Annotated in this window: 51 protein-coding genes, 4 tRNA genes and 1 pseudogene (1 of these 56 running past the window's edge); 13 read left to right on the plus strand and 43 right to left on the minus strand. The window is 35.4% G+C overall.

The genetic code is table 11. The features are described from left to right. Nucleotides 1-98: 98 nt before the first annotated feature. Together BM211_RS17120 and BM211_RS17125 are read right to left on the minus strand one after the other, a co-directional pair. Complete coding sequence (locus tag BM211_RS17120) at nt 99-1,214, minus strand: glycosyltransferase (protein ID WP_035434539.1); 1,116 nt, start codon at nt 1,212-1,214, stop codon at nt 99-101. 210 nt (nt 1,215-1,424) lie between these two features. Further along, nucleotides 1,425-2,792 carry an O-antigen ligase family protein gene (locus BM211_RS17125; protein ID WP_035434540.1) on the minus strand — a complete coding sequence of 456 codons (1,368 nt, stop codon included), beginning with the start codon at nt 2,790-2,792 and terminating at the stop codon, nt 1,425-1,427. A gap of 274 nt (nt 2,793-3,066) precedes the next feature. Here BM211_RS17125 and BM211_RS17130 point away from each other — a divergent pair, with 274 nt between their 5' ends. Then, on the plus strand, nt 3,067-3,699 hold the full coding sequence (locus BM211_RS17130; RefSeq protein WP_035434541.1) for a trimeric intracellular cation channel family protein: 633 nt from the start codon (nt 3,067-3,069) through the stop codon (nt 3,697-3,699). Nucleotides 3,700-3,754: 55 nt separating this feature from the next. On the opposite strand, the gene BM211_RS17135 is transcribed toward BM211_RS17130, so the two are convergent. Continuing rightward, nucleotides 3,755-5,080 (minus strand): glycosyltransferase family 39 protein, encoded by a 1,326-nt coding sequence (locus BM211_RS17135; protein WP_090998711.1) that lies wholly within the window; start codon nt 5,078-5,080, stop codon nt 3,755-3,757. 287 nt (nt 5,081-5,367) lie between these two features. Here BM211_RS17135 and BM211_RS17140 point away from each other — a divergent pair, with 287 nt between their 5' ends. The 5 genes from BM211_RS17140 (at nt 5,368) to BM211_RS17160 (ending at nt 12,296) form a co-directional block, all read left to right on the plus strand. Then, nucleotides 5,368-5,880, plus strand: coding sequence for an acyl-CoA thioesterase (locus tag BM211_RS17140; protein ID WP_090998713.1), 513 nt, complete (start codon nt 5,368-5,370; stop codon nt 5,878-5,880). A 374-nt stretch (nt 5,881-6,254) separates the two neighbouring features. Then, nucleotides 6,255-7,709, plus strand: a complete 1,455-nt coding sequence (locus BM211_RS17145; RefSeq protein WP_090998715.1) for an oligosaccharide flippase family protein — start codon at nt 6,255-6,257, stop codon at nt 7,707-7,709. Nucleotides 7,710-7,775: 66 nt separating this feature from the next. Next, nucleotides 7,776-8,597, plus strand: a complete 822-nt coding sequence (locus BM211_RS17150; RefSeq protein WP_035434547.1) for a glycosyltransferase family 2 protein — start codon at nt 7,776-7,778, stop codon at nt 8,595-8,597. Between the two features lie 416 nt (nt 8,598-9,013). After that, a complete protein-coding gene (locus BM211_RS17155) occupies nt 9,014-10,573 on the plus strand; it encodes an ABC-F family ATP-binding cassette domain-containing protein (protein ID WP_035434549.1) in 1,560 nt (519 codons plus the stop codon). Nucleotides 10,574-10,871: 298 nt separating this feature from the next. Beyond that, complete coding sequence (locus tag BM211_RS17160) at nt 10,872-12,296, plus strand: glycosyltransferase family 39 protein (RefSeq protein ID WP_090998717.1); 1,425 nt, start codon at nt 10,872-10,874, stop codon at nt 12,294-12,296. A 296-nt stretch (nt 12,297-12,592) separates the two neighbouring features. Here BM211_RS17160 and msrB read toward each other — a convergent pair whose 3' ends face one another. From msrB to BM211_RS17195, 7 genes and pseudogenes are all read right to left on the minus strand, one after another. Next, the gene (gene msrB / locus BM211_RS17165; protein WP_035434553.1) at nt 12,593-13,552 is read right to left on the minus strand and encodes a peptide-methionine (R)-S-oxide reductase MsrB; all 960 of its coding nucleotides are present in this window, start codon (nt 13,550-13,552) and stop codon (nt 12,593-12,595) included. An 82-nt stretch (nt 13,553-13,634) separates the two neighbouring features. Next, on the minus strand, nt 13,635-14,669 hold the full coding sequence (locus BM211_RS17170) for an AI-2E family transporter (RefSeq protein WP_035434554.1): 1,035 nt from the start codon (nt 14,667-14,669) through the stop codon (nt 13,635-13,637). A gap of 258 nt (nt 14,670-14,927) precedes the next feature. Next, nucleotides 14,928-15,083: pseudogene (locus BM211_RS17175) on the minus strand (LrgB family protein); the annotation flags it as partial. Nucleotides 15,084-15,160: 77 nt separating this feature from the next. Continuing rightward, nucleotides 15,161-15,901 (minus strand): LytR/AlgR family response regulator transcription factor, encoded by a 741-nt coding sequence (locus tag BM211_RS17180; protein ID WP_035434559.1) that lies wholly within the window; start codon nt 15,899-15,901, stop codon nt 15,161-15,163. Further along, a complete protein-coding gene (locus BM211_RS17185; protein WP_090998719.1) occupies nt 15,879-17,645 on the minus strand; it encodes a sensor histidine kinase in 1,767 nt (588 codons plus the stop codon). Before BM211_RS17185 ends, BM211_RS17180 begins: the two co-directional genes overlap by 23 nt. 290 nt (nt 17,646-17,935) lie before the next feature. Continuing rightward, nucleotides 17,936-19,405 (minus strand): hypothetical protein, encoded by a 1,470-nt coding sequence (locus tag BM211_RS17190; RefSeq protein WP_256217133.1) that lies wholly within the window; start codon nt 19,403-19,405, stop codon nt 17,936-17,938. Between the two features lie 343 nt (nt 19,406-19,748). Beyond that, on the minus strand, nt 19,749-20,744 hold the full coding sequence (locus tag BM211_RS17195) for a glycosyltransferase family 2 protein (RefSeq protein WP_177206958.1): 996 nt from the start codon (nt 20,742-20,744) through the stop codon (nt 19,749-19,751). 573 nt (nt 20,745-21,317) lie between these two features. Here BM211_RS17195 and BM211_RS17200 point away from each other — a divergent pair. Then, complete coding sequence (locus BM211_RS17200; RefSeq protein WP_090998720.1) at nt 21,318-22,451, plus strand: oxygenase MpaB family protein; 1,134 nt, start codon at nt 21,318-21,320, stop codon at nt 22,449-22,451. Between the two features lie 300 nt (nt 22,452-22,751). Here BM211_RS17200 and rlmH read toward each other — a convergent pair whose 3' ends face one another. From rlmH to BM211_RS17315, 23 genes are all read right to left on the minus strand, one after another. Beyond that, a complete protein-coding gene (gene rlmH, locus BM211_RS17205) occupies nt 22,752-23,231 on the minus strand; it encodes a 23S rRNA (pseudouridine(1915)-N(3))-methyltransferase RlmH (RefSeq protein WP_035433773.1) in 480 nt (159 codons plus the stop codon). 59 nt (nt 23,232-23,290) lie between these two features. Beyond that, nucleotides 23,291-23,476: a CxxH/CxxC protein gene (locus tag BM211_RS17210; protein WP_035433775.1), complete on the minus strand. Its 186-nt coding sequence runs from the start codon at nt 23,474-23,476 to the stop codon at nt 23,291-23,293. 51 nt (nt 23,477-23,527) lie between these two features. After that, nucleotides 23,528-24,721, minus strand: coding sequence for a S1C family serine protease (locus BM211_RS17215; protein ID WP_035433778.1), 1,194 nt, complete (start codon nt 24,719-24,721; stop codon nt 23,528-23,530). A 63-nt stretch (nt 24,722-24,784) separates the two neighbouring features. Further along, nucleotides 24,785-25,579, minus strand: a complete 795-nt coding sequence (locus BM211_RS17220; RefSeq protein WP_035433779.1) for an MBL fold metallo-hydrolase — start codon at nt 25,577-25,579, stop codon at nt 24,785-24,787. Continuing rightward, nucleotides 25,576-26,394, minus strand: coding sequence for a two-component system regulatory protein YycI (locus BM211_RS17225; protein ID WP_035433781.1), 819 nt, complete (start codon nt 26,392-26,394; stop codon nt 25,576-25,578). Before BM211_RS17225 ends, BM211_RS17220 begins: the two co-directional genes overlap by 4 nt. After that, a complete protein-coding gene (locus BM211_RS17230) occupies nt 26,381-27,718 on the minus strand; it encodes a YycH family regulatory protein (RefSeq protein WP_035433783.1) in 1,338 nt (445 codons plus the stop codon). Before BM211_RS17230 ends, BM211_RS17225 begins: the two co-directional genes overlap by 14 nt. After that, nucleotides 27,715-29,562 (minus strand): cell wall metabolism sensor histidine kinase WalK, encoded by a 1,848-nt coding sequence (walK, locus tag BM211_RS17235; RefSeq protein ID WP_035433785.1) that lies wholly within the window; start codon nt 29,560-29,562, stop codon nt 27,715-27,717. The genes BM211_RS17230 and walK overlap by 4 nt, the downstream gene beginning before the upstream one ends. 3 nt (nt 29,563-29,565) lie before the next feature. Continuing rightward, nucleotides 29,566-30,273, minus strand: coding sequence for a cell wall metabolism DNA-binding response regulator WalR (walR, locus tag BM211_RS17240; protein ID WP_081904889.1), 708 nt, complete (start codon nt 30,271-30,273; stop codon nt 29,566-29,568). Between the two features lie 161 nt (nt 30,274-30,434). Continuing rightward, nucleotides 30,435-30,507: transfer RNA gene (locus BM211_RS17245), tRNA-Phe, on the minus strand. Between the two features lie 43 nt (nt 30,508-30,550). Further along, nucleotides 30,551-30,626, minus strand: a tRNA-Asp gene (locus BM211_RS17250). A 20-nt stretch (nt 30,627-30,646) separates the two neighbouring features. Beyond that, a tRNA-Glu gene (locus BM211_RS17255) sits at nt 30,647-30,718 on the minus strand. A 12-nt stretch (nt 30,719-30,730) separates the two neighbouring features. After that, nucleotides 30,731-30,806: transfer RNA gene (locus tag BM211_RS17260), tRNA-Lys, on the minus strand. 162 nt (nt 30,807-30,968) lie between these two features. Further along, a complete protein-coding gene (locus tag BM211_RS17265) occupies nt 30,969-32,258 on the minus strand; it encodes an adenylosuccinate synthase (protein ID WP_090998722.1) in 1,290 nt (429 codons plus the stop codon). Nucleotides 32,259-32,478: 220 nt separating this feature from the next. After that, entirely contained in the window at nt 32,479-33,831 is a 1,353-nt protein-coding gene (gene dnaB / locus BM211_RS17270; protein ID WP_035433788.1) for a replicative DNA helicase, read from the minus strand. A gap of 27 nt (nt 33,832-33,858) precedes the next feature. After that, entirely contained in the window at nt 33,859-34,305 is a 447-nt protein-coding gene (gene rplI, locus BM211_RS17275) for a 50S ribosomal protein L9 (RefSeq protein WP_090998724.1), read from the minus strand. Next, complete coding sequence (locus BM211_RS17280; RefSeq protein WP_035433792.1) at nt 34,302-36,275, minus strand: DHH family phosphoesterase; 1,974 nt, start codon at nt 36,273-36,275, stop codon at nt 34,302-34,304. The genes rplI and BM211_RS17280 overlap by 4 nt, the downstream gene beginning before the upstream one ends. Before the next feature lie 213 nt (nt 36,276-36,488). Next, complete coding sequence (locus tag BM211_RS17285) at nt 36,489-37,427, minus strand: YybS family protein (protein WP_090998726.1); 939 nt, start codon at nt 37,425-37,427, stop codon at nt 36,489-36,491. A 108-nt stretch (nt 37,428-37,535) separates the two neighbouring features. Beyond that, nucleotides 37,536-37,772 (minus strand): 30S ribosomal protein S18, encoded by a 237-nt coding sequence (gene rpsR / locus BM211_RS17290; RefSeq protein WP_020059677.1) that lies wholly within the window; start codon nt 37,770-37,772, stop codon nt 37,536-37,538. 44 nt (nt 37,773-37,816) lie between these two features. Next, complete coding sequence (gene ssb, locus BM211_RS17295) at nt 37,817-38,326, minus strand: single-stranded DNA-binding protein (protein ID WP_035433797.1); 510 nt, start codon at nt 38,324-38,326, stop codon at nt 37,817-37,819. A gap of 30 nt (nt 38,327-38,356) precedes the next feature. Further along, entirely contained in the window at nt 38,357-38,644 is a 288-nt protein-coding gene (gene rpsF / locus BM211_RS17300; protein ID WP_090998728.1) for a 30S ribosomal protein S6, read from the minus strand. A 190-nt stretch (nt 38,645-38,834) separates the two neighbouring features. Then, nucleotides 38,835-39,935 carry a redox-regulated ATPase YchF gene (ychF, locus tag BM211_RS17305; RefSeq protein ID WP_035433801.1) on the minus strand — a complete coding sequence of 367 codons (1,101 nt, stop codon included), beginning with the start codon at nt 39,933-39,935 and terminating at the stop codon, nt 38,835-38,837. Between the two features lie 219 nt (nt 39,936-40,154). Continuing rightward, the gene (locus tag BM211_RS17310; RefSeq protein WP_035433803.1) at nt 40,155-40,352 is read right to left on the minus strand and encodes a DUF951 domain-containing protein; all 198 of its coding nucleotides are present in this window, start codon (nt 40,350-40,352) and stop codon (nt 40,155-40,157) included. A 20-nt stretch (nt 40,353-40,372) separates the two neighbouring features. After that, nucleotides 40,373-41,254, minus strand: a complete 882-nt coding sequence (locus tag BM211_RS17315) for a mechanosensitive ion channel family protein (protein WP_035433805.1) — start codon at nt 41,252-41,254, stop codon at nt 40,373-40,375. 588 nt (nt 41,255-41,842) lie between these two features. On the opposite strand from BM211_RS17315, the gene yyaC reads away from it, so the two are divergent. Further along, nucleotides 41,843-42,439, plus strand: coding sequence for a spore protease YyaC (gene yyaC / locus BM211_RS17320; RefSeq protein WP_035433807.1), 597 nt, complete (start codon nt 41,843-41,845; stop codon nt 42,437-42,439). Nucleotides 42,440-42,460: 21 nt separating this feature from the next. On the opposite strand, the gene BM211_RS17325 is transcribed toward yyaC, so the two are convergent. The 10 genes from BM211_RS17325 to rpmH all read right to left on the minus strand — a co-directional run bounded on the left by BM211_RS17325 (nt 42,461) and on the right by rpmH (nt 52,280). Next, complete coding sequence (locus BM211_RS17325; RefSeq protein WP_177206959.1) at nt 42,461-43,309, minus strand: ParB/RepB/Spo0J family partition protein; 849 nt, start codon at nt 43,307-43,309, stop codon at nt 42,461-42,463. After that, nucleotides 43,302-44,063, minus strand: coding sequence for a sporulation initiation inhibitor protein Soj (soj, locus tag BM211_RS17330; protein ID WP_035433811.1), 762 nt, complete (start codon nt 44,061-44,063; stop codon nt 43,302-43,304). The genes BM211_RS17325 and soj overlap by 8 nt, the downstream gene beginning before the upstream one ends. A gap of 483 nt (nt 44,064-44,546) precedes the next feature. Next, entirely contained in the window at nt 44,547-45,395 is an 849-nt protein-coding gene (gene noc, locus BM211_RS17335; RefSeq protein WP_035433813.1) for a nucleoid occlusion protein, read from the minus strand. A 388-nt stretch (nt 45,396-45,783) separates the two neighbouring features. After that, entirely contained in the window at nt 45,784-46,503 is a 720-nt protein-coding gene (rsmG, locus tag BM211_RS17340; RefSeq protein WP_035433815.1) for a 16S rRNA (guanine(527)-N(7))-methyltransferase RsmG, read from the minus strand. Nucleotides 46,504-46,524: 21 nt separating this feature from the next. Continuing rightward, nucleotides 46,525-48,414, minus strand: coding sequence for a tRNA uridine-5-carboxymethylaminomethyl(34) synthesis enzyme MnmG (gene mnmG, locus BM211_RS17345; RefSeq protein WP_035433817.1), 1,890 nt, complete (start codon nt 48,412-48,414; stop codon nt 46,525-46,527). Between the two features lie 19 nt (nt 48,415-48,433). Further along, a complete protein-coding gene (gene mnmE, locus BM211_RS17350; protein WP_035433819.1) occupies nt 48,434-49,810 on the minus strand; it encodes a tRNA uridine-5-carboxymethylaminomethyl(34) synthesis GTPase MnmE in 1,377 nt (458 codons plus the stop codon). A 470-nt stretch (nt 49,811-50,280) separates the two neighbouring features. Continuing rightward, on the minus strand, nt 50,281-50,898 hold the full coding sequence (gene jag / locus BM211_RS17355) for an RNA-binding cell elongation regulator Jag/EloR (protein WP_035433821.1): 618 nt from the start codon (nt 50,896-50,898) through the stop codon (nt 50,281-50,283). Then, entirely contained in the window at nt 50,895-51,662 is a 768-nt protein-coding gene (gene spoIIIJ, locus BM211_RS17360; protein ID WP_035433823.1) for a YidC family membrane integrase SpoIIIJ, read from the minus strand. The genes jag and spoIIIJ overlap by 4 nt, the downstream gene beginning before the upstream one ends. Nucleotides 51,663-51,701: 39 nt before the next feature. After that, a complete protein-coding gene (gene rnpA, locus BM211_RS17365; protein ID WP_035433825.1) occupies nt 51,702-52,067 on the minus strand; it encodes a ribonuclease P protein component in 366 nt (121 codons plus the stop codon). Between the two features lie 78 nt (nt 52,068-52,145). After that, nucleotides 52,146-52,280 carry a 50S ribosomal protein L34 gene (gene rpmH / locus BM211_RS17370; protein WP_000831901.1) on the minus strand — a complete coding sequence of 45 codons (135 nt, stop codon included), beginning with the start codon at nt 52,278-52,280 and terminating at the stop codon, nt 52,146-52,148. Nucleotides 52,281-52,841: 561 nt separating this feature from the next. On the opposite strand from rpmH, the gene dnaA reads away from it, so the two are divergent. The 5 genes from dnaA to gyrB form a co-directional block, all read left to right on the plus strand. Further along, nucleotides 52,842-54,185: a chromosomal replication initiator protein DnaA gene (dnaA, locus tag BM211_RS17375; protein WP_035433827.1), complete on the plus strand. Its 1,344-nt coding sequence runs from the start codon at nt 52,842-52,844 to the stop codon at nt 54,183-54,185. Nucleotides 54,186-54,372: 187 nt separating this feature from the next. Beyond that, nucleotides 54,373-55,518 (plus strand): DNA polymerase III subunit beta, encoded by a 1,146-nt coding sequence (gene dnaN, locus BM211_RS17380; RefSeq protein WP_035433830.1) that lies wholly within the window; start codon nt 54,373-54,375, stop codon nt 55,516-55,518. 127 nt (nt 55,519-55,645) lie between these two features. Then, the gene (gene yaaA / locus BM211_RS17385; RefSeq protein ID WP_035433842.1) at nt 55,646-55,858 is read left to right on the plus strand and encodes a S4 domain-containing protein YaaA; all 213 of its coding nucleotides are present in this window, start codon (nt 55,646-55,648) and stop codon (nt 55,856-55,858) included. 12 nt (nt 55,859-55,870) lie between these two features. Beyond that, nucleotides 55,871-56,998: a DNA replication/repair protein RecF gene (gene recF, locus BM211_RS17390; RefSeq protein WP_035433831.1), complete on the plus strand. Its 1,128-nt coding sequence runs from the start codon at nt 55,871-55,873 to the stop codon at nt 56,996-56,998. A gap of 38 nt (nt 56,999-57,036) precedes the next feature. Further along, a protein-coding gene (gyrB, locus tag BM211_RS17395) for a DNA topoisomerase (ATP-hydrolyzing) subunit B (protein ID WP_035433833.1) crosses the window boundary here: on the plus strand, nt 57,037-57,671 show its beginning. Its footprint extends 1,288 nt past the window's final position; 635 of the gene's 1,923 nt are visible here — the first part of the coding sequence; the start codon lies at nt 57,037-57,039; its stop codon lies beyond the right edge, outside the window.

Raw genomic sequence — 57,671 nt, forward strand, 5'->3', positions numbered from 1 at the left:
AGAGAGGCGCTTTTTGCCTCGTCCGAGGGGGCGAAACGACCGGAGATTCTAGCCGCTGGAGCTGGACAATGCTTTTGCCGAATTTTGAGGTGGGAGTATTACTGCCCGTTAATGCGGGACAAAACCTTTTCATACGCTTCATACGTATTTTCATATAAATTCCGTAATGAAAAATGAGAAGACGCATGGGTATATAATCGCTCACCCATCTCTACTAATTCACCATTTTTCCACTTTTCATATGCCTCTTCTAACGCCCGAGCAAGCGCCGCAGCATCACCAATTGGAATAATCCAGCCATATGTATCATCAACAATCAGTTGTGACATATCACCAACATCTGTAGCAATAGAAGTTAAACGCTGATTTGCCCCTTCTAATAAAACAAGGGGGAAACTTTCACTATACGATGTTAATAAATTGATATGCGCTGCGGCATATAAATTCTTTGCATCTGCACGATGTCCTAAAAATAGAACTTTATCTTCTAACCCTTTTTGTTTCACTGCTTCTTTTAATTCATTCTCAATTGGCCCGTCACCAAGTAACAGCACTTTCATTTTGGGAATTGTTATATTTTGCAACGCTTCAAATAATATTTCATGCCCTTTAACAGGATGTAAACGGGCTACCTGAATTGCTGTAAATACATCTTCTTGTATATCAAAATTCTCTTTTACATCATAAGGCTTGGCCGGCGTACGATCATATTCAATTCCGTTATAGATTGTACAAATTTTCTCTTCTGGTACACCAAGCGTTACCGTATTCATCTTAAAACGCTCTGTAATAGCAAAAAATAAATCAACTTTCTTAAACGAACGTAAATTTAACTTTGTAAAAACCCAACCTTTTAAACCGCGCTTCATAAAATCTAGCGTTGGATCACTATGAATAGTTGTAACCCATTTAGCATTTATCTTTCTGCTTAATAAAGACAGATAAAAGTTGGCCCTTGCACCGTGTGTATGCACAATATCAAAACCTTCTTTATTAATAAAAGAACGTATTTTTGAAAGAATAGATATATCATAACGAGATGATTGTGAAAAAACATGTACTTTTATCCCTAATGCTCTCGCTTCGCTTGCTATTACACCTTCTTCAAATACCGCTAATTCTACTACACCTTTTGGGAATTGCGATAAAAGTGAAATAATATGCGTTTTTCCGCCGCCTGTTTCTGCTCCAGCATTCATATGTAACACTTTCATCTTTTTTCCTCCATTCAATATATTTTCTCGTTTTTACTTTTTAACATATAGATTGCGGCTATACAGACAAAAAGACTCTACTACTGTCTTTCTCTCTTTGTTTGAACATCGCACCTACACATGACCAGACACTCTCGTCCACCCAAAAAGAAAGGGATTTTTATATAGCAAAAAATAAAAGCTAACATATTGCTAGCTCTTATTTTTCCATTATTCTATTTCTAAATCAACGATTAAATATGCTAATAATACGACAAAATAAATGCTTACTCCTGGTGCCGTTAACACATGACCTGCTGTAAACGCAATTCCTAATGCTAATCCAAGACCTGCAGCTAACAATGCGTACTTAACTGTAAATATTTCACGGAACCTTGTTATTAATACTATTAGAATTCTTAAACCATAATACAAAAACGGAATCATAAGAAAAATGAAACCGATAATTCCAAAAGTATAAAACCAATCATGGAAATCTCTCTCAATTAATTTTGGGGCATCTTTGAAGTTACCACCGTACCCCATACCAAGTAACTTCTGAGACATAGGTGCTTGTTTATAAAAATCCTCATACGTTTTCATAAATAATTCACGCCCACTAAAAATAAGAGCTTGTGTCTCAGCCTTTTTCTCTTCCTCTTTCGCTTTTACCGTTTCTTCTTGTTTCACATGGTTATTCTGTTGCTTTTTTTCCTCTTGTACTTTTTCAAATACTTGATGATGAATCCCTGTATTTCCATATATCGGTGAGAACGGAAAATATCCTGCTACTCCTGCCAATATAACTGTTGCAATTAAACCATTTAACAAATACGACTTTTTATTAAACTCTTTTCGTTGTAAAAACGCTTGTATAAAGCACATAAAAACAGCAATAACAACTGTACAGACAATAGCCCCGGCCCCTACCTTTGTACCAATCGCAAACAATGAAAATATGATTAAAAGAGACGGAATCCAAAAATAGCTTTTTGCTAAACTTGTTGTTTTTTCAATAGAATATAAAATAACCACTGGACATATGATTGCTAAAATTGATCCCAGTTCATTCCCAGCAAAAAACCAGCCGCGAGAGCCTTCTTTAAAATATTCATAACTATTATAATCCGTTCCAGTTGCAATAGCTGCAACCATCGTTACATTTATAATTAGAGCTGCATATGCTACACAATTTCTCATTTTTGTATGCATTGCTTCTTTCGTCTTTAATGACTTAAATACGAGAATATAGCAACTTATCATCACAAATGGATATAACGCCTTTGCTATAAACTTAAGATCTTCCATTTGTAACATCGGATTCTTAATCATTTTGTTATTTAAAAATCCTAATCCAAGGACAATTCCTAACCCAAGTAAATAGATAATATATTTTCGATTTTCTTTTATACGGGCTTGTGTAAGAATATAAATACCACCAAGAGCCATAACAAATAAACGCGTTATCACTCCAACCGTCGCATCAATTTTGAGCTCTAAAATACAAAACGATGTAAGTAAATCTATAATTGGTTGTAATATAATAAAAATCAATAGAAATTGCTCAAATTTATAACTTAAACTATTGTGATTTAACATCTTTACCCCCTATAAATATAGTTGCTTCGTTCCAAATACCTATTATAGCATAAGTTCTTAATGGACTAGATGGGATTTTAATTGAATCATAAAATCCTTGATGGCGTCATTTTCCCTCATATCCATTGTATTAACTTTGAAAACGACACTTTCAAACGCTTTCTTTCCTTATTCCTTCACTTTTTTTACATGTAGCGAAACAGCAATTGTTATTTTTATAACTTTAGTGTATATTCTTTCCTTGGAACATCTTTAGAAGGAAGGGATCGGAGCGATGTTTTTAATTGATGTATTTACATTTCTCGGTATTATCGCAGCTGCCATTTCTGGTACATTAGTAGGTTTAAAAAAAGAACTCGATTTATTTGGTGTCCTTTGTTTGTCTGTGGCAACAGCACTTGGCGGTGGGATCATTCGAGATGTTATGATTGGAAACTTACCTCCAGTTGCATTTGTTCAACCAATTTACTTTTTTATTAGTATCTTAGCAGCACTATTTACTTGTATGTTTTTCGAACGGATTCATAAGTTACAAGTTGTTATTATGCTTTCAGACGCTGTTGGTTTAGGCGTATTTACTGCTATCGGTGCAAATGCGGCCATTACTCATCATATGGATGGTTCTTTCTTAGTTGTTTCTATGGGAGTCATTACAGGTATTGGTGGTGGGATTTTACGTGATATGTGTGCTCAAGATATCCCATATGTCTTTCGTAAAGAAATTTATGCCATTGCCTCCATTTTAGGTGCAATTAGTTTTCTTATAACTTATGAGATGGGGTCACACGTATTAGCTTTCTATATTTGTTTACTCGTAACATTTGTTATACGTGTAGTAACTTTTATCTATAATGTGCATTTTCCAGTCTTTTTTAAAACGCATGCAAAAATTAATAAAGGTCATTGATCTATTTTCATAAAAAGAATGACATAAAAACTCCTATGAGTGCATCATAGGAGTTTTACTTTTTAAAAAATAGTTTTTGACAATACTGATTTATCACATATATCCCATAGCTTTGTAATATCAATAGACTTGGGACTAATACACCCTCATATACAATATGCATGTTCATAAACCTTGTACACAAATGGCTCGCAATTATGAGTAGAAACAGCATATAATTTCTATTTCCCTGTTTTTGAACTAGAAGATGTAACATAGAGATTGCCGTAAATATCGTAATCATCATGTATATAAAATATCCACCTTTTATAAAGGTGCTTTTCATTTCTTGTTTCTCTAGATTTCCTAAACTCATTTGAATAGAAGAAAAACGATCCTTCTCTATTTTATTCAACTTTTTGTTTATAAAATCCATATTATATTGTTTTTTCTCTTGTTCTGCTCTTTTTTCATTTTCTCCTACTAGGACAGATTGAATATACCCTTCGTTTGTAAAAGTGTATCGCGAATTACTTGATGTTCCAAGTGCATAACTTACTGCGTAATGAACACCATAAAATATAACACATACACCTACTAGTCTAATCAACATTCCTTTTCTATCTGGACTTTGCAAAACTTCTACTAATACAAGATACAAAACAAGAACTATAATTAAAAATAAGCCTAATGGACGAATCATATTACTGAAAGCAAATAAAGCAACGGCGACTCCCCACATATACGAATGACTTAATCCTTTATGTATAAGTAAGTAACAAGCAAAATAAAATAAACATGTTGCCAAATGCTCATTCGTTAACACAGAACAAAGCATGATATTAGGAATATACAAAGCGTATAATACCGCTGCAATTCGGCCACATTCTTCATGAAATAGTTTTGAAGCAAGCTGATAAATAAAATAAGCGGTAGCTCCGCAATATAAAACATTACATACCTTTAAGACAAACGTTGCATCTCCGAAAAAGCGAATTAAAAAGGATTCGTACATAATAAAAGGAGATTGAACTACAGTTTCTAGACTGCTAAAAATAGTATTTCCTTGTGCAACTTGTTTAGCAGCTTCATACATCACATTCATATCACTTTCGATTGGAGCTTTCATTAACACAATGGATAGAAACCGGAGTAACACAGTACCAGAAATGAGAAAAATAACAAATTGTTTATCCGTAAATCGATGTTGTAAAATAGAGGTAGTCAGCAAAAGTAAAATGATACAAACACCTACTACAATCGCTAAACTAGAAGATTTTACATCAAAAACAGTTTTTACCTCTCCAAAAGAATACCAAAAGGAATATGCAAAAAAGAGGAACATGAGTCCAACTACTACCTTGTAAAAAAAAGCTGAAAAACCTATCTGCATCTTGTCCATAACTTTATTCTATCGCACCTCTTTTTTCTCTTGTTAATAGGTATCTATACCCTTAACTTCGTATTTGTAACAAAACGATTTTATCATGAATAATGAGAATACTGGTACCCTATTTCTATGACAAAGTTATTAACGTCATATATTCTCCTTGCAATGTAAGCGAAATCTCTTTTACACTACAATCTATATACAGAGAAACTTCCGGCTATTATTCATAATGAATGATAGACGAAATAAATTAAGTTCTGATGAATATCATGAGAACAAACGAAACAGGAGTAGATAATATGGAAAAGAAATTTATGAGAGAGTCCAGGGCGATAAAAACAACACGGGTTTTCCCAAATGACTTAAACAACCATCAAACATTATTTGGTGGAAAATTATTAGCAGAAATTGATAGCATTGCTTCTATCGCCGCTGCACGCCATAGCCGTCAGCATTGTGTAACTGCTTCTATCGATTCTGTTGACTTCTTAACACCAATTCATCAAACCGATTCTGTTTGCTATGAAGCATTCGTTTGTTATACAGGAAGATCTTCTATGGAAGTATTTGTAAAAATCGTTGCAGAGGATTTATTAGGCGGAGAACGCCGCATTGCTGCAACTTGCTTCATCACTTTCGTCGCATTAAATAGTGGAAAACCAGCCTCTGTACCGGGTGTAATAGCTGAAACAGAAGAAGAACTCTGGTTATATAACACGGGTGAAGAGCGTGCAGAAAAACGAAAAATGAACCGATTAAAGAGTAAAGAAATGGCCGAAGTACTAACAATTCAAAAACCATGGAGTGTATAATTTCACAACCTCTTTATTCTTATATAGAAGGAGCTGACTAAAAAGTCAGCTCCTTTCACTTTTCAATATGATTCAGCTCAGCGAATCGCCAATGTATTGCAAAGAACGGTTGATAACAGAAAAAAACTAACTTCAAAAGACACTTATGTACCTTTTGGGTCAGCTTCGTTTTTTATTTATGAAAATACGAAACTTTCTTATCTGCTATTTTTAATGCAATGAATAACAGAATCCACAGTTGCTTTACAAAGTTTATCTGCGGTAAACTTATATCCGTAATTACTTAAATACAAATTTAGCTTCCAATGTTGAATTCCTTTCAATAGAAACGCAAAAGCATTTTATTTTAAGAACTATCAATGAAAGGTGAAATTATGCAAAAATCAATTGTATCAAATGTTTTTTATAAACTATTGCTCAACACCTTTAATATTATCCTTCCACTTCTAGTAGGACCATATGCATATCGAATGCTCGGGTCTCATTCAATGGGAACAGTTAACCTTAGCGAAACAATTTTTAATTATTTCTTTGTTTTTGCTACATTTGGTGTGTATCAATATGGCTTACGCGAAATTAGCTTAGTAAAAAACAATAAGAAAAAAACTTCACAATTATTTACAAGTTTATATCTTATTAACTTTACAACTAGTATCCTTGCTTTAATCGCATTTTTACTTTTTAGTTACATTGGATATGAAAATAAAGAGGAGTTTCCTGTCCTTCTTATTTTTGGATTCAACTTTATTTCAAGTTTATTTTATGTAGAATGGTACAATGAGGCACATGAAAATTATGATTTCATTGCGAAAAAAACAGTTATTGTTCGTCTCATTTATGTTGTCCTTCTATTCATTTTCATTCATGGTGCAAATGATTATAAACAATATGCAAGTTTATTAGTTTTATCAACATTTTTAAACCATTTTATCAGTTTTATATATGTAAAACGTCAAGTTAAGTTCGATTTTTCTAACATAACCATTGTTCGACATATAAAACCATTATTTTTAGTTGTTATCTTTTCAAATGCAAGTATCCTGTATACACAATTAGACCGATTTTTATTAGGAGAGTATGCTGGTAAATCCGAACTTGCTTACTATGTAATGGCTTTTCAAATTATGACGATTATTAATACACTTATGTTAAGTGTAATTCAAGTTACAGTTCCACGGCTCTCTTATTTATCAGGAAATGCAGATGAAAAAGAGTATGAATCATTATTAAATAAAATCTCAAAAGTGTACTTTATTACATTATTCCCAGCATCTATTGGCTTAATGCTTATCGCTCATGGAGCTGTTGTTATTTACGGAGGAAATGAATTTGCTAACGCTGGTAACACGTTAGTTGCTTTTGCATTATACATGATTGCAATAGGTATCGAATCCATCTTATCGAATCAAATTATTTACGTAAAAAAGAAAGAAAACATTTTAGTACGTTTTTTATTCATTGGTGGTTTTCTAAACCTTATTTTAAATATCTCGCTAATCGTCTTTCATGTATTCACACCGACAACAGCAATTTTTACAACTACGATTTCATACTGCTTGCTAGTTATACTGGAATATATATATGTAAAAAAGAAACTAAAAGTAAATTACACATTATTCGATATGTCGAAACTAAAATATCTCTTCTATTCACTTACATTTGTACCATTATCATATCTCATCCGTATAACAATTTCAGGGAAAATCCTTTCTGTTCTAGTTACAATCATCACCTGCGGATGTGTATATGCATTGATTTTATTGATAACAAAAGATGAGATATTGTTTACGCTTTTAGATAAAGTGAAAGAAAAACTGAAGAAAAAATAGTGTAAGTAACAAAACACCATCTTGCATGTTTAAGCGAATGAAACTTCTTTAAAGGAGCTGTTCCGATTGAAATTCTCTTTAATCATGGCGACTTGCGGCAGACGTGATGATATTATAGATTTACTAAAATCATTAGAAAAACAAACATATAAAGACTTTGAACTCATTGTAGTCGATCAAAACGATACACCGATCTCTAATTTATTTGATGACTATAAAGAAAAATTTCCAATCAATTATATATACACGCCAATCAAAGGACTCTCCCGTGCGCGGAACACAGGATTAAAAGTAGCTGATGGTGATATTATCGCTTTTCCAGATGACGACTGTATTTATGAAACGAATGTGTTAGAAAGCATTCAATACACGTTTAAACAAAATAAAAACATTCATTTTATTTCTACCAACACAACAAATGTAGAAGGGACAGGCTCTTTAATACATGCTCCTAAAACAGATATTATTTTAAATAACAAATACGGATTCATGGGCCCTTCCTTTGCCCTCTTCTTTATGAAACAGTTCGTACAAGATGTGGGAACGTTTGATGAAGACTTAGGGGTTGGAGCAGGAACAATTTACGGAGCTGGTGAAGAAACCGATTTTGTACTTCGCGGTATGAAGAATGGATATACAGGTTTATTTAAGAAAGACCTTTTCGTATATCATCCAGTAAAAGAAGAGGTCATTAATGAGCAATCATTAAACAGAGCAATTTCCTATGCCGGTGGTTTCGGAAGAGTCATTCGCTTACATTATGGATTTCCTTACTTTTTACGTGCCATTGCCGCTGCCTCGTTCCGTACGATGCAAAACATCTCTAACGATAAAAGAAAATTCCATACCAATCGCTTAAAAGGGATTGTTAGAGGATATTTTAAATAAAGTTAAATGAACCATCAGTTGGTGTGTTCATGATTTCCCACTGATTAGAGGGAGAAAAAGAGCAACTGTTCCTGTATTGGACAGCTGCTCTTTTTTTCAAAGGCGCAACTATCGTTTACATTGTTGCAATAAGGAAATTCCATAAAGTTACAGCCCCCTTTTCATAAGGAATACATGATAATTCAAAGATAAAAGATAGCATTATAGTTAAGAATTTAGTATCATGATTCAAGATACTATTATAAATCGAAATTAAAAAACCTACCTAAAGCGTCTTTTTTTAGGTAAGTGAGAGCATCTGACCATGCATGGGCTAAAGAAAGTGAATGCAGGTCATTTTTTATGCTGCGTATCAGTAACTTTTATATTGAAAAATTAAAATGGTTTTATATATTTCAAACAGGGTGGAGGACAATATGAGCTTATTAACAGTTGAAAAACTAGGTCATACTTTTGGTGATCGTACACTATTTAAAGATGTATCAATGCGTTTACTAGCGGGAGAACATGTTGGTTTAGTCGGTGCAAACGGTGTTGGTAAATCAACATTTATGAACATTATTACAGGACAACTGATTCATGACCAAGGACGTGTAGAATGGACACCTGGTACACACTATGGATACCTAGATCAACATACAATTTTAACACCTGGACGAACTATTCGTGATGTATTAACAGATGCGTTTTTACCTTTATTTGAAAAAGAAAAAGAATTAAATACAATTGCTGAAAGCATGGCAACAGCGTCGCCAGAAGAATTAGAAGAACTACTTGAAAAAATGGCGGGAGTGCAAGATGCACTTGAAGCAGGCGGCTTTTATTTATTAGATATTAAAATTGAAGAGGCAGCACGTGGTCTTGGAATTGATGCAATTGGCTTAGATCGTGATGTTGCGGCACTAAGTGGTGGGCAACGTACGAAAGTATTGCTTGCAAAGCTATTACTTGAGCAACCTGAAGTACTATTACTCGATGAGCCAACTAACTATTTAGACGTTGAACATATTCAATGGTTAACAAACTATTTAAAGGAATATCCTCATGCGTTCCTTTTAATTTCCCATGATACAGAGTTTATGAACAAATGTGTAAATGTTATTTTCCATCTTGAATTTTCAAAAATGACACGTTATACAGCAACATATGAAAAGTTCTTAGAACTAGCAGAACTGCACAAAAACCAACATTTAAACGCATATCAAAAACAACAAGAATTCATTAAACAGCAAGAAGATTTTATTGCGCGAAATAAAGCGCGTTACTCAACAACTGGACGTGCAAAAAGTCGTCAGAAACAACTCGATCGCATGGAACGCATTGATCGTCCAGAAACTGCTATGAAACCGGAGTTTTCTTTTAAAGAATGCCGTGCAAGCAGTCGTTTTGTCTTTGAAGGAGAAGGCGTAGAGATCGGCTATACGCATCCTCTATTACCGAAATTAACAATGACGATTGAACGTGGTGAAAAAATTGCCATTGTTGGATGTAACGGTGTCGGAAAATCAACATTACTCAAAACGATCCTTGGAAAAATTAAACCACTAAGCGGAAAAATTAGCCTTGGTGATTTCTTAGAGCCTGCTTATTTTGAACAAGAAGTTAAGGCTGAAAATATTACACCAATTGATGATGTATGGAATGCGTTCCCGAACTTGGACCAGCATCAAGTACGTGCAATGCTTGCGAAATGCGGCTTAAAAAATGAACATATTTCTCGTCCACTGAGCCAATTAAGTGGTGGCGAGCAAGCAAAAGTTCGTTTATGCAAATTAATGGCAACAGAAAGTAACTGGCTATTATTTGATGAGCCAACAAACCATCTTGACGTGACAGCTAAAGAAGAACTGCAGCGTGCTATGAAAGCATATAAAGGTACAATTATTCTTGTTTGCCACGAGCCTGATTTTTATGAAGGTTGGATTACAAAAGTTTGGAACGTAGAAGAATGGGCAGAGCAAGCAGCTCAACAATAAGCTTTAACCAATCGGAAATAACGAGATAAAAACATGCCCCTTGTCTAAAACAAGGGGCATATTTTATTATTTTTTCTTCCTGAAAATCATTTTACCTTATTAAAAAAAATTGTATTCTTATAAAGTGAGACTTTAATCAGTGGGGGTTTTCTTCATCCCCCACTGATTATTAGCCCTCACCAATCGGGCTTACTGCCCACGAATAGCGGGATAAAGTAAAACTTCGAGTTCTTAAACACGATAAATAGTACGCTTTATTCCTGTATAATCATTCTATTCAACAAGGGGGGACCGAATCATGTTAAACATACAATGGAATCGTTTCAGTTCATTGTTAGCAAAGTGCCTCGTAATTTTGTGCTTACTTATCTTTGCTTTTTCTATTTGGAATTCTTATTTAACTGTTAAAGAAACTTTATTCGTTCGGACACTTATTAGTGCTCCCATTATAATTATCAGCATGATTTTGTTAATACTGCTAACCTATCTTTGTAATACATACTTTTCAAAAACTATATTTATTATTTTATTAACAATTTGTGCGTTTATCACTCGATTCATTTGGATTTTAAAAATCCCAACACCAATTGAATCTGACTTCGCATTAATGTATGAAGCGGCTGTACAAGCCGCTCACGGTAACTATGGCTTTTCAAGTTCTCCATACTTTACAACATGGGTGTATCAACTGGGATTTACGATGTATCAAGCTTTCGTCATCAAATTATTCGGTAACCATATATTTATTTTAAAGTTGTTAAATGTTCTTTATTGTACGGGAACTACACTATGCGTATATGGCATTACAAGCAAAATTTTTAATGAGTGGGCTGGACGTATAGCCGGACTATTATATGCCTTTTATATTCCAAGTATTATGATGAGCTCAGTTTTAACCAATGAACACCTTGCAACATTTTTATTTTATTTAGGATTCTATTTATTAGTAAGCTTACACAATAAATATACTTGGATCTTTGTCGGAATTGCACTAGCATTTGGTGATATCATGCGCCCTTTAGGTAGTTTCATCTTATTAGCTGTTATCATTTATCTATTCATTCATGAATTTCTTGGAAAAGATAAAAAAACAATGTTTACTACAACAAAGAAACTTATTGGTATTCTTGTTGTCTTTTATGCTGTGCATTATATTGTAAGCTCTATATTCATTGCTACAGGAGTTACAAAGTATCCTTTATCTAATCGTGATCCTCTTTGGAAATTTGTCATAGGATTCAATTCCGAAACAACAGGAACATATTCAATGTCAGATGCTGAAAAAATTACGAGTCTGGAAATAGGCGAAGAACGAAAAGCAATCGAAATAAAACTCATTAAAGAGCGAATTGCAGACAAAGAAAAGCTATTCACACTCTTTGGAGATAAATTTTCCTCTATGTGGGGTGATATTGATTCCGCTGGTTACTGGAGTCTAAATCAATTAAATAAAAAAGAATTAATTGATACATCCATGGAGTATGAAAAATATGTGTATATGGCAACTATGTTATTTGGTGTGATAGGATTATTATCCCTTCTTTTCACAAAACAGAAAAACCTTCAATATACATTATTTCTCTTACTTATTATCGGATATATAGCTGTGCATTTTTTAATAGAGATACAGACAAGATATCGATATTTTATTATTCCTAGCTTCTTCATTATTCAAAGCTATGGAATCTATATGATTCATCAATATGTGAGAAAAAAACGATAGAAAAGCATTTTTTAAAATGGCCTGGGAAGGACTGGCTATGTATAGAAGCGATCAGGACCTTTTCCTACCACATGCGAGGGTTTTAAAAGCAAGTGCAGGTCATGCCTTGTTCTGCATAGCAGTAATCAATAAGTCAATATAGGTATATATAAACGTGTAAAATTCAATGTTCTTTACATTGCATATCAAATATTTACATCCGAAAAGATACCGGAGATTTCCGAATCATTGATCGCACCAGATGTAATAACAGCCTGTTCCGAAAATAAAGCGAGCGGAACAGGCTGTTATATTTTTTAGCGTCTAAACAGGATAAGAAAATCCCCGTACCCTTCTTTCTCTAAATCCTCTTTAGGAATAAAGCGCAGTGCAGCAGAGTTAATACAATAACGTAAACCATTTGGTCCCGGTCCATCTGGAAATACGTGCCCCAAATGAGAATCTGCTTCTTTACTACGTACTTCCGTTCTCGTCATATTATGACTGACATCTATTTTTTCTTTCATACTTGCTGATAACATTGGTTTTGTAAAACTAGGCCATCCACAACCACTATCAAATTTATCTAACGAACTAAATAGAGGCTCTCCTGACACGATATCAACGTAAATACCTTCCTCTTTATAGTCCCAATATTCATTTTGAAAGGGTGGTTCTGTTCCATTTTCTTGCGTAACATAAAATTGCATGTCAGTAAGCTTTCCCTTTAAATGCGTATTATCCTTTGGCCAATATTTTTTGATAAACGCATCACGCCCTGAACCTTGACGATATAACGCGTATCGAAATGAGTTTTTCTTATGATAGCCTTGGTGATATTCTTCCGCAAGATAAAATGTTGCAGCTGGTAAAATTTTCGTGACAATCGGTTTCGAAAAGCGTCCACTTTCTTCTAACTCACGTTTAGACACCTCTGCGGCTTTACGCTGCTCTTCGCTATGATAAAAAATGACTGTTTCATATGATTGTCCACGGTCATGAAATTGACCTCCAACATCAGTTGGGTCAATTTGTTGCCAATATAAGTGAAGTAATTGCTCATATGGCATACGCTCTGGATCAAACGTAATTTGCACTGCTTCATAGTGCCCGGTTGTCTCTCTGCAAACTTCTTTATATGTTGGATTTTCTTTATGGCCGCCTGTATATCCGGATACAACCTTTATAATGCCATCCATTTCCTCAAATGGCGATACCATGCACCAAAAACATCCCCCAGCAAATGTTGCAAATTCATATTTTTCGTTTACAACCACTTCTTCACCCCACTATCTTTTCTTACAGTATGGCATATACAAATATAAGTTATAAATAAAAAAGCATCAAAATAGATGCTTTTTATTTCTCATTTACCGTTTCCTCTTTCTCGTCACTTATTACATCTAACACATCGAGTAAAAACATAAAAATTGGAATCCCTATAATCAATCCCCATACACCTAAAAAATGTTCAGAGAAAATTAAAATCATAAATGTATAAAATATAGGTAAATTTGTTTTTTCTGACATAAACTTTGGATTTAAGAAGTAACTTTCAATCGCATGAATGACTGCTACAATAATTAAAACGTATAAAATATACACCATACCACCAGTGTTATAAGCAATTATACAAAGTGGAAACAGCGAAATAATGACACCTGCGACTGGAATAAGCCCCAGCAAGAAGATCATTAAAGCTAGTCCGAGTAGTTGCGGAAAATCTAAAAACCAAAGCGCAATAGTTGATAACACACAATTTACAATCGCAATAAGAAATTGCGCCTCAATCACTTTTCCAAATGAACGAGCAAATTTTCTTCCAAAATACTCAATTTCATTATAGAAAATAGCTAGTCTACTCTCTTTGAACTTCGCTGTAAACATAACAATTCTTGACTTTTCTAACAAGAAAAATAAGCTTAAAATAAGTGAAAGTAAAATTTGCAAACTTACTTTCCAAACATTTGTTAGTGAACTATAAATAATATCAACGCCTTGATTCACATACTTCGAAAATTCCACGTGGTCAATTGCAGAAACTAGATATTTAATTATCTCATTATCAGGTGGGTTTCGTATAAATACATTAAACTGATACACAAGTTGCGTAATTTGCACCAATAAAACTGGTACATATTTGTATAATGTAATAACGATTCCACTAATCAATGCTGCATATAAAAATGCAATAATTATTTTCCGATTAATTGGTAAGAAATGTTCCATCTTGCGAGAAATAAATTTTTGAAATCTATCCATCAAATACGTAAGAATAAATGTAACTAAAATTAAATTAAACATACTTTTCATCCCATATAAGATGAGCACAAGTAACCCTAATACAACTATCCTCTGAAATCCTTTGCTTTGAAACAGGTTTTTCATTTGCATAATCGAAGCGTGATCTCTCCTGTCCATTCATTTTTATCTTAATTTCATTTTACAATATAAATGGTACTTTCAGAACGTATTATTATAAACTAAATAAAAAGTTTTATGATAGCACATTAAAATCTGACATAAAAACGGCCAGGTCCTCCTGGCTTAGGAAAAGGAGCGTAGACCTATTCGCCCTATATGTTGATTACAATTAATGTAACATAAAAGAACAAGCTATTTATAGAAATCTGTCTCTACAAATAGCTTGTTCTATAAAAGATCCATATTTATCCCGCTATTCACGGGCAGTAATACTCCCACCTCAATACCAAACGCAACGCCAAGGGCATGTCCAGCAGTTCCTAACGCTAATCCTTTTGCAATCAGATTCTTCACTTTAAACATTTTTAAGAATAATGCCCCCATAAGCACTTACAACACAGAGCGTCAAATATATGAAATCAGTTATAAAAAAAGAAGGATGAAATGCCAAAAGCAGCTTCTTAAATATGAAGCTGCTTCTTTAATTCTTTTGCATATGTCCGGCTTACAGGAACTTTTGAATCGTCTTTCATAATTAAATTATACGTAGAGTTAAACCACGGCTGGATTTCAGAAATATGATTTATATTTACGATAAAACTGCGATGTACACGCAGAAAATTCATTTGTGGCAATCTCTTTTCTAATATGACAAGCGTATCATGCGTCGCATACGTATCACAAATCGTTTTCACAATTACTTTTCCGTCTAACAATCCAGCATATACGATATCTTCTATATTCACTAATACAATCGATTCATCAATCGACAGCGCTAATTTTTTCATTCTACTGGATACATCAGGTGCATGTACTTCTTGTTTCTCCTCCATTTCATGTTGTTTTCGTTTTTTAAACTTCTTAATCGTTTGAACGATGCGCTCTTCATCAAACGGCTTTAAAATATAATCTAAAGCATCTACTTCAAATGCCTGAATGGCATATTGATCATAGGCCGTTGCAAATACAATAGCTGGTGGCTGCTTCATCTTCTTAAGTATATTTGCAATCTCAAATCCATTATCATCCGACAGCTGAATATCTAAAAAAACGAGATCTGGTTTACTTTCCATTAATTTCTCTAATGCTTCTTCTACACTGTCTGCCTCATCAATAATATCGACCTCTTTCGTTCGATATAATAAATATTTTAATTCGTCCCGTGCTAACATTTCGTCATCAACTACTAATATTCTCAATATCGCTTCCCTCTTTTCTTTGAATTGGAATCGTAAAGGAAATCTCCGACCCTGCTTCCAGTTCACTTACAATATGAAGCGTTGTATCTTTTCCAAACAACCCCATTAACCGTTCATTAATATTGAATAATGCTGTTCCCGTTCCTTTCTTTGACGATACAACCGCTTTTCCTAACTGCTCTAATCGCTCTGGTTCAATCCCTTGTCCGTTATCTTTTATTTTGAAATGTACGCTGCCCTGCTTAGCATAAACATGAATTTCAACTTGACATAAAGGCTGTTTTTTGGGAAATGCATGGCGAAGAGCATTTTCTATTAATAATTGCAGCACAAACGGTGGAATCAAAATATTATACAGTTCGTCTTCAATATACATTTTCACTTCATATTTATTTGGAAATCTCGCTTGTTCTAACGACATATACGCATGCACATGATTTAATTCTTGTTCTAACGGAATGAGAAGCTGTCTTGCACCTTGTAAATTGCAGCGAAAATACACGCTTAGCTGTAACAATAATTTCCTTGCTTTTTCTACATCTGTACGACATAAAGCAGAGACTGTATTAATCGCATTAAAAAGAAAATGAGGGTTAATTTGTGCTTGCAATGCCTTTATTTCCGCATCTTGCAACAATTTACTTTGCAATTCTGCTTCCCCAAGTTCAAGCTGCGTTGAAAAGATTTTCGCTAATCCTTCTGCCAGCTCCTCCTCTACGGGACTTAATGAATTGGGATTTTTAAAATAAAGCTTTAACGTACCGATAGTCTTTCCGTGAGACGTGAGCGGAATCACAATTGCCGCTTGTAATAAACACCCTCCATGCTGACAATTAATTTCTTCGCGTGACTTTGCTTTCATAATTTCCCCGGTCTTTAGCACATCTTTTGACAATTCGGTAATTAAGCTATGGGAAGGAATATGATGATCAGATCCTAATCCAACATGTGCTAATATTTTTTCCGTATCTGTTAGAGATACTGCATCTGTTCCTGTAAAGTGGTGGATAATTTGTGCTACATGCGTACATGATTCTTCCGTTAATCCTTGGCGAAAATACGGAAGTGTTTTATCAGCAATGCGCAATACTTTATGCGTTTGTAATGCCTTCGCATGTTCTTCTTGCCGTAAAATAGACTGAATCATTGACATTAAAATAAAACTTCCGAAACCATTTACGATAATCATTGGGATTGCAATTGTTTTCACAATACTCCAGCCGTCATTGATTATGAAAAGAATCATAAGCATTTCCAGCGATACCATGCAGATACTAAGCATTGCAGAAAACTTAGGAGTTACAACGCGATTTCGTTTTTGATATAAATAACCAATATAACCTGTCACAATCCCAGCCAAAATAGAAGAAATTGCACAGCTAAGTGCAGTCGTTCCTCCTAGTACATAGCGATGAATACCGGCTATAGACCCTACTCCTATTCCAACAATTGGACCTCCAAGTAACCCGCTAATCCCAATTCCCATAATACGCGTATTCGCAATCGTACTAGAAGAAGAGACGCCCTGAAGCCAATTTTCATTCATAATCGTATTGCCAGAAATCTCAATACCTGTGTAGTTGCTTACAATTGTAAATAATGAAAATATGCCAATTAACATAAAGCTACCTTTATAGCCATCTTGCTTATGCAGCAGCCAACGGAACACTTTAATATGTGAAAGTAAAAATCCTAAAATAACAATTAAACCAACGCGTTCAATCATCATTAATAATAAATTTCCCATTTTACGTCCATCCTTCGTGTATTCACTTTATTTCATTCAATATATTACATCATTATGTCTATATCTGCAGGATATATTTATTTTATGGAAATAACATTATGATATAGGAATAATTTAACAATGGTACAAAAAAGAAGCTCCCTCAAATGAGGAGCTTCTTCTTTGTATTATTTATGAAAGAAAATTGGTTTCAGCACTTGATTTGGATATGGCTTATTCCAGCCAAGATTTTAACAAAAATTTGTAAAAAGGAGTAAATAGAAATTACCAATCACACCCTTCTCAAATTTCTAATCTTTCTGCTTATAGAGTAAAAACTTAGTATCCGATCCTTCTACAAGTTGCTGTTGCTCAGCAACTAAACGATAATTTTTGTGAAGGTAAGGAACGTCAACCTCACTTGGAATCGTCTTTGGATCAACTCTTAATACAACAAATTTAATCTTTTTCTCTTTTATATAACGATGTTGCTCATCCATATTTTCAGGATATTCTTCATAGTTAATGTTTTGTCTTTCAAAATAGCGGATATTCGGTACAATATCTGCAGCTAAATAAAATCCACCGTCTAAAGAACCATAATTTAATAACGTTGGATTCGGTTCTTGATTCATGATTTCAGCAAATGTTTCCTGTGCAAGAGGCCCCTTCTGATAGAACTTTGAAGCCTTCATATTGGAATTATAACCGAAGCAGAAGAAAATCGTTGCCATCGCCATCATTGATAGAGCAAACCATTTACTTTTACCAAGAGTAATCTGCGACTTTATGTTAGCATTTTGAATAAAATGAGCGATTGCTATCAATCCAAATAGCCCTAAAGGCGTTATAATAAGGAAATAGTATGGATAGCCTCTTCCTCCAATATATACTCCTACAATTAAGAAAATGATAGTACTTAAAAGCATCCATTTTTGACTTCTATCTTTAAAGTACTTCCATGTAAACATAAAATCAATTAAACCGACAATAATCAACACTTTACTTTCAAAATTACCATTAAATGCATCGCCAAAAGTAAATGCGAAATTCATAAGTTTCTCAGCTTTACCTACTTGTGATGAATAAGTACCAAGATTAAATTTCAAATACACATCTATCAAATCTTGAATTGCATGATTCATACCAAAATAGATAAACCATGGAACACTTGCAAGAGCTAGTCCCGCAAACGTGAAAACAATTGCGTTCATTAAGTCCTTCCATCTTTTTTCACCTATACAAATAATTAAAATTGCAAGGTAGAATCCGATCCAAGCTCCAACAAGGGTAAATTTAATCCAAAACACACAGGCAATCATAATCCCATTTAAAAGATAAATTCTCCGGTTAAAAAGTGAGTCAGAGCCATACTTAAAATATTTAAATATCATATAAAGAAGAATCATTATAAAAGGAATCGAAAATTCTTCAGCACTATCCCCAAAACGAAATGCATTTTGATTTAATACTAATACTGGGAAAAAAATAGATATGAACGCAGAAGGCATCCAATTCAAATATAGGCGGGAAATCTTGAATGCTAAAACAACGTTAACAAACATTGCAAGACTTTCCAGTATGTAAACTCCAACGAAAGTGGAATGAGAAAACGAATAAGCTAATGCATGCAAACCATATAGCAAAGGACCCTTCTGTTCAAAAATATCTTGATAAGGAACTAATCCATTCGCCATAGCTTTTCCAACTGTAAAAAAGGCATTAGAATCTACCCACTCACTTAACGTAAAGAATGGGGATGTCTGTGTAAAAAACAACATAATAAAAAAGGAATAAAAAAATAAAAAGATATTTAGTTTTTCAAATGATGATTCATTTATCCTGAGATCATTAAACCTAACTGACTTTTTCATTTCTTTTAAGTCTTCCTCTCATTCATTTAATTAATGCCGGGGCCATTTTATAACAAGCTTATCCCCCGTTAAAACTTCATACCTATACTAAAAATTTATCCCCATCTTCAGATACGTGCTAGGCAATAACCCAGCAGTAAGATGGGGATGATTTTAATTAAACACAGCCTAAAATAATTAATAGTAAATATTTATAAGGTTTGTCCAGCCTAAGAATATTTTTATGAGGATGGGCCTTCTTAGTTTCTATTTACTTTTTAATCAAGTCTGATACGTATTCTTTTTGTTTCTCAAGAACGCTATTCTTTTCAATTGTATATCTCGGACGCCCTTTTGTTTCTTTAAAGATTTTTCCTATATACTCACCAATAATTCCAATTGCCAACAACTGTACTCCTCCAACAATCCAAATGGATAGCATCAATGAAGTCCAGCCACTAGTCGTATATGAAAAAACTTTTGCAAATAATGCATAAAGAGCAATTCCGATTCCGATAAGCACCATCAAAAATCCTAAATATGAAACGAATCTTATTGGTGCAACGCTAAATGAAGTAAGTCCATCAAAAGCAAAAGCAATCATTTTCTTTAATGGATACTTTGATTCACCAGCAAATCTTTCTTTACGGTCATAATAAACATTAGTAGATTTAAAGCCTAATAGAGGAACAATTCCTCGAATAAATAAGTTTTCTTCTTGATATTTTATAAATTCGTCTAACGCTCTTTTACTCATTAAACGATAATCTGCATGATTGGGTACTAACTTAACACCCATTTTCCCCATAAGACTGTAAAACCATAAAGCGGTGTTTCGTTTAAATTTTGTGTCCGTGTCTCTCTTATCTCGAACTCCATATACAATCTCATAACCTTCTTGATACTTATCGATAAATTGATAGATAACGTTAACATCATCTTGAAGGTCTGCATCTATTGAAACCACACAATCTGAAAAATCTCTTGCTGATTCTAAACCAGCGATTAATGCTCCTTGATGGCCAAAATTTCTACTTAATTTTAATCCTTGAACATAAGGATTTGTTTCGGTTTTTTCTTCAATTATGCCCCATGTATTATCAGAGCTTCCATCATCTACATAAAAAATGATACTTTCATTACTTATTTTGTTATTTACAACTAAATCGTCCATAACTCTTGTTAGTTCTTTTGTTGTTTCCTCTAATGTAGCTTCTTCATTGTAGCAGGGAACAACAATCGTCAATAGAGGTATATTGTGCGCCATTTTTCCACTCCTTAATTTTAAAAAACCCATTTAATATATCTTAAAATTTACAAGATTCTGTACGCACAAATTATCTTAACATATTTAACTATAAAATGTAATAATACCCATTGACCTTTCGATTAAAATTCCTTAACAATACCACAAATTTAGCTTACTTATATATATAAATTAAAAAAACAACATAAAACCCTCTTCTTTTTTATGGGAGGACGAGAGTGTCTGGCTGTGCATAGGAGCGGTCAGTGCCTTTTCCTGCCACATGCAATGTTGTAAAACAAAGGGAGCGCCAGGAGCGGTCATGATGTATTCTACATAACAACAATTTATATGCCGAAACATTAAAACGGATTTATATAGTTAAAAATTAAACATCTTCTTGATTCGGCCCAATCCCTATGTACTTCTAATCTCAACGTATCATTTATTTATCCATACTGCCTTCAATATCATTAACTATTCATAGATTTTCATATTACTTATATACATAGAATATATATAACGTTGAATATATTCTTGTCCTTCTTCGAATTGACTGAGGTATAAACAATAAACAGTTAAGGGAGGAAATAGATGTTATATACCGACGAGTTTATGGAGAGTTTACGGATGGAAGGTGACCCTATTCCGGATGAAATTATTAAAGAATTGTTCAAAAATAGTCAAGTTGATGCAGTAAATTCTTTGTTGAAACAATTAATTAACAATGACCAGTCTTATCCAGGGGAACTTCCTGATAACATCGAAAGTTGGCTGAGAGATACAGCTTATTGTCCAGAAGGAGTTGACTGGGCCCGAATGAGAAACGCAACTGACTTATTTCGAGAACATGGTATTGCTATCACTTTACTATTAGCAACAGGCTCACTTGTATATTGTTATGCAGCACGCAAAGGTGTTAAGGTCCTTACATTCAGTTATCGCTTAGGTCAAAATGCCTATCGCAGGATCGCTGAAACAGGACAATTCGTCCTTCATGTCATGGCACCAGATGGTCTTGAATCCGAAGGACAAGGAATCAAAGCGATCCAAAAAATCCGTTTAATGCATTCGGCTATTCGTCACTTGGTCCAACAAACCGATAGATGGGACGAAAAAGAAAATGGTATCCCCATTTGTCAGGAGGATCTGCTCGGTACTCTATTAACTTTCTCTAGTGTTATCATTGATGGCCTTCGTCGTTTAGGTATGAATATAACAGAAAAACAGGCCGAAGATTACCTGTATTTTTGGAAAATCGTAGGATCCATGTTAGGAGTTCGGGAGGACATTATCCCAGAGACCATGGAACAATCAATAATGTTAACAGAAATTATTGGAAGAAGGCATCATGGTCCGTCTCCCGAAGGAATTGAGATGACTCAGGCTCTTCTTGAATATCATGCAGATCTAATTCCGGGTCAGATGTTTGATAATATTATTCCTGCTCTAATTCGAGAAATCGTAGGGGACGAAATTGCTGATTGGATGGAAGTTCCCCGCTCCAATTGGCAAAAGTTAATGAAACTTAAAGAACTAATGGGTTTTCTTGATTCTGATTATTCAGGTGTTTTTGGAAGTATGGCTAATCATCTCGGTCTGGCATTGCTCAGACGTCAGTCACTTGCTATGACCGATTATGAATATACCCCGTTTCTCATACCAACAGAGCTACGAAAGGCGTGGGGAATAGATGGAGATGCAAAAAAAGTGGGTAAAAATGAATAAACCATGCACACCCTTATACTTGGCAGATGATATGTGGTAGGCTGCATCCATTGGTAGTCATACCGCTGTTGGAGATAATAACCGATTACTTGAATAATATGACTCCTGATTTAATATAGGGATTATGTGTAATATTCCATAATCCCCATCCCATATGTATAAAAATAGAGGAACATCGCCTAATTATAAAGGGAGATGATATGCGACATTATTTAACATTTACATGGAACAAAAAAGACCAACTCTCAATTGTAAGAGTTAGTCATAATTTTGGTTAATTTATTAATCTTCGGCCTTCTTTTACTTATGGTAAGGTTCATTCCGATTAATTCGAAATGCTCTATACACCTGCTCTAACAGTACCAAACGCATCAACTGGTGAGGCAACGTCATTTTCGAGAACGACAATGACTCGTTGGAGCGTTTCATCACTTCCTTACTTAGTCCAAGCGATCCTCCAATAACAAATGCCACTTTGCTCTTCCCATATGTAGCGAGACGGTCTAAGTTTGCAGCAAATTCTTCTGATGATTTTTGTTTCCCTTCAATTGCTAATACAATCACATGCGTATCATCAGAAATTCTATCTAAAATGCGAATTCCTTCTTTTTCTTTTACCATTTGCATTTCTGCTTCACTTAAATTTTCTGGTGCTTTTTCATCTGGTAATTCAACAACTTCCACTTTCGCGTATGAAGATAATCGTTTTAAGTATTCTTCAATGCCTTGTTTTAAATATTTTTCTTTTAATTTTCCGATTGAGATAATTAAGATATTCACATGTACTCCCCACCTTACAAACACATTATCCACAGAAGTTATCCACATATCCACATACATCATCCACATATTGTGTGGGAATCTGTGTTCGACACAACATATATCGCCTTATTTTGACAAAATTCACATGTTTTTTTCTCATCACTTTCGTTATCCACATTGTGGATAACTGGAGCTACTTCACATTCATCCACAATAATATCTAGCGCTAACTCTACATGTTCTAAACAACAAGGTAACTTCATAATTTCACCTCACTTATCCACAACAGAAAACAGGAGGGGCCGCCTCCTGTTTTAATACTGCTGACTGCCTAATTTTATAGTTGTTGTTTCTCGCTTTGCACCACGATAATATGTAATCGTCATCTTATCGCCAATTTTTTTATTGTATAGAGCTTTTCGAAATGCAATAATATCCTGAACTGTTTTTCCATCAATTGCTACAATGACATCATATTCATGTAAACCAGCATCGCTACCTGGCGATGGGCTTTTTACATCTAAAATACATACACCTTCCGTTACATTTGCTGGGAGATGCAATGTTTTATCCCAATAATAAGTAGGAATTTCATTTAAAGATCTAAGCTCAACCCCAACATATGGCCGTCTTACTTTCCCATACTTTTCGAGCTCATTCATCACTGGGACAGCTCTTGCAACAGGAATTGCAAGGCCAATTCCTTCTACCTCTTTTGCAGCAATTTTCATGGAGTTAATACCAATAAGTTGCCCTGCTTCATTTATTAAAGCTCCGCCACTATTACCAGGATTAATAGCAGCATCTGTCTGCAATACTTCTACTTGCCAATCATAATGTCCATCTTGATCTAGATCAACTGGTACAATGCGTTCATTTGCGGAAATAATCCCTTGTGTTACAGTACCTGAAAATTGTAAACCAAGCGGATTTCCGATTGCAAGTGCAGATTCACCACGTTTTACTTTCGTAGAATCACCAAGGTCAATGACCTTTTTCGCATATTTTTCATCAATTTGTACGACAGCTAAATCTGTTACAACATCAGTTCCTAAAATTTTTCCCGGAACCTTTTTTCCATCGCTCAAACTTACTTCAATACGATTGGCTCCTGCTACAACATGATTATTTGTTACAATATACGCGTGCCCATTTTCTTTCTTATAAATCACTCCAGACCCTGTTCCAGCCTCAGCATCTGCTTCTGAAAAATTATCACGCTGGATATTAATAATACCAACTACTGCTTCTGAAGCACGGTCAACAGCCTTAACAAAGCCATCCCCTGTATTCACAACCTGAGGAGTAGACTGCGCTATATACTGTTTCTCTTCACTTGCTTCTGTTTCTCTAATTGTAGTCCAACCTAATTTCGAAAACGTTGGCATAGCAAAAGCAAATAATGTAGCACCAATGACAGTTCCCGCTACACCAGAAATAAAAATATGTTTATGCTTTTGCTTTCTCTTTCGTTTCCTCTGAACATCTTCTTCATCAATAAAGGACATTTATGCTCACCTAACCTTCCGAAAGCATTTATATTCCCCTTTATTGTTTACCAAAATGAAGAATTATACGTATTGAATTTTAGTTGGCGTTTTCGGATCGGTATCGTGCAGTTGGAACGCTTCTCCTACAGCAAGTCCTCTCTCTTCAAGCACTTGCGCAACAGACATACGAGCAAGCTCTTTCATATTGTTATCTAAACTAAGATGAGCCAAATATATATGCTTTGTTTCATCTGTAATTACATCAGTCATTGCCAGCGCTGCATCTTCATTACAAACATGCCCTACATCACTTAAAATTCTTCGTTTAACACTCCATGGATAACGTCCCATTCGGAGCATCTCAACGTCGTGATTACTTTCAAATACAAAAGCATTAGCTCCCTTAATAACCCCTTTCATTCGGTCACTAACATACCCTGTATCTGTAATAAGCGCTAACTTTCTTCCGTTGTGATGAAACGCATAAAACATTGGCTCCGCAGCGTCATGTGAAACGCCAAACGATTCGACTTCAATATCTCCGAATGTTTTCACTTCTCCAATAGAGAAAATAAATTTTTGCTCTGTTGGAATATTACCGATTAAGTGCTCCATCGCATTCCATGTTTTCTCATTTGCATAAATGGGTAAATGATACTTACGAGCTAATACACCTAGCCCTTTAATATGATCACTATGTTCATGTGTGACAAAAATACCAGATATACTATTTATATCTAATTCAGCTTGCTGGAACAAAGATTCCATTGCTTTTCCACTCAATCCCGCGTCTACTAATAACTTTTCACGTTCTGTCCCTACATACAGCGCATTTCCCGTACTGCCGCTTGCAAGTACACTAAAATGTAGACTCATTTTCCCTCACTCCATTGCTCAATTTCCTTGTTGTCCTTACCTAATTGAATAATTTGTCCTTCTATCGCGTTTACAAAGTAGTCCACTTTGTCTGTATACAGATTCCAGGTTGGAACAAGGACTTGTACATTTGAGGAAGAAGGAGCTACGACTGTTGCATATCCTAATTTTGCTCCTTTTATATGAATTCCTTGTTTCAATCCAGTTTTCGTATACAACGTTTCTAATGCATTGCGGGCAGAAATAATATCTAAATCTTTATTTCGATCTCCCATCTCTTTAAAGTCATATAGCATTGTTTGTGTATACGATATAATTTCTTTCTTTTCATTTAGTTCGGCAACAATCATCCCATGTTGATTATAAAAAAGTGGTTTATCTTTATATTTTTGAAAAAAATAAACTCTTGATCCTTCTACTTTTCCTATAGCATTGTATTTTTGTCCATCAACTACATAAGAACGCAAAAATTCGCTATAGTTATCACCTGTCGTTGCTTTCGCATTCCAAAATGGTTCCTTAAGCTTACTTACAAGTGTATTTGGCTCTTGTAAGGACACCGTTTGATTTTTTAAAGGATGTATATCTTCATCGGAAAAAGCTCTATTTTTCGCCATAATATACGTATCTTTCGGCGACTCTTTTGGTAAATCCTCAAATGTAATTTTATCCGCCTTCATTTGGTCTTCAATATTCGTTTCCGTCATATAATCAAGTTGATTACTATCCTTTTTTTGTACAAACTGAAAGATAAGGAAGAGATCTAAAATGAAAAAGGTAACAATAAAAATTGTTTTAATCCTATTCCAATCCAATGAGCTCTCCTCCTTTCTCTTCGCACCATTCTTTAACCTTATTGTCTTCACCGTACACAACATACCAAACGGGTTTTAAATTTATTGCAGCTATATTTTTTCCATCTGTTCCTGACTGTGGTGTAAGCTTATATCCTAATCGAATATCTTCAATTAATTTCATATCCACATTTTCATTCTTCTCTAGAGAGCGTATAACTGTCTTACCATCCGCAAGAGAGATTGTTTGGTCATCAACATATTTTAATAATAGCTTAAATAATGGACGCTTATAGGAAATTAATTCTTCTCCCCCCCATACTTCATCTAATGTTGCCATGCCATTTTCATTAAATACAGGTAAGCTATCAACATATAAACGATACGTTGTTTGTCTTTTTCTAGAGCTCATATATTCAAAACGATAAGAATCTGTTAAACCACTATGACCGTTAATAAAATCAAAACTGCGTTGAATAAGCGCATTTCCAGATATATTCGCTTGTTCTGATACAGCTGAATTTGTGTACTGTAACATTTGATTTTTCTTTAATACTTGCATGAGGCGAATTCCATCTGTATATGTGTTTTCACGTTCACCAGGTATTTTTTTTACATAACGAGGATCTGTAAATAATGCATTTATAAATACATCCTCGGTAATTTCATTTACTAAATACCCCATACTCTGCACATCCGTTTTCGTATCTGGTAAAAATATTTCTCTCGTATCACTTAATGTGTATTGAGAGTAATCCCTCGCACTAGCTGCAAATTGGTCACGTGCCGTTTCAAGCTCTCGAAGCATTATTCCTTTTAACACCATATGATATACCTTGCGATTTTCATATGAGATAAAGTAGACAGAAATATTACCATCGCGACTTTTTGATAAGTCAATCATTATACGATTAAAGCTATATGAATCTGGGATTTTTTCCTTGATGGCAAAAACGCCCCTCATAGAATCCAATGGGATATGTGTAGGGAAAAGCATTTCAATCTTGTTTTTCCCACGAACAAAGGAGAAAAATTGCTGTTTCGGAATATCATTTGATATATCTTTAAAATCGTACAATTCTCCTCGTTGAAGTAATTTATATAATGGATCAATAGCGTCTATATTTTCGCTTCCAAGATGTGTATTCTCTTTATGGAAAAGAACAACAGAAGGTAAAATGACATTCGCAAGATTCTTCTGTTCTCCCTCCGTATTTTCTTGAAGATATTTCGCATTTTGCAATTTGCTGGAATCAGGTACATAAGTCCATAAATTAAAAGTAAGAAATACGCTAATAACAACTAAGTTAATTAGCAAGACTGATTTTAAGTTCTCCATATTCATTCCCAGTCATCCTCTTCTTCCTTTTCCATCGGAAGCGTGAAATAAATGGTTGTCCCTTTTCCTTCTTCACTTTTTGCCCAAATCGAACCGCCATGAGCTTGAATCATTTCCTTGGCAATTGCTAGACCTAATCCTGTTCCACCTAATTTACGTGAACGCGCTTTGTCAACGCGATAGAAACGCTCAAAAATCTTATCAACGTTCTCTTTCGGAATCCCCATTCCTTGGTCGCTGATGCTTATTTCTAACATATCTTCTCTTTCTCGTAAACGATATGTTATTGTTCCACCTTCTGGAGAATACTTTAAGGCGTTTGAAATAATATTATAAAGAACTTGTGTAATTTTATCCTCATCAATCTCAATAAAACGTGTTCTCTTAGAAAATGAACGTTTAAACGATACATTCTGCTCTTTTGACATTTCAAAACGATCAATGATATTACTAAAGAATTGTGTAAAATCTACCCATTCTTTCATTAAACGATATTCTGTACTATCTAATTTTGAAAGCTGTAGCAGCGCATTAACAAGTCGAATCATTCGCTCCGTTTCTTCTTGCGTCACTTGTAAGAATTGCGGTGCAATATTCGGATCTTGCCACGCACCTTCACCTAATGCTTCCAAATAGCTTCGCATCGTTGTTAATGGTGTACGAAGTTCATGAGAAACGTTTGCCACAAATTCTCGGCGCTCGCCCTCGATTCGCTCTTGTTCCGTCACATCATATAATACCGCAATGAAACCATTTACCTTTCCATTGTCTTTTTGAATAATAGAAAAGCTAGCTCGTAAAATATACGGCTCATCTCTTGTACTAAAATCTAATATAACAGAGTCTGGTTCTTCATATAAATTATCTAATGTGTACTCTTCTTGAATGCCTAATATTTCTAAAATCGACTGATCTAATGCTGTTTCACGTGAAACGTTAAGCATTTTTTCAGCTGGATCATTTAATAAGATAATATCTCCTTTTCGATCCGTTGCAATTACTCCATCTGTCATATGAGATAATACAGACGAAAGCTTTCTTCTCTCGCTCTCCGTAGAAGAACGAGCTTGCTGCAACTTCTTCGATAAATTATTAAATGCCAATGCTAATTGGCCAATTTCATCATGACCATGCACTTTTACTTTCCGAGCGTAATTTCCCTTTGCCATTTCAATCGCTTGCTTTCTCATATCTGAAATTGGTCTTGTAATAGTTTGTGCTAATAAAATACCTAGCACAGCTGTTACTAACAATGCGATAACCGTTCCCGTTGCAAAGATTTGATTAATGAGTTTCATTTGTTTATAAACATCTTCCATAGAAGCAACAATATAGATTACACAAGGTTTATCATTATTTGCTTGGATGGGTACCTTGATTGGAGTAGCAACAACCTGCACACGATTTCCTGTGTTGCGGTCTAGTTCCATTTTATCAACAGGTTTTTCTTGCACTAATGCTCGTTTTACCAATAAGTCTGTTGTTTTTTTTCCGACAATACTTTGATTATATTGAAGTGATGTTGCTAACACACGACTATTCTCATCAATGACCCGAACCTCTTGAATATCAGCTTTTCGATCAGAAGCAAAACCTTCCAGACTCGTTTTCAGTGCCTCTTCAATGGTAGGATCTTTTGGTCTATCTCTTTCTTTTCCAAATTCTTGCTTTAAGTTGTAAGCAAGTAAATTCGTTCGTTGTGTTAATGATTCTTTAAAACTCTTCACAAGATTTTTCTCTAACTCCCGAACAAAATAAACACCAATAATTTGCATTGCCATTAAAATTAATAGCATGTAAATTAATACGAACTTTAAATGAATCGACTGAAAAAAACCAACTTTCTTCATATATTACTCCTGCTCTGGATCGCGTAAGTAATATCCCACACCACGTCTTGTTACAATTAAAGTTGGATGACTTGGATTATCTTCAATTTTCTCACGTAAACGACGAACTGTTACATCTACTGTACGCACATCACCAAAATAGTCATAACCCCAAACAGTTTGTAATAAATGTTCGCGCGTCATAACTTGTCCTAAATGCTTCGCTAAATAATGAAGCAATTCAAATTCGCGATGTGTTAACTCAATATTTTCTTCGCGCTTTGTTACACTATATGCATTGGGATTGATTACAATCGGTCCAATAACCATCTCTGCATTTTCTTCTTTTTCAGCTGCTCCACCTTGTTGATGACGACGTAAATTCGCTTTTACGCGTGCTAATAACTCACGTGTACTAAACGGCTTTGTTACATAATCATCTGCCCCTAGTTCTAATCCAAGGACTTTATCAATTTCAGAGTCTTTTGCTGTTAGCATAATAATTGGCATTTCATAGTTTTTTCGTATTTCACGACAAACTTCTAAACCATCTTTTCCCGGTAACATAATATCTAATAAAACCATATCTGGTTGTTCTTCATTTGCTTTTTCAATGGCTTCATCACCATCATGAGCCATTACAATTTCAAAACCTTCTTTTTCTAAATTAAACTTTAAAATATCTGCAATTGGTTTTTCATCATCAACGACTAAAATTTTCTTTCCCATCATTTTAGTTTCCTCCTGAACATTTAATTGCCTTCTTTACAGAAAAACCTCTAGCTTCAACTGCTAGAGGCTTCCCTTCCTTCTATTTTAAAAGAACTAATCTCATTTGTAAAATTGTACAATATAAAAAGGATATTAAGCGGGCCCTCTTAATATCCTGAAAGTGGCTCGGGACGGAATCGAACCGCCGACACGAGGATTTTCAGTCCTCTGCTCTACCGACTGAGCTACCGAGCCAAAACATATATATAAAACCACTAATTGTGGTATTAAACAAAAGTGGCGGTCCCGACCGGGGTCGAACCGGCGATCTCCTGCGTGACAGGCAGGCATGTTAACCACTACACCACGGGACCAAAATAAAACAAAAAAAAAGTGACCCGTACGGGATTCGAACCCGTGTTACCGCCGTGAAAGGGCGGTGTCTTAACCACTTGACCAACGGGCCACGAAAATAAAATGGTGAGCCATGAAGGACTCGAACCTTCGACCCTCTGATTAAAAGTCAGATGCTCTACCAACTGAGCTAATGGCTCATGTTCACCAATGTCATGTTTTCGTGACGACAAGAGTTATAATATCATGAAATGATATATTTGTACAATACTTTTTTATATTTTTTTATAAAAACATAAAAAAAGAACCCATTTAAATTGGGTTCTTTTTTAATATATCGTATTTTTAAGAAAAAAACAAGATTAGATACCGTATACGTTACGAACAATATTTGTTTGGCTACGGTCTGGACCAACAGAGAACATAGCTAACGGAATACCTGTTAATTGAGACACACGTTCTACATAATGTCTTGCATTTTCAGGAAGTTCAGCTAGTGTTTTTACGCCTGTAATATCTTCTGTCCAACCTGGAAGCTCTTCGTATACTGGCTCACATTTCGCTAAAATATTTAAGTTTGCTGGAACTTCGTCAATAACTTCACCGTTATATTTGTATGCAATACAAATTTTCACAGTTGGAATACCTGTTAATACGTCGATAGAGTTTAAAGACAAGTCTGTAAGACCGCTAACGCGACGAGCATGTCTTACAACAACACTATCAAACCAACCAACACGGCGTGGACGACCTGTTGTTGTACCGTATTCACGACCAACTTCACGAATTTGATTACCAATTTCATCATGAAGCTCAGTTGGGAATGGACCGTCACCTACACGGCTTGTATATGCTTTACATACACCTACTACGCGTTTAATTTTAGAAGGTCCTACACCAGAACCAATTGTTACACCACCAGCAACTGGGTTAGAAGATGTAACGAACGGGTACGTACCTTGATCAATATCAAGCATAACACCTTGTGCACCTTCAAATAATACGCGGCGTCCTTCATCTAATGCATCATTTAATACAACAGACGTATCACATACGTATTGTGCAATTCGTTGACCATATTCGAAATATTCTTCGAAAATTTCTTCTGCACTAAATCCTTCTGCATCATACATTTTTTCAAACAAACGATTTTTTTCTGCTAGAGTACGCTCAAGCTTTTCTTTAAATGCTTCACGATCTAAAAGGTCTGCCATACGAATACCTGTACGAGCAGCTTTGTCCATGTATGCAGGACCGATACCTTTTTTCGTTGTACCAATTTTATTATCACCTTTACGCTCTTCTTCTAACTCGTCTTGCTTTAAGTGATAAGGTAAGATAACATGTGCACGGTTACTAATACGTAAATTATCAGTGCTTACACCGCGATCATGTAAATATTTTAATTCCTCAAGCAAAGCTTTTGGATCTACTACCATACCGTTTCCGATAACACAAACTTTTTCTTTATAGAAAATACCAGATGGAATTAAGTGCAATTTATATTTAACACCGTTAAAAACAATTGTATGTCCTGCGTTATTTCCGCCTTGATAGCGCGCAACTACTTCTGCATGTTCAGAAAGGAAATCAGTAATTTTACCTTTTCCTTCATCGCCCCACTGTGTTCCTACAACTACTACTGAAGACATTATTCAAGCACCTCCGAAATTTTCAAACGAACTTTTCAAACAATATAATTGTACCAAAATGCAAAGAGAAGTCAATTTAAAAACGAACATTTTTTTCTCTTTTATCTTTTTTGTTCGTAAGAATTTCATTTTACGCATGAAAACATTATTTCACAAACAAAAAAAGAAACACATTTTATTATAAGAAATGTGCTTCTTTTTTATACTCTCGCTATGCTTGCTATGCATGCCCATCCTCAAAACGTCGTTCTAAGTTTACGAATTTGTTAAACTCCTTTACAAACGCCAGTTCAACCGAACCTACTGGACCATTACGCTGCTTAGCAATAATAATTTCAATTGTATTTTTATTTTCTGTTTCTCGGTCATAGTAATCTTCACGATATAAGAATGCTACTATATCAGCATCTTGCTCAATACTTCCTGACTCACGAATATCCGACATCATCGGACGCTTATCTTGACGAGATTCTACACCACGAGAAAGCTGCGATAAGGCAATAACCGGAACTTCTAGTTCACGCGCCAATCCTTTTAGTGTACGAGAAATCTCCGATACTTCTTGCTGACGGTTTTCACCAGATTTCCCGCTACCTTGAATAAGCTGCAAATAATCGATTAAAATCATTCCAAGACCATGTTCTTGTTTTAAACGTCTACATTTTGCCCGAATTTCACTAACACGAATACCTGGCGTATCATCAATAAAAATACCTGCATTTGAGAGACTGCCCATAGCCATCGTCAGTTTCGCCCAGTCTTCTGAAGTTAAAGTCCCTGTACGAAGACGCTGTGCATCAATATTCCCTTCTGCACAAAGCATACGCATAACGAGCTGGTCAGCCCCCATCTCTAAACTAAAAATCGCAACATTTTCGTCCGTTTTCGTCGCAACGTTTTGAGCAATATTTAAAGAAAATGCTGTTTTCCCTACAGATGGACGCGCCGCTACAATAATTAAATCATTGCGCTGGAAACCTGCTGTCATACGATCTAACTCGGTGAAACCCGTTGGAATTCCTGTAACTTCACCTTTTTGATTATGCAGTAATTCAATTTTATCGTAAGCTGCTACAAGAACATCTTTAATATTTTGGAAACCTTTTGTATTCGTACGCTGAGATACCTCTAATATTTTTTTCTCAGCTTCATTTAATAGACTCTCTACATCATCTTCTCGTTCATAACCATCCGACACAATATGTGTTGCTGTCCGAATAAGCCGACGCAAAATCGATTTTTCTGCGATAATGCGCGCATAATATTCTACATTAGCAGCTGTCGGTACAGCTTCCGCTAGTTCAGCTAAATAAGAAACACCGCCAATTTCTTCTAACAAGTTTTGATCAGCAAGTGCTGCTGTTGCGGTAACTAAATCAATGGGCTCTCCTTTATCAGAAAGATCAAGCATCATTTGATAAATTTTTTGATGCGCCGTTCGATAGAAGTCTTCTGGCATTAGCATTTCCGAAGCTGATGTTAACGCTTCTTGATCAAGAAAAATAGCTCCTAATACAGCTTGTTCAGCCTCAATATTATGCGGAGGGGTACGATCAGCAAACATATCACTCATGCGCAATCCTCCTTTTCAATCTTTTCTTTATTGTTCAGTAACATGAACCTTTACTGTTGCTGTTACTTGTGGATGTAATTTCACAGTAACGTTCGTATATCCTAATGCACGAATTGCATCGTCCATTTCAAATTTACGTTTATCAAGTTTAATATTATGAGCTTTTTGTAAGCTATCTACAATTTGTTTACTTGTAATAGAACCAAATAAACGGCCGCCCTCACCTGATTTTGCTTTTAATTCTACTGTTAATTTTTCTAGCGTTGCTTTTAATTCCTTGCATTTTTCAAGCTCTAATTCTGCATCTTTTTCTTCTTTACGCTTTTTCGCATCTAATGTCTTCATATTTGCATTTGTCGCTTCAATTGCAAGTCCTTGTTTTAATAAAAAGTTATTCGCATAACCGTCTGGTACGTTTTTCATTTCCCCTTTTTTCCCTTTACCTTTTACATCTTTTAAAAAGATTACTTTCATGATTGTGTTCCTCCCTCTAAATACTCATTTATAATAGATTTTAAGTTTGCTTCTGCTTCATCAATTGATATGTCTTGTATTTGCGTTGCGGCATTTGTTAAATGGCCGCCCCCGCCTAAATTTTCCATAATAAGCTGTACATTTACTTCTCCTAAAGAGCGTCCACTAATCCCAATTACCTTTTCACCGCGCTGTGCAATTACGAAAGAGGCAATCACTCCAGTCATTGTCAGTAATGTATCAGCCGATTGGGCAATTAATACTTGATCATAAACCCCATCACCATCTACCTTTGCAATTGCAATCCCGTTTTTATAAATGTACGCATTTCGAATTGTTTTTGCAATTTGTAAATAATGGGCCATATCTTCTTTTAATAACTTTTGTACCAATATAGTATCTGCGCCATGAGAACGAAGATATGAAGCTGCATCAAACGTACGTGCTCCGGTACGGAATGTAAAACTCTTCGTATCCACGATAATACCTGCCAGTAAAGCCGTTGCCTCTAACATATTCATTTTCAAACGCTTAGGCTGATACTCCAACAACTCTGTTACAAGTTCTGCTGTAGATGATGCATATGGCTCCATATAGACAAGCAACGGATCTTCAATGAAATCCTCACCGCGGCGATGATGATCAATCACCACAACATTTTCAATCTTATCAAGCAACCTTTTTTCCATAACCATAGATGGTTTATGCGTATCTACTACAACAAGAAGTGAATCATCATTCGCAAATTCAAGAGCCTGCTGCGGCGTAATAAAGCGAGACCATAACTCCTCATGCTGCTTAACTTCATCCATTAAACGCTTAATTCCTTTATCAGAATCATTTTCATCTAACACGATATATCCTTCTCGCTCATTCAACTGTGTTACTTTTAAAATCCCAATTGCAGCTCCAATTGCATCCATATCTGGTGCTCGGTGCCCCATAATAATGATATTGCTACTTTCTAACACAAGATCTTTTAAAGCGTGAGAAATTACACGTGCACGTACACGAGTACGTTTTTCTACGGGATTCGTCTTCCCACCATAAAACTTTACTTTCCCTGTTGCTTGTTTAATAGCCACTTGGTCTCCACCTCGGCCAAGTGCTAAATCGAGACCAGATTGCGCCATAGATCCAAGTTCTACCAGGGACAAATCACCAGAACCAACACCAATACTAAGAGTAAGAGGAATATTTCGTTTAGACGTTTCTTCACGCACTTGATCTAAAATATCAAATTTCCCTTTCTCCATTTGTGTTAAAATACTTTCATTTAACACAACAAAATATCGTTCAGATGAAGCACGTTTCAAATACGCACCATGCTTCACAGCCCATTCATTTAGTAAAGATGTAACGTGACTTGTAATATTTGTACGCAATTGATCATCTAACCCTTGCGTTACTTCATCATAGTTATCTAAATAGATAACAGCAAGTACCGTTCTTTGATCTTCATACATTTTCTCAATTTCTGTTTGCTCTGTGACATCAAAGAAATAAATTAACTTCTCTTCTTTCCTCGCAAACACACGAAATTTCCGATTGTTTAAAGACACAATATCATTAGCTGTTTCCCCTTTTGTAAATAAAAGTAAGGCTTCTGATAAATCATACAAGTGCCATCCAGCTAACGCGTGTTGTCCTAAACAAGAAGATAGATATGGATTTGCCCAGTCGATTCCATAATCCTTATTATATAGTAAAATTCCAATCGGCATTTGATTGAAAGCCTCATTACTTACCTTTTTTACCCTTGTAATCGTATCATTTGTATACTTTTCAACGCTTCTTTGAAATGCGAGTTCAAATTTAATAACGAAAAAGAAGACAATACAAAAAACAACAAAGGAAATCATCCCGGTCATCCAATGAAAATAAACGAGAATCGTAATGAGTAAAAATGTTAAAAACGCCAATACATAAACAGGATACAAAAACCGCTGTTTCTTATAAAATTCAGGCATATATACAACTCCTATAAAGTGAAACTTCCATCAGGGAACTTTTCTGCCTACCCACTGATGATTAGTTGAACCAATCGGCAGTTTATCCTCTACCGATATTTAATCGGGTCAACACACTTATTCCTCGCTTACAGAGTCTAATCGTTCCATTAAACGTAGGATAAAAGCTTCAATTTCTATGCTTCGTTACAAAAAGGTTTATATTTCACATACTTATTTCATCTGTATTTTCAATCGTAACGAAAAGCCTAAATCAATTATACCTAAGATTGTCATAAGAGGAAACAAAACTGGAACAAACAACCCTACAACAAAAGTTAAGATCGGAATAGCTTTAGTATATCCTTTTGCATTTGTAAAAAAAGCAAGGAGCGAAAAGCCTTGAAACAACAGCAAAAAGGTAAAAATTGTTGATAAATTTAAGAACACCATTTCTACATATGACCCTGCCTCTATTTTTGCAAAAGAAGCAAGCAAAATAATCACGACATACAACCAAACAATACTCTTTGGTATTTGTATATCACGAAATTTAGGCCAAGATGCCGCCGTGTACTTTAATCGTTTTAAAACACGATTGGCAATTAGAATAGTAATCCAAGAAGAGAATAGCGAAGCCATAGCAAGTACAGTTGGTAAAAGCACCCCAATTGTATTAACCGCTTTTTTCAATTCAGCTAGCTGCCCTTCATTTACAGATGCACCCGCCATTTTCATAAACTTCTCGCTTTGTTCCATCGATTGTTTGAACATATCTTGCATCTGTTTCACAATATCTACATTAAAGAACTGCACGCTAACAATATACAGCAATACAAAACTTACAAGATATACAAGTGTTCCAACCAATAAAATTTCAATAACACTTTTTTTCTTTTTATACATATGTCCTAATATAACACCTGTTACTCCGAACATAAGTGTATTCGCAATACTAAGAGGCGAACTCACAATAAGCGTTACAAGAATCGCTGCCCCGAGTAGCATACAAGCACTACTTAACTGATATCTTATCGTAAAAATAAGAAATGGTAACGGCAATGCAAATATAAATATAGCCCCTAAAACGGGCATATACAGAGAAGCAAGAAGCAAAATAGCATATAAAGCAAGTAATACCGCTCCTTCTGTAATGAGTCGTGTGCGCTTCATTCTCCACACCCTCTTTCTATAAAGTAAAACTTCTATCATAGTTAACAAAAAGAAGAGAATAGCAAAATGCACAGTAGAGTAATACTCTACTGTGCATTTCATACGTTATTATTCACCAACATATGGTAAAAGTGCCATTTGACGAGCACGTTTAATTGCAACTGTTAATTTGCGTTGGTATTTTGCGCTAGTACCTGTTACACGACGTGGTAAAATTTTACCACGCTCAGAAACAAAGCGTTTTAATAAATCAACATCTTTATAGTCGATGCGAGTGATGCCGTTAGATGTAAAGAAACATACTTTACGACGTTTCGCACGTCCACCTTTGCGTCCTCCTGCCATGTCCATTTCCCTCCATTTCATGTTAAAATATCCGGTCTATACCATTAGAAAGGTAAGTCATCGTCTGAAATATCAATCGGTTGACCTACATTTGCAAATGGATCGTCATTTCTAGTAAACCCGGCATTATTGCCATTGTTACCAGATTGACCAAATGGGTTTTGGGAGCCTTGATTTCCGAATCCTGCTCCCGATGGTTGCGGATTAAATGAACCACGTTGTTCACCAGCGCTACTGCGTGGCTCTAAAAATTGTACGTTCTCTGCAACCACTTCTGTTACATATACACGTTTTCCATCTTGTCCCTCATAATTACGAGTTTGAAGACGACCATCTACGCCTGCTAAACTACCTTTTTTCAAGAAGTTCGCTACATTTTCTGCTTGCTTACGCCATATAACACAGTTAATAAAGTCAGCTTCACGCTCACCTTGCTGATTAGTATATGTGCGATTAACAGCTAATGAAAAAGTAGCTACTGCAACACCGTTTGGCGTGTAACGTAAATCAGGGTCTTTAGTTAAACGACCAACGAGTAAAACGCGATTCATCAATCGAACCACTCTCCCTATATATCTTAATTATTATTCTTCCTCTTTAACAACGATGTGACGAATGATGTTTTCATTGATCTTAGCTAAACGATCGAATTCTTTAACTGCTTCTGAGTTAGAATTTACGTTTAAGATCATGTAGAAACCTTCACGTAAGTCGTTGATTTCGTAAGCTAAACGACGCTTACCCCAATCTTTTGTGTTAATGATTTCTGCACCATTTTCAGTTAAAACGCCTGCAAAGCGCTCAACTAAAGCTTTTTGAGCTTCTTCTTCCATGTTTGGACGAATGATGTACATGATTTCGTACTTTTTCATTACACTTTCACCTCCTTTTGGTCTAAACGGCCCATATTGGGCAAGGAGCAATTAATTTATAGTAATTACTCACGAGTTTAGATTATATCATAGTAAGTTAGAGGAATCAACTCACGAAAACATAAAAAACTTGGCAAACTCAATGAATTTGCCAAGTTAGATACTTTATTTTTTCCTAGGAAATAAAAAATTATACATTAAAGCGGAAGTGTACAACATCTCCGTCTTTCATAATGTATTCTTTTCCTTCTAAACGTACTTTTCCAGCTTCTTTAGCAGCTGTCATAGAGCCATTTCCTACTAAATCATCATAAGATACTGTTTCTGCGCGAATAAATCCACGTTCAAAATCCGTATGAATGATTCCAGCACATTGTGGTGCTTTCATTCCCTTTTTGAATGTCCAAGCACGAACTTCTTGTACACCAGCTGTAAAGTAAGTAGCCAGTCCTAATAAATCATAAGCTGCACGAATTAATTGATCGAGACCAGACTCTTCAATACCTAGCTCTTCAAGGAAAACCTTTTTCTCTTGTTCATCTAATTCTGCAATTTCTGATTCAATTTTTGCACAAACAACAATTACTTGTGAGTTTTCCTTCGCAGCAAACTCTTTTACAATTTGTACATATTCATTTCCAGATGGGTCGATTATATCGTCTTCAGAAACGTTTGCTACATACAGCATTTCTTTTACTGTTAATAAGTGAAGACCTTTTACTACTTTCATTTGCTCTTCAGTAAATTCAACTGTACGAGCCGGATTTCCCTCTTCAAATGCTTCTTTTAAGCGAACTAAAATTTCATGTTCAAATACAGCATCTTTATCTTTTTGTTTCGCTAATTTTGTAACGCGTTCCAGACGCTTATCAACAGATTCTAAATCCGCTAAAATAAGCTCTAAATTAATTGTTTCAATATCTGCAATTGGATCTACTTTTCCTGCTACGTGCGTAATATTCTCATCTTCAAAGCAACGAACCACTTGGCAAATTGCATCTACTTGACGAATATGAGATAAGAATTTATTTCCTAATCCTTCCCCTTTACTCGCACCTTTTACAATACCTGCGATATCTGTAAATTCAAAGACAGTTGGTACAGTTTTCTTCGGTTCTACAAGCTCAGTTAATTTATTTAAACGGTGATCTGGAACTTCTACGATTCCAACGTTTGGATCTATTGTACAGAATGGGTAGTTCGCAGATTCTGCACCTGCTTGTGTAATTGCATTAAATAATGTTGACTTACCTACGTTCGGTAATCCAACGATACCAGCCGTTAATCCCATATCATTCACTCCTATGACTCAATCTTCCATCATTATAGATAGTAACGAATAAAATGACAAGCTTCATCCAAATTTATCAAGTGAAGCAAATAGTCTTTTACAGACAATTTCTCCCCTTCTATCCTCTGCGGATTTCCTACAAATTTGAAGCGGGAATCTTCCTGCCCATTAATTGCTAATAAAAAACAGCAGCAACAATGCCACTGTTTCTTATTTCATCTATTCTTCATGTTTTACAAGTATTTTCTTCACCTTACGATCAAAATCTCTTCGAGGAATTAATACCGAATGGTTACACCCCTCGCACTTAATACGGATGTCCATTCCCATACGGATAATCTTCCAACGATTTTCACCACATGGATGAGCTTTCTTCATTTCCACTATGTCATGCAAGTTATATTCTCTTTGCTCCATTCTCTAAACTCCTCTCACCACTAATTTACTGTCTCATTCATCAGTTCTTCACGGTTATATAGAACCATACGTGGATACGGAATTTCAATCCCATGTAAATCAAGACGATTTTTAATTTCTTTGCGTAGCGCTCTCGCTACTACAAAATGTTGCATCGGTTCTACTTCAGCTGTAACCCTCAAAACAACCTCTGATGCCGCTAAACTCTGTATACCTAATAATTGCGGACGATCAACCATTTGCTCATACCTTGTTGGTAATTCATCTAACAATGTTTCAAGAACTTGTTCTGCATGTTCAATATCACTTTCATATGAAATAGCTACATCTACAAAGGCAACGCTATTACTAACAGAGAAATTTGTTACTTCCTTAATACTTCCATTTGGAATAATATGAATTTCTCCTGTCCATTTCTTCATTTTTGTTGTTCGCAGGCCAATTTCTTGAATAACTCCTTCAAATTGCCCTAAGCGTACATAGTCCCCTACTGAAAATTGATCCTCTAATAAAATAAAGAATCCAGTAATAACGTCTTTGACTAAGTTTTGTGCACCAAAACCAACCGCCAAACCAACAACCCCTGCACCAGCTAATAATCCTTTTGTATCAATTCCAAATACACCTAACAGCGCAATTATTACAATAAAAAAGATAACATATGTTAAAATGTTTTCTAATAATTTTGCTACTGTCATCGTTCGTCTTTCAGAAATTTGAATCGGCGATTTGGCCTTCATTTTGAAAGCATTCCGGATAATCACTCTGCCAAGTCGAATAACTACACTCGAAATAATAAAAATAAGTATGATTTTCAGTAAACCGAGACCGATATTCTCCCATAATCCTGCATTTAATAACCAATTTGTAAAGTCTGTATATAAGTCGTGAATTCCTTTCATCGCGACCTACCTTTCTATCTTATATTCATTATTCATTGTAACAGAATTTCTCCTATATTTTACGAAAAAAGTTCTCTCATAACACTTTTATTTTCGCATTCCATGAGGTATAAAATCACACATTTTTTTATATACTAGTACTAGTATTCTACAGAATACATGATACGCTTCATCCTTTTTATACTTTATAAATCTATATACAAGAGTGCCCTCCTCTTCTGCTCATATCTTTTAAAACACTCTTATCCCATAAGAAAATGAAGTTTCCTCTAAACGAACAGCAAAATAGTTCTTATCTTAAGAGAAATATGTAATCTGCAAAAATCAAATTTATCCCGCTACTTTAGAGCAGTAAGACTCCCATCTCAAGATTTTGAGAAAACGGTGTCCAGCTCTAGCGGCTAGATTCTTCGGTCGTTTCGCCCCCTCGGATGAGACAAAAAGTACCTCTCTGCCTTTGGTGTGGGCGTCCTGCGATTCTGAGCGAGCCACTTCCGCTTTTCTAAAGAAGATAGGTGGGAGATATAACTGATGGTTAGTTAAACTTTATATGAAATATACTAAATTCTATTAAAGGATGGATGCTTCGTGAATATTGGAAGTTTTCGTTTACCTTTTTTTGAAAAAGATTCGCAACAGATTATGTATCATGATGTAAATTGCAATCAAACAATTAGTAGTTTTCTACTTTCTCATCTCCCAATCGAACAAAACTCTCCACTTATCATACTGTGTATTGGAACAGATCGCTCAACTGGTGATGCATTAGGGCCCCTTGTCGGCTCAAAACTACAGGATTATAACATCCAAAATTTTCATTTATACGGGACACTAGAATCACCCGTCCATGCTTTAAACTTGGAAGAAACAATTACAGAAATACACAAATCATTTATGAATCCCTTTATTATTGCGATTGATGCTTGTCTAGGGAAATCACAAAATATTGGTTCAATTACAGTTGGAACAGGTCCTAGTAAACCTGGAGCAGCTATGAATAAAAACCTTCCCTCAATTGGTGATATGCATATTCATGGTATTGTAAATTTAAATGGATTTATGGAGTTTTTTGTCCTACAAAATACAAGACTAAATCTTGTTATGAAAATGGCTACCGGCATTGCAGAAAGTATTATTGAAACTGATAAAAAAATTGCGGTAATGAAAAAAATAAACCATCTATAACTGAAGATGGTTTATTTTTTATCATTCTCCCGCTAAAAGTTCTAAAATACGTTGCAAGTCATCTTTATTGAAAAATTGAATTTCGATTTTTCCTTTTTCTTGTTTTGTTTCCTTAATTTTTACGGATGTTCCAAATCGATCTCGCAACACCGTCTCTTGTTCCTCAAAGAAGATATTTTTTTGTGGTTTTTGTCTCTTTGTTTCACGTGAAACATATTCATTCATTTGCTGAATAATTTGTTCCAACTGACGGACATTTAACCCTTCTTCTTTAATTCGTTGCAATAAATTATTGATTTTTGTTTTATCTTTTAATGCAAGTAGTGTTCGTCCATGTCCCATAGAAATACTTCCATTGGCAATCATATCTTGTACGAAAGGTGGGAGGGTAAGTAAACGAATGTGGTTTGCAATATGCGGTCTGCTTTTTCCAAGCCGCTTTGCTAACTGTTCTTGTGTTATCTTAAGCTCCTCCATGAGCATTTGATAAGCTAATGCTTCTTCAATTGGCGATAAATCTTCGCGTTGCAAATTCTCTAGTAACGCAAACTCCATCATTTGTTGATCATTTAACTCTCGAACCACGGCAGGAACTGTTTTAAGATCTGCTTCTTTTGCAGCACGAAATCTCCGTTCTCCTGCAACGATTTCATACCCCTTAATACTTTTCCGAACGATAAGAGGTTGTAAAATTCCATGTTCTTTAATAGATAACGCTAATTCTTGAATTGCTTCATTATGAAAATATTTACGCGGCTGATACGGGTTAGGACGCAATTGATTTATCTGCAATTCTTGAATTGTTTCTCCCTCTTTCACATCTAAATCTGGAAAAAACGCATTAATTCCTCTTCCTAGTCCTTTAGCCACCTGCAATCACTTCCTTTGCTAAATCTAAATACACTTCTGCCCCCCTTGACTTAGCATCATACATCATAATTGGTTTTCCATGACTCGGTGCTTCACTTAAACGTACATTACGCGGAATAATAGATCTATATACTTTATCTCGGAAGTATTTCTTCACTTCATCAATTACTTGTAGTCCTAAATTTGTACGAGCATCTAGCATTGTTAGTAAAACACCTTGAATTGCTAAATTTTTGTTTAAATGCTTTTGTACAAGACGAACTGTATTTAATAATTGACTTAACCCCTCTAGGGCGTAGTATTCACATTGAACAGGAATAATAACAGAATCTGCAGCAGTTAATGCATTAATGGTTAATAAACCTAAAGATGGGGGACAATCAATAATAATATAATCATATTCATCACGAATTGGCTGCAGCGCACGCTGCAGGCGAACTTCCCGGGAAATTGTCGGTACAAGTTCTATCTCGGCTCCTGCTAGTTGAATGGTAGCAGGGAGTACATCTAAATTCTCAGTTTTTGTTCGCTGTATAACTACACGAACATCCATGTCTTCTACAAGCACATTGTAAATACATTCATTTAACTCTGATTTTTCAATTCCGACTCCTGTCGTTGCATTCCCTTGTGCATCAATATCAACAAGAAGTACTTTTTTTCCTACTTGCGCCAATCCAGCTCCTAAATTTACCGATGTTGTTGTCTTTCCAACTCCACCTTTTTGATTAGCAATGGCAATGATTTTTCCCATGATGTCACCTACTTTCAACCTTTATATCTTTTTCTGCAAATGATTACTTTCATTTTAACATGAAATAATCATGCTTCTTTATTCTTCTGTATATTAAACTTCAAAATTTATTTACAAACTCCTTCTTAATTTTAAAAGAAAATATAGTACTTATACAGTGAAACCTCCATCAATGGGATGCTTTATTCCCCACTGATGGTTAGCCCACCCAATCGGGCGCATGCCAGCAGCTTTCTTCCCTGCTCTTCTCCAGCCTTTACTGCCCACGAATAGTGGGATAAAAATGGACTTATACCTTGCTTCCTTTCTTTGTTTTAAAACTTTGTGCGTGGCAAGAAAAGGTCCTGACCGCTCCTATACATAACCAGTCCCCCCTGACCATTTAAAAAATTGCTTTTCTGCCTTTTTTCATAGAGTTACTAGTTTTTAATGCATGACAAAACAAAAAGACCTCTACCGACGGTTTGAGGTCTTTCTATTTTCTTACTTCTTCTTTGGAATTTTAATTGTAATTTGATAGTATTCATCAAATTCTTCTTCTTCTGAATTTACATTTAAACCACTATTCGCAACCATTTGTAAAGATTGACGAATCGTATTCATTGCAATACGCATATCGCGACTTACCGCTTTTTGTTTTGCTTTTCGTTTCGGCTTCGTTTCTTCTAACAATTTAGCAATTCTATCTTCTGTTTGCTTCACATTCAATTGCTTTTCAATGATTTCTTGTAAAATTGTTAATTGAATCTCTTTATTTTTAAGTGGAATAAGAGCACGAGCATGACGTTCTGTAATACTCTTCTCTAATAGAGCTTGTTTAATTTCTTCAGGTAATTTTAATAGTCTCAACTTGTTCGCAATTGTAGATTGTCCTTTACCTAGTCGCTGTGCTAATGCTTCTTGCGTTAAATTATGTAATTCAATTAACTTTTGATAAGCAACAGCTTCTTCAATTGCTGTAAGTTCCTCTCGTTGCAAGTTTTCAATTAAAGCAACAGAAGCAGTCTCAGTATCGTTCAAATTTTTTATAATAGCCGGAACAGTTTCCCAACCTAATTTTGTAGCAGCTCGAAAACGTCTTTCACCAGCAATAATCTCATATTTTCCCTCGCCATACTGCCGAACAACAATTGGTTGAATTAATCCATGTGTATGAATTGTAAGAGCAAGCTCTTCAATACGCGCATCATCAAAAATTGTCCGTGGCTGATAGCGATTAGGAACGATATTTGCTAACGAAATTTGTTTGATTTCTTCATGGCTTTCTTCTTGTAGTGCTAATTCAGCCTCTTTATCTCCAAAGCCAAATAAACGAGAAAATGTGTTTTTCATACATATTCCACCACCTTGAATCCTATTGAATACTCTATACAAAAATGTTTCATGTGAAACATTTACGTTCTTATTCCACAGTAACGGACAGTAATATCCCCATCTCAAAATTTCCTCATACATAAAGTTAGGCAGGTAAAAATAAACTGTCCACAAAAGCACAATTTGTTGAACTAGCGATTAGTAAGAGGTTCAGCTTCCCTACTAATCAAAGTTTCCCTTTATTTCTTTCGCTCTAACGGGCAGTAAGCCCACGCCTCAATATTGTAAGAAATCTAAAAAGATAGGTGGTGGATAACTGCCTGTAAAAGCTCGATTCGTTCAACTAAGCATCAGTGCTAATAAACAAGCTTACTGATATATAACTTAATCTTACGTCTAATAAGATTTATTTTTCAATAGGTAATTTATTCGGTGTTCCTGGCTTACGCGGATATTTCTTTGGCGTTTTTCTCTTTTTATCAATCAATAAAATGTTACGTTCGCTTTCCTCGAATGGTAATTGGAACGTAGACATCTCTTTTAATTCCCCACCAAGCACTTGCAGAGCATACTTACCATTTTCAATTTCTTCGTTTGCAGCTGCACCTTTCATTGCAATAAATGTTCCTCCTACTTTCACAAGCGGTAGGCACAATTCACTTAAGACAGAAAGGCGAGCAACAGCGCGTGCCATTACAATATCAAAAGATTCACGTACTCCTTCTTTTTGTCCAAATGTTTCTGCACGATCATGACAAAACGCTACGTCTTGTAATTCTAATTTTGTTGCTAAATGATTTAAAAACGTAATACGCTTTTGCAAAGAATCGACAATTGTAATTTTTAAATTTGGAAAACATATTTTTAATGGAATACTCGGGAACCCTGCCCCTGCGCCAACATCACAAATAGAAAATGGTTTTGAAAAATCATAATAAAAAGCAGCTGTAATAGAATCAAAAAAGTGTTTTAAATACACATCTTCTTTCTCTGTAATTGCAGTTAAGTTCATTTTTTCATTCCATTCAACTAATGTTTCAAAATAGATTTCAAATTGTTCTAACTGCCTAGCAGAAAGAGTAATCCCTCTTTCCACTAGCATAGATTGAAATTGTTCTATATTCATCTCGCTATATCTCCTGACTATTTATTGGTTCGATACTCGTGCAATTTTTCCTTGTTCTATATACACAAGTAAAATGGAAATATCAGCTGGATTTACCCCAGAAATACGAGATGCTTGCCCCATAGATAGCGGACGGACATCTTTTAATTTTTGACGTGCTTCAGAAGCTATTCCAGAAATTGCATCATAATCAATATCAACCGGAATCTTTTTGCTTTCCATACGTTTCATACGTTCTACTTGTTGTAAAGATTTTTCAATATATCCTTCATATTTAAGCTGGATCTCAACTTGCTCTGCTACTTCATCACTAACTTCTACTTCACTTGGAGCAAGAAGATGGATATGCTCATATGTCATTTCTGGACGGCGTAATAAATCACTCGCACGTATACCATCCTTTAGTTCACTTCCGCCAGCTCCGCGGATAAGTTCTTGTACTTCAGGACGCGGCTTAATAATAATACTTGCTAAACGTTCTTTTTCTTTTTCAATTTTCTCTTTCTTTGCTGTAAAACGTTCATATCGTTCTTCTGGAATCAACCCAATTTCATGCCCAGTCTCTGTTAAACGCAGGTCCGCATTGTCATGACGTAATAATAATCGATATTCTGCACGGGACGTTAACAAGCGATATGGCTCATTTGTACCTTTTGTAACTAAATCATCGATTAAAACACCAATGTATGCATCTGAACGATTTAAAATCACTTCTTTTTTACCTAATGAACGACACGCAGCATTAATACCGGCCATTAAACCTTGCCCTGCCGCTTCTTCATAACCAGAAGTTCCATTAATTTGACCCGCTGTATATAAATTTTGTATTTTCTTTGTTTCAAGTGTTGGCCAAAGCTGCGTTGGTACAATTGCATCATATTCAATTGCATATCCTGTGCGCATCATTTCTACGTTCTCTAGGCCAGGAATGGTCTTTAACATCTCACGTTGTACATCTTCTGGTAAACTTGTTGATAAACCTTGTACGTATACTTCTTGTGTATTGCGACCTTCTGGCTCTAAGAAAATTTGATGACGCGGCTTATCGTGGAAACGAACAACCTTATCTTCAATAGAAGGACAGTATCGTGGGCCTGTTCCTTTGATCATGCCCGAATACATAGCAGAACGATGTAAGTTTCCATCGATTAAACGATGCGTTTCTTCACTTGTGTATGTTAACCAGCATGGAATTTGATCCATGATGAACTTTGTTGTTTCAAAAGAGAATGAACGCGGTATATCATCACCTGGCTGAATTTCTGTTTTGCTATAATCAATTGTACGACTATCTACACGCGGAGGCGTACCCGTTTTAAAACGAACTAGTTCAAACCCAAGCTCTTCTAAATGCTCCGATAATTTCACAGATGGTTGTTGATTATTTGGACCGCTTGAATATTTTAAATTCCCAACAATAATTTCACCGCGTAAAAACGTACCAGTTGTAATAACAACTGTTTTCGCTGTATATTCTCCTCCAGTTTGTGTAACAACGCCTTTACATACACCATCTTCCACAACTAAGCGTTCAACCATTGCTTGACACAATGTTAAATTTGGCGTTTCTTCGATTGTTTTTTTCAATTCATGCTGATACGCAAATTTATCTGCTTGGGCACGAAGTGCACGTACTGCTGGACCTTTCCCAGTGTTTAACATACGCATTTGAATATGCGTTTTATCAATATTTCTTCCCATCTCGCCGCCAAGTGCATCAATTTCACGAACAACAATTCCTTTTGCAGGTCCACCAACTGAAGGGTTACACGGCATAAATGCGACCATATCTAAGTTAATTGTTAACATTAATGTTTTTGCTCCCATACGAGCTGCTGCCAAACCAGCTTCACATCCTGCATGGCCTGCACCGATTACAATCACATCATAAGAACCAGCATTGTATCCCACTTTCCATTCCTCCTTACAATTACTTTCCTAAACAAAATTGAGAGAATAACTGATCAATTAAGCTTTCGTGTACAGTGTCTCCCGTAATTTCACCGAGTATTTCCCATGTTCTTGTTAAATCAATCTGTACCATATCAATTGGCACGCCGCTGTGAATAGCCGCAATTGCATCACCAATCGTCTTTTCTGCTTGTGTTAATAAACCAATGTGACGAGCATTCGATACATATGTCATATCAGTCGCTTCAATTGCTCCTTCAAAGAAGAGATCGGCAATTGCCCGTTCTAGCTCATCTACACCTTTCTCTTCAAGTAAAGCTGTTGTAATAACACGAGCTGAACCCGCCAATTTTCCAACGTACTCCATGTCAATTTGCTGCGGTAAATCTGTTTTATTTACAATGACGATAAAGTCTTTTCCTTGTACCGCTCGGAATAACTCTTCATCCTCACTTGTTAACGCTTCGCTATAATTTACAACAAGAAGAACTAAATCTGCTTTATTCATCATCTCTTTTGAGCGTTCGACACCAATTTGTTCTACAATATCATCTGTCTCACGAATACCAGCTGTATCAATCAATTTAAGCGGTACACCGCGCACGTTCACATATTCTTCAATAACATCTCGAGTTGTTCCTGCTATATCTGTTACAATTGCCTTCTTTTCCTGTACAAGGCTATTTAATAGCGATGACTTTCCAACATTCGGTCTTCCAATAATAGCCGTTGCAATTCCTTCGCGCAAAATCTTCCCTTGCTTTGAAGTTTGTAACAACTTTTCAATTTCTGACTTAACATAAGTCGCCTTCTCAATTAAAACACCATGCGTCATTTCTTCTACGTCATCGTATTCCGGATAATCAATGTTCACTTCAACATGAGCTAACGTTTCTAAAATCTCTTGTCGCAAACGACCAATTAATTTTGATAATCGGCCTTCCATTTGATTAATCGCAACATTCATTGCACGATCTGTTTTAGCACGAATTAAATCCATAACCGCTTCTGCTTGCGATAAGTCAATACGCCCATTTAAAAAAGCACGCTTTGTAAATTCTCCAGGCTCTGCCAAGCGAACACCTTGTGATAAAATAAGCTGTAATACTTTATTTACAGAAACAAGGCCACCATGACAATTTACCTCAACAATATCCTCACGCGTAAATGTCTTTGGTGCCCGCATAATCGAAACCATAACTTCTTCAATCACTTTATTTGTATCTAAATCCACAATATGCCCATACTGAATTGTATGAGATGGAACTGTCGTTAAATCTTTTCCTTTAAAAATACGGTTTACCTTTTCTACCGCATCATCTCCACTTACTCGAACAATGGCAATTGCACCTTCCCCAAGAGCTGTGGAAATCGCAGCAATTGTATCAAATTCCATGTTCTTTCACCTCACTTGCTTATTTCTCTATATTTCAACACGATTTTTTCTTTCACTAAATTATTAGGATACCATAACGAAACTTCGTAAAAAAGAATAATAACTTATTTTATTATGTCCTCACCTAAATCGCACTAAACTTATGCACAGTGGATAAGTTTAGTGCGATTTTTTATCCACAGATCATTTCTCTGTCTTCATATTTTATCCAGTAAAAAACCGGCACTCAAACGAGTTACCGGTTTATCCCGCTATTCGCGGGCAGTAATATTCCCACCTCAAATTTTGGTGAAAGCATTGTCCAGTTCTAGTGGCTAGAATGTTCGGTAGCTTCGCCTCTTCCTAACATTCTGGACGAGCCACTTCCACTTTTCTTAAGAAGTTAGGTGGGAGATAAACTGCCCGTAAAAGTTTGATTGATTCAACTAGCCACCCATCTAGAATCAATTCCTCAAGATGGGTGTTTCATGTTATTTCGGAGATACAACAACATGTCGATGTGGTTCTTTACCTTCAGACGTTGTAATCACATATGGATGATTCGAAAGTGCTTGATGTATAATTTTTCTTTCAAAAGAAGGCATCGGTTCTAACACAACCCTTTTTTTGGTGTTGCCCACTTGCTTTGCTAACCGAAGCGCAAGCGATTCTAACGTGTTTTTTCGTTTATCACGATAATTTTCAGCGTCAATTGTTACACCGATATATTGTTTCGTACTACGATTTGCAACAAGTTTTGTTACATATTGTAAAGAATTTAATATATTACCTCTTTTTCCAATTAATACACCAATATCACTACCAGAAAGCGTAAAATGAATCTCACGCCCTTTTACATCTGTTTCAACAGTTACATCAACATCCATTGCTTTTATGATACTTTTCAAATAAAGTTCTGCTTCTTCTACAGGATCTTTTGTTACAATGACCTCTACAATAGCAGGTCGTCCTCCAATAAACCCAAGAAAAGCTTTTTTTCCTTCATCAATGACATGTATCTCAACTTTATCTCTTGGTACTTGTAATTGTTCTAATGCAAATTGCACTGCCAGTTCGACGGTTTGTCCTTTAGCAGTAATCATACTCACTTACTTGATCCTCCTGCCTTACTAGCCTTAAGATCCGGCCCTTTGATCAAATATGTTTGAGCAATACCAAAGATGTTACCTACTACCCAGTAAAGAGATAATGCAGCTGGGAAGTTAATTGCGAAAACCAAAATCATGATAGGCATAAGCCAAAGCATCATTGCCATTTGTGGATTTTGCCCCGCAGTACCAGCCATTGCTAGCTTTTGTTGAATAAACGTTGTGATCGCTGCAACGATTGGAAGAATATAATATGGATCAGCATGACCTAAATCAAACCATAAAAAACTATGTTGTTTGATTTCTGCCGTTCTGATAATTGCATGATAAAATGCAAATAAAATTGGCATTTGAATAAATATTGGTAAACAACCTGCTAATGGATTGATGCCATGCTTTTGATACAATTGCATCATTTCTTGTTGCAACTTTTGTTGAGTTGCTTGGTCTTTAGAGCTATATTTCTCTTTTAATTTTGCCATTTCAGGTTGTAATACTTGCATCGCTTTCGTGCTCTTCGTTTGCTTAATCATTAATGGTAATAACGCAAAACGAATGATAAGAGTTGTAACAACAATCGCTAAACCATAGTTATTGCCAAATATGGTTGCAAAATACGTGATTAACTGAGAAAGTGGATATACGAAATATTCATTCCAAATCCCTGTACTTTGCGGTGTAATCGGCTGATTTGTTTGATTACAGCCAGCGGCAATTGCCATAACAACAATAAGCATAACTAGTAAGCCTATCTTTTTTTTCACAGCCTGCTCCTCCTTGTTTCGGTATGTATATTGTGTAATTCATTTTCCTCTTTTTCCGCCATTTTTTGCCCGTTTTACTCCCGAGCGTTGCAGAGCATGAATTAAGCTTTTCTTTAATTGTTCATAGTCCATGTCTGAACAAGGCTTCCTTGCTATTATAACAAAATCTTTCCCAGAATCTATCTCATCTTTTAATTCTGTAAAAGCCTGACGGATCATACGCTTAATGCGATTACGCATAACTGCATTTCCTATTTTTTTACTAACGGAAAGACCAATTCGAAAATACGGTTGATCAGGCTTCTCTAACTGATAGATAACAAATTGACGATTGGCATTTGATTTTCCATTTTGAAAAACAGCTTGAAATTCCTCATTCTTCTTTACACGATTCTTTTTCTTCATATCAATTGAACACTCCTGTATTTCGCCAGTGGAAAATTCATAATTACTAGAAAAAAAGACCACTGAACGATCAGTGGCCTACGCAGATAATACTTTTCTACCTTTACGACGACGAGCTGCTAGAACTTTACGTCCGTTCGCTGTGCTCATACGGCTACGGAAACCATGTACTTTGCTGCGCTTACGTTTATTTGGTTGATAAGTTCTTTTCATTATATGACACCTCCCTGAGGAATAACTGTTAAAGACAGTCCTATAAATTATAGTTAATTTGTTAGGAAAATGTCAATGCCTCTAGAAATTTTCATAAAATATTCATTTTCTCTCTATTCACAAGGTTGTTCACAGCGTATTCCATTTGTTGTGGATAATTTTTTTCGCCACTTTTTTCTATCCACAAATTTTTTTTTGTTTTCACACAGTATATCGTACTGTGGACAAGTTTATTCCACAAGGTATTGATTTTGTGGATAACTTTCCGAATTACATTGCTATTGCTATCTTTTTTTGATATTATAGTTGTGTTTTCACCTTGAACAAGTTTTTAACAATTATTATTTATCCACAAAGTGTGCATAACTTGTGGACATGTATAATCACATGTGCATAAAAAGTTTTCCACAACGTGTTTTTTTGTCGAAAACTCTATTTCGGATTTTAAATGCTTTTTTCTTTTAAAAAGTGTTTCGTATAAATATACAGCGTTTTTCGCTTGCGTTATACAAATATTAAACACCCTGTTGTATCATCGTCTTTTGTAAAGGAGGGACACCTTTGGAAAATATTTCGGATTTATGGAATAGCACCTTAAAAGAATTAGAAAAGAAAGTAAGTAAGCCTAGTTATGAAACGTGGCTTAAGTCTACAAAAGCGTATTCTTTAAAAAAGGACGTTTTAACAATTACTGCGCCGAATGAATTTGCACGTGATTGGTTGGAATCCCATTATTCTGATCTTATTTCAGAAACAATTATTCATTTAATGGGAGCGGAACTTACAATTCGCTTTATCATTCCACAAAGTCAAACAGAAGAGGAATTTGACTATCCTCCTGTTCAAAAGAATAAAACAATGCATGGTGAGCCTAATCATTTCCCACAAAGTATGCTTAATCCTAAATATATATTTGATACCTTTGTAATCGGTTCTGGCAATCGTTTTGCCCATGCTGCTTCTTTAGCTGTGGCGGAGGCGCCCGCTAAAGCATACAATCCCTTATTTATTTACGGGGGAGTAGGACTAGGAAAGACGCATTTAATGCATGCGATTGGTCATTATGTCATCGAACACAATCCAAACGCAAAAGTCGTTTATCTATCATCTGAAAAATTTACAAATGAGTTTATTAATTCTATTCGTGATAATAAAGCAGTTGATTTTCGCAATAAATATCGAAACGTCGATGTTCTGCTTATCGATGATATTCAATTTCTTGCTGGAAAAGAACAGACGCAAGAAGAATTCTTCCATACGTTTAATGCATTACACGAAGAAAGTAAACAAATTGTAATTTCAAGTGATCGTCCACCAAAAGAAATTCCAACATTAGAAGATCGCTTACGCTCACGTTTTGAATGGGGACTTATTACAGATATTACTCCTCCAGATTTAGAAACAAGGATTGCGATTTTACGTAAGAAAGCAAAAGCTGAGGGGCTTGATATCCCGAATGAAGTTATGCTTTATATCGCTAATCAAATCGACTCTAACATTCGTGAATTAGAAGGTGCCCTAATTCGTGTTGTAGCGTACTCCTCTTTAATTAATAAGGATATTAATGCGGATTTAGCTGCTGAAGCACTAAAACATATTATTCCAAATTCAAAGCCAAAAATTATTTCAATTTATGACATTCAGAAGGCTGTAGGGGATATTTTCCAAGTGAAATTGGAAGACTTTAAAGCAAAAAAGCGCACAAAATCTGTCGCTTTCCCTCGTCAAATTGCAATGTATCTGTCTCGTGAATTAACGGATTCCTCTTTACCAAAAATCGGTGAAGAGTTCGGCGGACGTGATCATACTACAGTCATTCATGCCCATGAAAAAATTTCAAAGTTGTTAAAAACAGATACACAATTACAAAGACAACTGGAAGAAATTCGCGATATTTTAAAGTAATAATTAAATAATGTGAACAACGTGAATAACTATTCTTGTTTTACACACAGTCTATCCACATGTAGATAGACTGTTTTTCCGTCTTTTTATTAAGTTATCCACATATCCACAAGCCCTATTACTATTACTACTAATTTTTTATTATTATTAAATAAACTCAATTTTATACTTACCGGAGGTTTTCGATATGCATTTTTCAATTCAAAAAGACTACCTTGTCAGAAGTGTACAAGATGTAATGAAAGCTGTTTCCTCTCGTACAACAATTCCAATTCTTACAGGGATCAAAATTGTAGCAAATGAAGAAGGTGTTACATTAACAGGTAGTGACGCAGATATATCCATTGAATCTTTTATCCCAGTCGAAGAAGATGGGAAAGAAATTGTAGAAGTAAAACAATCTGGAAGTATTGTTTTACAAGCAAAATATTTCAGTGAAATTGTAAAAAAATTACCGAAAGATACAGTTGAAATTTCTGTAGAAAGTCATTTTATGACAAAAATAAAATCTGGAAAATCTGAGTTTAATCTAAATGGTTTAGATTCAGCTGAGTATCCATTATTACCACAGATTGAAGAACATCATGTATTTCAAATCCCAACAGATCTTTTAAAGCACATGATTCGTCAAACTGTATTCGCTGTATCTACATCAGAAACACGTCCGATCTTGACAGGTGTAAACTGGAAGATATATAACAGCGAGTTGACTTGCATTGCAACAGATAGTCATCGTTTAGCACTTCGTAAAGCAAAAATTGCAGGACAAACGATTGCAAATGAGTTTCAAGCTAATGTTGTGATTCCAGGAAAAAGTTTAAATGAATTAAGTAAGATTCTTGATGAATCAGAAGAGATGGTAGATATTGTTGTAACGGAGTATCAAGTTTTATTCCGTACAAAACATTTGTTATTTTTCTCTAGACTATTAGAAGGCAGCTACCCGGACACTACAAGACTTATTCCGCCTGATAGCAAAACAGATATTTTTGTAAATACAAAAGAATTTTTACAAGCGATTGATCGAGCGTCGTTATTAGCGAGAGATGGACGTAATAATGTTGTGAAATTATCAACTTTAGAAAATGAAATGTTGGAAATTTCATCGAATTCTCCAGAAATCGGAAAAGTAGTAGAAGAAGTTCAATGTGAGCAATTTACTGGGGAAGAGTTAAAAATTTCGTTTAGTGCAAAATATATGATGGATGCATTAAAAGCATTGGATAGTACAGAAATCAAAGTTAGTTTTACTGGTGCGATGAGACCATTTTTAATTCGTACTGTGAACGATGATTCCATTATTCAACTAATTTTACCGGTACGTACGTACTAAAATTATGGTGAGGGTTACTAGTGTGGATTTACTGGTAACCCTTTTGATTTCTCGCTATTACTTTCCTAATGCTTGTTTATTTAGTACAATGAAAGAATGAACACTTTTAGAAAGTGAGCGATTTATGATGAAACGTATTCAAATTTCGACAGAATATATTACATTAGGACAATTTTTAAAACTGGCTGACGTGATTGATACAGGCGGAGCGGTAAAGTGGTTTTTACAAGAGTATGAAGTGTATGTAAATAAAGAACTTGAAAATCGACGAGGCCGAAAATTATATACAAATGATATTGTTGAAATTCCGGAGATCGGAACATTTCAAGTTCAAGGATAAAGGGGGATCCCTTTGTATATTACAGAATTACATTTACAGAACTATCGCAATTATGAGAAGTTAGATCTTTCCTTCGAAGATAAAGTAAACGTAATTATTGGTGAAAATGCGCAAGGAAAAACCAATTTGATGGAAGCAATCTACGTATTAGCGATGGCGAAATCTCATCGAACTTCTAATGATCGTGAACTTATCCGATGGGATGAGGATTATGGTAAAATAAAAGGGAAACTACAAAAGAGAAACAACTCTTTGTCTTTAGAACTAAATGTTTCTAAAAAAGGGAAAAAGGCAAAGTTAAATCAACTTGAGCAACAAAAATTAAGTCAATATATTGGTGTGATGAATGTTGTTATGTTTGCACCAGAAGATTTAAATCTTGTTAAAGGAAGTCCTCAAGTACGAAGACGTTTTTTAGACATGGAGCTTGGACAAATAGCTCCTGTGTATTTGTATGAATTAAGTCAATATCAAAAAGTCCTTACACAGCGTAATCATTTGCTTAAAAAAATGCAAGGAAGCAGTAAAAGTGATGAAGCTATGCTAGATGTGTTTACAATTCAACTCGTTGAGCATGGTGTAAAAGTGTTAAAAAAACGTTTTGAATTTTTACGTCTATTACAAGAATGGGCAGCTCCAATTCATCAAGGAATTAGCAGAGGACTTGAAGAACTAGAAATAGTTTATAAACCAAGCATAGATGTATCAGAATCCATGGATTTGTCGAAAATAGAAGAAGTATACTATGAAAGTTTCCAATCTGTGAAACAACGTGAAATCTTCCGTGGTACAACCTTAATTGGTCCTCACCGTGACGATTTGCAATTCTTTGTTAATGGGAAAAATGTTCAAGTTTTTGGTTCGCAAGGACAACAACGAACGACCGCGCTTTCCCTAAAGTTAGCTGAGATCGAATTGATTTATTCAGAAGTTAACGAATATCCAATCCTTTTATTAGATGATGTGTTATCAGAACTAGATGATTACAGGCAATCACATCTGCTTAATACGATTCAAGGAAAAGTGCAAACGTTTGTAACAACGACAAGTGTTGATGGAATTGAGCATGATACATTAAAACAAGCAAAAACAATTCATGTAACGAACGGCACAGTGGATTGTGGAGAAGAAGATAAATAACTTCTGTCTAAATGGAAAAGTAGGTGATCTTTGTGTCAATGGAACAAAAGGAAATGCAAGAGAATGCATATGATGAAAGTCAAATACAGGTATTGGAAGGACTAGAAGCGGTTCGAAAACGTCCAGGGATGTACATTGGTTCGACGAGTGGAAAAGGTCTTCATCATCTTGTATGGGAAATTGTTGATAATAGTATTGACGAGGCATTAGCAGGATATTGTGATGAGATTAATCTAGCTATTGAGGAAGACAATAGTATTACAGTAACAGATGATGGTCGTGGTATTCCGGTTGGGATGCACGAGAAAATGGGTCGTCCCGCTGTAGAAGTTATTATGACAGTCCTTCATGCAGGTGGGAAATTTGGCGGCGGCGGTTATAAAGTTTCTGGTGGTTTACATGGTGTAGGTGCTTCTGTCGTAAATGCATTATCAACGGAGCTAGAGGTATTTGTTCACCGTGACGGGCAAATTCATTATCAAAAATATGAACGTGGTATTCCGGTTGCAGACTTAAAGGTGATTGGGGATACAGATCACACAGGAACAGTAACGCGTTTCAAACCAGATGCAGAAATTTTTACTGAAACTACGGAATATGAATTTGATACGTTAGCAACTCGTTTACGAGAACTAGCGTTTTTAAATCGTAATATTAAACTAACAATTGAAGA

This window comes from Bacillus sp. 491mf (genome assembly GCF_900112415.1).
Taxonomy (GTDB): Bacteria; Bacillota; Bacilli; order Bacillales; family Bacillaceae_G; genus Bacillus_A.

Excerpts from the sequence above, each read along its gene's own strand:
- mnmE (WP_035433819.1), bottom strand. The coding sequence starts at position 49,810 with ATGGAATTTGATACAATTGCTGCGATTTCCACAGCTCTTGGGGAAGGT.
- BM211_RS17285 (WP_090998726.1), bottom strand. The coding sequence starts at position 37,427 with ATGAAGCGCACACGACTCATTACAGAAGGAGCGGTATTACTTGCTTTA.
- BM211_RS17120 (WP_035434539.1), bottom strand. The coding sequence starts at position 1,214 with ATGAAAGTGTTACATATGAATGCTGGAGCAGAAACAGGCGGCGGAAAA.
- BM211_RS17140 (WP_090998713.1), top strand. The coding sequence starts at position 5,368 with ATGGAAAAGAAATTTATGAGAGAGTCCAGGGCGATAAAAACAACACGG.
- soj (WP_035433811.1), bottom strand. The coding sequence starts at position 44,063 with ATGGGAAAAATCATTGCCATTGCTAATCAAAAAGGTGGAGTTGGAAAG.
- dnaN (WP_035433830.1), top strand. The coding sequence starts at position 54,373 with ATGCATTTTTCAATTCAAAAAGACTACCTTGTCAGAAGTGTACAAGAT.
- walR (WP_081904889.1), bottom strand. The coding sequence starts at position 30,273 with ATGATGGGAAAGAAAATTTTAGTCGTTGATGATGAAAAACCAATTGCA.
- rpmH (WP_000831901.1), bottom strand. The coding sequence starts at position 52,280 with ATGAAAAGAACTTATCAACCAAATAAACGTAAGCGCAGCAAAGTACAT.
- rpsR (WP_020059677.1), bottom strand. The coding sequence starts at position 37,772 with ATGGCAGGAGGACGCAAAGGTGGACGTGCGAAACGTCGTAAAGTATGT.
- noc (WP_035433813.1), bottom strand. The coding sequence starts at position 45,395 with ATGAAAAACACATTTTCTCGTTTATTTGGCTTTGGAGATAAAGAGGCT.
- BM211_RS17200 (WP_090998720.1), top strand. The coding sequence starts at position 21,318 with ATGTTATATACCGACGAGTTTATGGAGAGTTTACGGATGGAAGGTGAC.
- BM211_RS17170 (WP_035434554.1), bottom strand. The coding sequence starts at position 14,669 with ATGCAAATGAAAAACCTGTTTCAAAGCAAAGGATTTCAGAGGATAGTT.
- BM211_RS17280 (WP_035433792.1), bottom strand. The coding sequence starts at position 36,275 with ATGCCTGAATTTTATAAGAAACAGCGGTTTTTGTATCCTGTTTATGTA.
- BM211_RS17210 (WP_035433775.1), bottom strand. The coding sequence starts at position 23,476 with ATGAAGTTACCTTGTTGTTTAGAACATGTAGAGTTAGCGCTAGATATT.
- rnpA (WP_035433825.1), bottom strand. The coding sequence starts at position 52,067 with ATGAAGAAAAAGAATCGTGTAAAGAAGAATGAGGAATTTCAAGCTGTT.
- BM211_RS17315 (WP_035433805.1), bottom strand. The coding sequence starts at position 41,254 with ATGAAAGGAATTCACGACTTATATACAGACTTTACAAATTGGTTATTA.
- BM211_RS17190 (WP_256217133.1), bottom strand. The coding sequence starts at position 19,405 with ATGTTGTTTTTTACACAGACATCCCCATTCTTTACGTTAAGTGAGTGG.
- BM211_RS17135 (WP_090998711.1), bottom strand. The coding sequence starts at position 5,080 with ATGGACAAGATGCAGATAGGTTTTTCAGCTTTTTTTTACAAGGTAGTA.
- BM211_RS17265 (WP_090998722.1), bottom strand. The coding sequence starts at position 32,258 with ATGTCTTCAGTAGTAGTTGTAGGAACACAGTGGGGCGATGAAGGAAAA.
- BM211_RS17310 (WP_035433803.1), bottom strand. The coding sequence starts at position 40,352 with ATGGAGCAAAGAGAATATAACTTGCATGACATAGTGGAAATGAAGAAA.
- dnaB (WP_035433788.1), bottom strand. The coding sequence starts at position 33,831 with ATGAGTGATATGTTTGCTGATCGTACCCCTCCGCATAATATTGAGGCT.
- rsmG (WP_035433815.1), bottom strand. The coding sequence starts at position 46,503 with ATGAATATAGAACAATTTCAATCTATGCTAGTGGAAAGAGGGATTACT.
- BM211_RS17220 (WP_035433779.1), bottom strand. The coding sequence starts at position 25,579 with ATGAGTCTACATTTTAGTGTACTTGCAAGCGGCAGTACGGGAAATGCG.
- BM211_RS17215 (WP_035433778.1), bottom strand. The coding sequence starts at position 24,721 with ATGTCCTTTATTGATGAAGAAGATGTTCAGAGGAAACGAAAGAGAAAG.
- BM211_RS17125 (WP_035434540.1), bottom strand. The coding sequence starts at position 2,792 with ATGTTAAATCACAATAGTTTAAGTTATAAATTTGAGCAATTTCTATTG.
- rplI (WP_090998724.1), bottom strand. The coding sequence starts at position 34,305 with ATGAAAGTAATCTTTTTAAAAGATGTAAAAGGTAAAGGGAAAAAAGGG.
- BM211_RS17130 (WP_035434541.1), top strand. The coding sequence starts at position 3,067 with ATGTTTTTAATTGATGTATTTACATTTCTCGGTATTATCGCAGCTGCC.
- ychF (WP_035433801.1), bottom strand. The coding sequence starts at position 39,935 with ATGGGATTAACGGCTGGTATCGTTGGATTACCGAACGTAGGTAAGTCA.
- BM211_RS17145 (WP_090998715.1), top strand. The coding sequence starts at position 6,255 with ATGCAAAAATCAATTGTATCAAATGTTTTTTATAAACTATTGCTCAAC.
- BM211_RS17230 (WP_035433783.1), bottom strand. The coding sequence starts at position 27,718 with ATGAATATGGAGAACTTAAAATCAGTCTTGCTAATTAACTTAGTTGTT.
- BM211_RS17185 (WP_090998719.1), bottom strand. The coding sequence starts at position 17,645 with ATGGGAAATTTATTATTAATGATGATTGAACGCGTTGGTTTAATTGTT.
- yaaA (WP_035433842.1), top strand. The coding sequence starts at position 55,646 with ATGAAACGTATTCAAATTTCGACAGAATATATTACATTAGGACAATTT.
- BM211_RS17195 (WP_177206958.1), bottom strand. The coding sequence starts at position 20,744 with ATGGCGCACAATATACCTCTATTGACGATTGTTGTTCCCTGCTACAAT.
- walK (WP_035433785.1), bottom strand. The coding sequence starts at position 29,562 with ATGAAGAAAGTTGGTTTTTTTCAGTCGATTCATTTAAAGTTCGTATTA.
- BM211_RS17160 (WP_090998717.1), top strand. The coding sequence starts at position 10,872 with ATGTTAAACATACAATGGAATCGTTTCAGTTCATTGTTAGCAAAGTGC.
- BM211_RS17155 (WP_035434549.1), top strand. The coding sequence starts at position 9,014 with ATGAGCTTATTAACAGTTGAAAAACTAGGTCATACTTTTGGTGATCGT.
- rpsF (WP_090998728.1), bottom strand. The coding sequence starts at position 38,644 with ATGAAAAAGTACGAAATCATGTACATCATTCGTCCAAACATGGAAGAA.